This is a genomic window from Mucilaginibacter sp. FW306-07-L, from assembly GCF_058782065.1.
The window spans coordinates 115343-170148 of sequence record NZ_JBYSXI010000003.1 but is presented as its reverse complement, the minus strand read 5'-3'; the positions used below and the strand labels follow the sequence as shown (position 1 = coordinate 170148).

General features: G+C 43.7%; 66 protein-coding genes (2 of these 66 running past the window's edge). 59 read left to right on the top strand and 7 right to left on the bottom strand.

The genetic code is table 11. From position 1 onward, the window contains the following. Positions 1 to 945: the 3' portion of a prephenate dehydrogenase/arogenate dehydrogenase family protein gene (locus AC3WJC_RS15845; RefSeq protein WP_492400093.1), read on the top strand. It extends 315 nt beyond the left edge of the window; 945 of the gene's 1260 nt are visible here — the last part of the coding sequence; the start codon falls outside the window, past its left edge; it ends in the stop codon at positions 943 to 945. 1 nt (position 946) lies between these two features. On the opposite strand, the gene AC3WJC_RS15840 is transcribed toward AC3WJC_RS15845, so the two are convergent. Next, positions 947 to 1531, bottom strand: coding sequence for an energy transducer TonB (locus tag AC3WJC_RS15840; RefSeq protein WP_492400092.1), 585 nt, complete (start codon positions 1529 to 1531; stop codon positions 947 to 949). Between the two features lie 237 nt (positions 1532 to 1768). Here AC3WJC_RS15840 and rplC point away from each other — a divergent pair, with 237 nt between their 5' ends. The 29 genes from rplC (at position 1769) to rplQ (ending at position 17152) form a co-directional block, all read left to right on the top strand. After that, entirely contained in the window at positions 1769 to 2386 is a 618-nt protein-coding gene (gene rplC / locus AC3WJC_RS15835; RefSeq protein ID WP_492400091.1) for a 50S ribosomal protein L3, read from the top strand. Position 2387: 1 nt separating this feature from the next. Next, entirely contained in the window at positions 2388 to 3017 is a 630-nt protein-coding gene (rplD, locus tag AC3WJC_RS15830) for a 50S ribosomal protein L4 (RefSeq protein ID WP_492400090.1), read from the top strand. A 2-nt stretch (positions 3018 to 3019) separates the two neighbouring features. Next, a complete protein-coding gene (gene rplW / locus AC3WJC_RS15825; RefSeq protein ID WP_492400089.1) occupies positions 3020 to 3310 on the top strand; it encodes a 50S ribosomal protein L23 in 291 nt (96 codons plus the stop codon). An 8-nt stretch (positions 3311 to 3318) separates the two neighbouring features. After that, entirely contained in the window at positions 3319 to 4143 is an 825-nt protein-coding gene (gene rplB / locus AC3WJC_RS15820; RefSeq protein ID WP_492400088.1) for a 50S ribosomal protein L2, read from the top strand. Continuing rightward, positions 4143 to 4409: a 30S ribosomal protein S19 gene (gene rpsS / locus AC3WJC_RS15815; protein ID WP_166586580.1), complete on the top strand. Its 267-nt coding sequence runs from the start codon at positions 4143 to 4145 to the stop codon at positions 4407 to 4409. Before rplB ends, rpsS begins: the two co-directional genes overlap by 1 nt. A gap of 6 nt (positions 4410 to 4415) precedes the next feature. Continuing rightward, positions 4416 to 4844 (top strand): 50S ribosomal protein L22, encoded by a 429-nt coding sequence (rplV, locus tag AC3WJC_RS15810; protein WP_228952762.1) that lies wholly within the window; start codon positions 4416 to 4418, stop codon positions 4842 to 4844. Positions 4845 to 4850: 6 nt separating this feature from the next. After that, positions 4851 to 5744 (top strand): 30S ribosomal protein S3, encoded by an 894-nt coding sequence (gene rpsC, locus AC3WJC_RS15805; RefSeq protein ID WP_492400087.1) that lies wholly within the window; start codon positions 4851 to 4853, stop codon positions 5742 to 5744. A gap of 50 nt (positions 5745 to 5794) precedes the next feature. After that, complete coding sequence (gene rplP, locus AC3WJC_RS15800; protein WP_228952758.1) at positions 5795 to 6217, top strand: 50S ribosomal protein L16; 423 nt, start codon at positions 5795 to 5797, stop codon at positions 6215 to 6217. 130 nt (positions 6218 to 6347) lie between these two features. After that, complete coding sequence (rpmC, locus tag AC3WJC_RS15795) at positions 6348 to 6560, top strand: 50S ribosomal protein L29 (RefSeq protein WP_492400086.1); 213 nt, start codon at positions 6348 to 6350, stop codon at positions 6558 to 6560. Positions 6561 to 6579: 19 nt separating this feature from the next. Next, positions 6580 to 6834 (top strand): 30S ribosomal protein S17, encoded by a 255-nt coding sequence (gene rpsQ, locus AC3WJC_RS15790; RefSeq protein ID WP_492400085.1) that lies wholly within the window; start codon positions 6580 to 6582, stop codon positions 6832 to 6834. 1 nt (position 6835) lies between these two features. Next, positions 6836 to 7204: a 50S ribosomal protein L14 gene (rplN, locus tag AC3WJC_RS15785; RefSeq protein ID WP_028296762.1), complete on the top strand. Its 369-nt coding sequence runs from the start codon at positions 6836 to 6838 to the stop codon at positions 7202 to 7204. A gap of 1 nt (position 7205) precedes the next feature. After that, positions 7206 to 7550 carry a 50S ribosomal protein L24 gene (rplX, locus tag AC3WJC_RS15780; RefSeq protein WP_492400084.1) on the top strand — a complete coding sequence of 115 codons (345 nt, stop codon included), beginning with the start codon at positions 7206 to 7208 and terminating at the stop codon, positions 7548 to 7550. After that, positions 7550 to 8110, top strand: a complete 561-nt coding sequence (gene rplE, locus AC3WJC_RS15775; RefSeq protein ID WP_492400083.1) for a 50S ribosomal protein L5 — start codon at positions 7550 to 7552, stop codon at positions 8108 to 8110. Before rplX ends, rplE begins: the two co-directional genes overlap by 1 nt. Then, on the top strand, positions 8103 to 8372 hold the full coding sequence (rpsN, locus tag AC3WJC_RS15770; protein ID WP_232177690.1) for a 30S ribosomal protein S14: 270 nt from the start codon (positions 8103 to 8105) through the stop codon (positions 8370 to 8372). The genes rplE and rpsN overlap by 8 nt, the downstream gene beginning before the upstream one ends. 156 nt (positions 8373 to 8528) lie before the next feature. Next, positions 8529 to 8927, top strand: a complete 399-nt coding sequence (gene rpsH / locus AC3WJC_RS15765) for a 30S ribosomal protein S8 (protein WP_492400082.1) — start codon at positions 8529 to 8531, stop codon at positions 8925 to 8927. A gap of 16 nt (positions 8928 to 8943) precedes the next feature. Further along, the gene (gene rplF, locus AC3WJC_RS15760) at positions 8944 to 9501 is read left to right on the top strand and encodes a 50S ribosomal protein L6 (RefSeq protein WP_492400081.1); all 558 of its coding nucleotides are present in this window, start codon (positions 8944 to 8946) and stop codon (positions 9499 to 9501) included. Positions 9502 to 9506: 5 nt separating this feature from the next. Continuing rightward, positions 9507 to 9857, top strand: coding sequence for a 50S ribosomal protein L18 (gene rplR / locus AC3WJC_RS15755; RefSeq protein WP_492400080.1), 351 nt, complete (start codon positions 9507 to 9509; stop codon positions 9855 to 9857). Between the two features lie 12 nt (positions 9858 to 9869). Beyond that, positions 9870 to 10388: a 30S ribosomal protein S5 gene (rpsE, locus tag AC3WJC_RS15750; protein ID WP_194101685.1), complete on the top strand. Its 519-nt coding sequence runs from the start codon at positions 9870 to 9872 to the stop codon at positions 10386 to 10388. Between the two features lie 5 nt (positions 10389 to 10393). Continuing rightward, the gene (gene rpmD / locus AC3WJC_RS15745) at positions 10394 to 10573 is read left to right on the top strand and encodes a 50S ribosomal protein L30 (protein WP_194101684.1); all 180 of its coding nucleotides are present in this window, start codon (positions 10394 to 10396) and stop codon (positions 10571 to 10573) included. A 4-nt stretch (positions 10574 to 10577) separates the two neighbouring features. After that, positions 10578 to 11024 carry a 50S ribosomal protein L15 gene (rplO, locus tag AC3WJC_RS15740; protein WP_492400079.1) on the top strand — a complete coding sequence of 149 codons (447 nt, stop codon included), beginning with the start codon at positions 10578 to 10580 and terminating at the stop codon, positions 11022 to 11024. Positions 11025 to 11030: 6 nt separating this feature from the next. Continuing rightward, positions 11031 to 12374 carry a preprotein translocase subunit SecY gene (gene secY / locus AC3WJC_RS15735; RefSeq protein ID WP_492400078.1) on the top strand — a complete coding sequence of 448 codons (1344 nt, stop codon included), beginning with the start codon at positions 11031 to 11033 and terminating at the stop codon, positions 12372 to 12374. Positions 12375 to 12380: 6 nt separating this feature from the next. Continuing rightward, complete coding sequence (map, locus tag AC3WJC_RS15730) at positions 12381 to 13172, top strand: type I methionyl aminopeptidase (protein WP_492400077.1); 792 nt, start codon at positions 12381 to 12383, stop codon at positions 13170 to 13172. Positions 13173 to 13235: 63 nt separating this feature from the next. Further along, positions 13236 to 13454, top strand: coding sequence for a translation initiation factor IF-1 (infA, locus tag AC3WJC_RS15725; RefSeq protein ID WP_074487406.1), 219 nt, complete (start codon positions 13236 to 13238; stop codon positions 13452 to 13454). 9 nt (positions 13455 to 13463) lie between these two features. Next, a complete protein-coding gene (gene rpmJ / locus AC3WJC_RS15720; RefSeq protein WP_008506259.1) occupies positions 13464 to 13580 on the top strand; it encodes a 50S ribosomal protein L36 in 117 nt (38 codons plus the stop codon). Between the two features lie 72 nt (positions 13581 to 13652). Next, positions 13653 to 14030 (top strand): 30S ribosomal protein S13, encoded by a 378-nt coding sequence (gene rpsM, locus AC3WJC_RS15715; protein WP_492400076.1) that lies wholly within the window; start codon positions 13653 to 13655, stop codon positions 14028 to 14030. A gap of 143 nt (positions 14031 to 14173) precedes the next feature. Next, positions 14174 to 14563 carry a 30S ribosomal protein S11 gene (gene rpsK, locus AC3WJC_RS15710; protein WP_492400075.1) on the top strand — a complete coding sequence of 130 codons (390 nt, stop codon included), beginning with the start codon at positions 14174 to 14176 and terminating at the stop codon, positions 14561 to 14563. Positions 14564 to 14630: 67 nt separating this feature from the next. Then, complete coding sequence (gene rpsD, locus AC3WJC_RS15705; protein ID WP_492400074.1) at positions 14631 to 15239, top strand: 30S ribosomal protein S4; 609 nt, start codon at positions 14631 to 14633, stop codon at positions 15237 to 15239. Between the two features lie 116 nt (positions 15240 to 15355). Then, a complete protein-coding gene (locus AC3WJC_RS15700) occupies positions 15356 to 16348 on the top strand; it encodes a DNA-directed RNA polymerase subunit alpha (RefSeq protein ID WP_492400073.1) in 993 nt (330 codons plus the stop codon). A gap of 213 nt (positions 16349 to 16561) precedes the next feature. Further along, complete coding sequence (gene rplQ, locus AC3WJC_RS15695) at positions 16562 to 17152, top strand: 50S ribosomal protein L17 (RefSeq protein ID WP_492400072.1); 591 nt, start codon at positions 16562 to 16564, stop codon at positions 17150 to 17152. 72 nt (positions 17153 to 17224) lie between these two features. On the opposite strand, the gene AC3WJC_RS15690 is transcribed toward rplQ, so the two are convergent. Further along, on the bottom strand, positions 17225 to 18211 hold the full coding sequence (locus AC3WJC_RS15690) for a tetratricopeptide repeat protein (protein ID WP_492400071.1): 987 nt from the start codon (positions 18209 to 18211) through the stop codon (positions 17225 to 17227). Positions 18212 to 18502: 291 nt separating this feature from the next. Between AC3WJC_RS15690 and dnaK the strand changes: the two genes are divergently transcribed. After that, positions 18503 to 20410, top strand: a complete 1908-nt coding sequence (gene dnaK / locus AC3WJC_RS15685) for a molecular chaperone DnaK (RefSeq protein WP_492400070.1) — start codon at positions 18503 to 18505, stop codon at positions 20408 to 20410. Positions 20411 to 20480: 70 nt separating this feature from the next. Here the strand turns inward: dnaK and AC3WJC_RS15680 are convergent, their stop codons facing one another. Next, a complete protein-coding gene (locus tag AC3WJC_RS15680) occupies positions 20481 to 22742 on the bottom strand; it encodes a glycoside hydrolase family 31 protein (RefSeq protein ID WP_492400069.1) in 2262 nt (753 codons plus the stop codon). Between the two features lie 197 nt (positions 22743 to 22939). Between AC3WJC_RS15680 and AC3WJC_RS15675 the strand changes: the two genes are divergently transcribed. Further along, positions 22940 to 23320, top strand: a complete 381-nt coding sequence (locus AC3WJC_RS15675) for a VOC family protein (protein ID WP_492400068.1) — start codon at positions 22940 to 22942, stop codon at positions 23318 to 23320. A gap of 34 nt (positions 23321 to 23354) precedes the next feature. Then, the gene (gene nhaA, locus AC3WJC_RS15670) at positions 23355 to 24524 is read left to right on the top strand and encodes a Na+/H+ antiporter NhaA (protein WP_492400067.1); all 1170 of its coding nucleotides are present in this window, start codon (positions 23355 to 23357) and stop codon (positions 24522 to 24524) included. 93 nt (positions 24525 to 24617) lie between these two features. On the opposite strand, the gene AC3WJC_RS15665 is transcribed toward nhaA, so the two are convergent. Next, on the bottom strand, positions 24618 to 25754 hold the full coding sequence (locus AC3WJC_RS15665; protein WP_492400066.1) for a BamA/TamA family outer membrane protein: 1137 nt from the start codon (positions 25752 to 25754) through the stop codon (positions 24618 to 24620). Between the two features lie 183 nt (positions 25755 to 25937). On the opposite strand from AC3WJC_RS15665, the gene AC3WJC_RS15660 reads away from it, so the two are divergent. From AC3WJC_RS15660 to AC3WJC_RS15565, 20 genes are all read left to right on the top strand, one after another. Continuing rightward, positions 25938 to 26921 carry a deoxyhypusine synthase family protein gene (locus AC3WJC_RS15660; protein ID WP_492400065.1) on the top strand — a complete coding sequence of 328 codons (984 nt, stop codon included), beginning with the start codon at positions 25938 to 25940 and terminating at the stop codon, positions 26919 to 26921. Positions 26922 to 27175: 254 nt separating this feature from the next. After that, positions 27176 to 28444 (top strand): c-type cytochrome, encoded by a 1269-nt coding sequence (locus AC3WJC_RS15655; RefSeq protein WP_492400064.1) that lies wholly within the window; start codon positions 27176 to 27178, stop codon positions 28442 to 28444. Between the two features lie 44 nt (positions 28445 to 28488). Then, on the top strand, positions 28489 to 31557 hold the full coding sequence (locus tag AC3WJC_RS15650) for a TAT-variant-translocated molybdopterin oxidoreductase (RefSeq protein ID WP_492400063.1): 3069 nt from the start codon (positions 28489 to 28491) through the stop codon (positions 31555 to 31557). 26 nt (positions 31558 to 31583) lie between these two features. After that, entirely contained in the window at positions 31584 to 33059 is a 1476-nt protein-coding gene (nrfD, locus tag AC3WJC_RS15645; protein WP_492400062.1) for an NrfD/PsrC family molybdoenzyme membrane anchor subunit, read from the top strand. After that, the gene (locus AC3WJC_RS15640) at positions 33059 to 33595 is read left to right on the top strand and encodes a DUF3341 domain-containing protein (RefSeq protein ID WP_492400061.1); all 537 of its coding nucleotides are present in this window, start codon (positions 33059 to 33061) and stop codon (positions 33593 to 33595) included. The genes nrfD and AC3WJC_RS15640 overlap by 1 nt, the downstream gene beginning before the upstream one ends. Continuing rightward, on the top strand, positions 33588 to 34163 hold the full coding sequence (locus AC3WJC_RS15635; RefSeq protein ID WP_492400060.1) for a c-type cytochrome: 576 nt from the start codon (positions 33588 to 33590) through the stop codon (positions 34161 to 34163). The genes AC3WJC_RS15640 and AC3WJC_RS15635 overlap by 8 nt, the downstream gene beginning before the upstream one ends. Positions 34164 to 34175: 12 nt before the next feature. Further along, positions 34176 to 35462 (top strand): quinol:cytochrome C oxidoreductase, encoded by a 1287-nt coding sequence (locus tag AC3WJC_RS15630; protein ID WP_492400059.1) that lies wholly within the window; start codon positions 34176 to 34178, stop codon positions 35460 to 35462. A gap of 101 nt (positions 35463 to 35563) precedes the next feature. Further along, complete coding sequence (locus AC3WJC_RS15625; RefSeq protein WP_492400058.1) at positions 35564 to 36730, top strand: cytochrome c oxidase subunit II; 1167 nt, start codon at positions 35564 to 35566, stop codon at positions 36728 to 36730. Positions 36731 to 36748: 18 nt separating this feature from the next. Further along, positions 36749 to 38635, top strand: a complete 1887-nt coding sequence (locus AC3WJC_RS15620; RefSeq protein ID WP_492400057.1) for a cytochrome c oxidase subunit I — start codon at positions 36749 to 36751, stop codon at positions 38633 to 38635. Positions 38636 to 38726: 91 nt separating this feature from the next. Next, entirely contained in the window at positions 38727 to 39785 is a 1059-nt protein-coding gene (locus AC3WJC_RS15615) for a COX15/CtaA family protein (RefSeq protein ID WP_492400056.1), read from the top strand. Then, positions 39782 to 40657, top strand: coding sequence for a heme o synthase (gene cyoE / locus AC3WJC_RS15610; RefSeq protein ID WP_492400055.1), 876 nt, complete (start codon positions 39782 to 39784; stop codon positions 40655 to 40657). The genes AC3WJC_RS15615 and cyoE overlap by 4 nt, the downstream gene beginning before the upstream one ends. A 41-nt stretch (positions 40658 to 40698) precedes the next feature. Beyond that, positions 40699 to 41238, top strand: coding sequence for a cytochrome c oxidase subunit 3 (locus tag AC3WJC_RS15605; RefSeq protein WP_492400054.1), 540 nt, complete (start codon positions 40699 to 40701; stop codon positions 41236 to 41238). A 22-nt stretch (positions 41239 to 41260) separates the two neighbouring features. Then, positions 41261 to 41971, top strand: coding sequence for a cytochrome c oxidase subunit 3 (locus AC3WJC_RS15600; protein ID WP_492400053.1), 711 nt, complete (start codon positions 41261 to 41263; stop codon positions 41969 to 41971). Positions 41972 to 42000: 29 nt separating this feature from the next. Then, on the top strand, positions 42001 to 42354 hold the full coding sequence (locus AC3WJC_RS15595; RefSeq protein WP_492400052.1) for a cytochrome C oxidase subunit IV family protein: 354 nt from the start codon (positions 42001 to 42003) through the stop codon (positions 42352 to 42354). 38 nt (positions 42355 to 42392) lie between these two features. After that, a complete protein-coding gene (locus AC3WJC_RS15590) occupies positions 42393 to 43055 on the top strand; it encodes an SCO family protein (protein ID WP_492400051.1) in 663 nt (220 codons plus the stop codon). Between the two features lie 9 nt (positions 43056 to 43064). Continuing rightward, entirely contained in the window at positions 43065 to 43637 is a 573-nt protein-coding gene (locus AC3WJC_RS15585; protein ID WP_492400050.1) for a DUF420 domain-containing protein, read from the top strand. Between the two features lie 13 nt (positions 43638 to 43650). Then, positions 43651 to 43929, top strand: a complete 279-nt coding sequence (locus AC3WJC_RS15580; RefSeq protein ID WP_492400049.1) for a hypothetical protein — start codon at positions 43651 to 43653, stop codon at positions 43927 to 43929. A 46-nt stretch (positions 43930 to 43975) separates the two neighbouring features. Next, on the top strand, positions 43976 to 44641 hold the full coding sequence (locus tag AC3WJC_RS15575) for a DUF2461 domain-containing protein (protein ID WP_492400048.1): 666 nt from the start codon (positions 43976 to 43978) through the stop codon (positions 44639 to 44641). A 3-nt stretch (positions 44642 to 44644) separates the two neighbouring features. Further along, on the top strand, positions 44645 to 45454 hold the full coding sequence (locus tag AC3WJC_RS15570; protein ID WP_492400047.1) for an OmpA/MotB family protein: 810 nt from the start codon (positions 44645 to 44647) through the stop codon (positions 45452 to 45454). 117 nt (positions 45455 to 45571) lie between these two features. Then, positions 45572 to 48739 (top strand): ATP-dependent helicase, encoded by a 3168-nt coding sequence (locus AC3WJC_RS15565; RefSeq protein ID WP_492400046.1) that lies wholly within the window; start codon positions 45572 to 45574, stop codon positions 48737 to 48739. Positions 48740 to 48775: 36 nt separating this feature from the next. Here the strand turns inward: AC3WJC_RS15565 and AC3WJC_RS15560 are convergent, their stop codons facing one another. Together AC3WJC_RS15560 and recF are read right to left on the bottom strand one after the other, a co-directional pair. Continuing rightward, on the bottom strand, positions 48776 to 49066 hold the full coding sequence (locus AC3WJC_RS15560) for a DciA family protein (RefSeq protein ID WP_492400045.1): 291 nt from the start codon (positions 49064 to 49066) through the stop codon (positions 48776 to 48778). Next, complete coding sequence (gene recF, locus AC3WJC_RS15555; protein ID WP_492400044.1) at positions 49050 to 50159, bottom strand: DNA replication/repair protein RecF; 1110 nt, start codon at positions 50157 to 50159, stop codon at positions 49050 to 49052. The genes AC3WJC_RS15560 and recF overlap by 17 nt, the downstream gene beginning before the upstream one ends. Positions 50160 to 50301: 142 nt before the next feature. Here recF and AC3WJC_RS15550 point away from each other — a divergent pair, with 142 nt between their 5' ends. The 3 genes from AC3WJC_RS15550 to ytxJ all read left to right on the top strand — a co-directional run bounded on the left by AC3WJC_RS15550 (position 50302) and on the right by ytxJ (position 52133). After that, on the top strand, positions 50302 to 50976 hold the full coding sequence (locus AC3WJC_RS15550) for a tetratricopeptide repeat protein (RefSeq protein ID WP_492400043.1): 675 nt from the start codon (positions 50302 to 50304) through the stop codon (positions 50974 to 50976). Positions 50977 to 51077: 101 nt separating this feature from the next. After that, positions 51078 to 51575: a 6,7-dimethyl-8-ribityllumazine synthase gene (gene ribH, locus AC3WJC_RS15545; RefSeq protein ID WP_492400042.1), complete on the top strand. Its 498-nt coding sequence runs from the start codon at positions 51078 to 51080 to the stop codon at positions 51573 to 51575. A gap of 228 nt (positions 51576 to 51803) precedes the next feature. After that, positions 51804 to 52133, top strand: coding sequence for a bacillithiol system redox-active protein YtxJ (ytxJ, locus tag AC3WJC_RS15540; protein WP_492400041.1), 330 nt, complete (start codon positions 51804 to 51806; stop codon positions 52131 to 52133). A gap of 187 nt (positions 52134 to 52320) precedes the next feature. Here the strand turns inward: ytxJ and AC3WJC_RS15535 are convergent, their stop codons facing one another. Continuing rightward, the gene (locus AC3WJC_RS15535; RefSeq protein ID WP_492400040.1) at positions 52321 to 52722 is read right to left on the bottom strand and encodes an OsmC family protein; all 402 of its coding nucleotides are present in this window, start codon (positions 52720 to 52722) and stop codon (positions 52321 to 52323) included. Between the two features lie 124 nt (positions 52723 to 52846). On the opposite strand from AC3WJC_RS15535, the gene lipA reads away from it, so the two are divergent. The 3 genes in view from lipA to AC3WJC_RS15520 are tightly spaced (at most 23 nt apart) and all read left to right on the top strand, a layout consistent with a single transcriptional unit that may run on beyond the window. After that, positions 52847 to 53725, top strand: coding sequence for a lipoyl synthase (gene lipA, locus AC3WJC_RS15530; RefSeq protein WP_492400039.1), 879 nt, complete (start codon positions 52847 to 52849; stop codon positions 53723 to 53725). Positions 53726 to 53748: 23 nt separating this feature from the next. Next, positions 53749 to 54297: an RNA polymerase sigma factor gene (locus AC3WJC_RS15525; RefSeq protein WP_492400038.1), complete on the top strand. Its 549-nt coding sequence runs from the start codon at positions 53749 to 53751 to the stop codon at positions 54295 to 54297. A gap of 7 nt (positions 54298 to 54304) precedes the next feature. After that, positions 54305 to 54806: the 5' portion of an anti-sigma factor gene (locus AC3WJC_RS15520; RefSeq protein WP_492400037.1), read on the top strand. It continues 326 nt past the right edge of the window; only the first 502 of its 828 coding nucleotides appear in the window; the start codon lies at positions 54305 to 54307; its stop codon lies beyond the right edge, outside the window.

Below are 54806 nucleotides of genomic sequence, written 5' to 3'. Positions count from 1 at the left end.
CACCTGCCCGCCGATGCCAATATAATTACTTTTCATGCTATGCACGGGCCCGGCTTTGCACCGCAAGGGCAAAAGCTGATATTAATAAACCACCGCTCGGCTGCTGATGCTTACCAGCGTATGCTCAATTTATTTACCGCCATCGGGTCAGACATTGTGGAGTTAAAGGATTATCACGAGCACGATCGTATTGTAGCCGATACCCAGGCCGTAACCCACGTTGGTTTTGAGAGTATGGGCACCGCGTGGAGTTCTGCCGGTTTTTTCCCGTGGGATAACGGCTCCTACCATGGCGGTATTGATAACGTAAAAATTTTGACCACGCTGCGTATATTCAGCTACAAGGCGCACGTGTATGCTGGTTTGGCCATCATGAACCCTTACGCCCGTGAACAGGTTAAGCGCTATGCGCAATCCGAATCGGAATTGTTTAAGCTGATGATTATGGAAGAAGAGGATGAATTTCGCAGCCGGTTATACCGCGCCCGCGATTTTGTTTTTCACGAAAGCCGTAAGCCCATCATGTTTAACGATGCCGTGATGAAAGAGTTTTCGTTAGCCAATGGCCCCGCCCAGCGCAAACCCAATTCACACCTTAGTATATTGAGTATGGTTGATGCCTGGTACCACCTGGGCGTTAGTCCGTATGATAACCTGATCGCCCAAACCCCGCCGTTCCGTTTACGGCTGGGTATTGCCGAATACCTGTTCAAGAACGAAGAACTGCTGGAAGAATCCATTAAAACCGCCTTATACGACAAAAGTATCCGTGGCGACGACCTCGAGTTCCATTCGGCCGTGCGCGAGTGGTCGTCTATAATAGGCTATGGCGATATGGAAGGCTACAAAAAACATTTTAATCAGGTGCAGGCCTTTTTTAAGGACAGGCTCGACGAAGGTAACAAGCAAAGCGCCGAACTGATCAGGCGATTAACAATGGAATAAATCAACCATCTATCTTCAATAAATAAGTAGCCTTTTTACCGGCAACCTTGTGCTGGTCATCATATTGCTCTTCAGCAATAATAATACTGTTTGACAAAAATTCTTTGCCAAGCATTTCCTCAGCCTGGTCGATATTATATTCCTTATCTTTTATCAGGAAAATAAACCCATAGTCGGATCTCCGGAGTTCTTTCATGGTGATCATCGCTTTCCGCATATGAAAATTTATAGGCAAGGTATATTGTACCCTTACCGGTTTCCCCTTCTGTATCCCCGGTTTCCATCTGGGTGAGTTTAAGAGTACCTTGCTGGCTTCAGCCTCACAACCCGCTCCAATGCAGTTTAACGGGACAGCTTCTACAACTTTGCCTTCCTCATTAACTATAAATTGCATCCTCACCTGGCCGTCAATACCAATTAGCCCTGCAACTTTTGGATAAGTAATATTATTAGTGATATATTCTCCAAATGCGGGTATCCCGCCTTTAAATTCCGGCGGGATGTCTTTGCTTTCGTTGGTACTTTGCTGACCGTAAGCGGCGGCAGTTGCCATTATGGCGATGATCAGGGTGTAAAAAGGTTTCATGTTGGTTAGGTTTATTAAACTAATCTATACAATTATCAGATTGCAATCAAGCACTACAACCTCTTTTATTGAGGCTGATAACGTAACTGCATGGCAACTAAAGAAATATTTTAAAAATAACTTCGTAACTATTTGACAATTAAAGTAAAATTTCTAACTTTGCCGTCCCTTAAAAGGGAATAATATGCCTTGAACGAAGCCCTACTGCTTCGATGGGCGCAAAACAAATTAAAAGAAATGTCAGGAATTATTGGTAAAAAGGTAGGAATGACCAGCATTTTCGACGAGTCAGGGAAAAACATCCCATGTACTGTGATCGAGGCTGGCCCTTGCGTTGTTACGCAAGTGAGGTCTGTTGAAACAGACGGGTATGCTGCTATACAGTTGGCATACGGCGAAAAAAAGGAAAAAAACACTACTGCTCCTTTAAAAGGCCATTTCCAAAAAGCCGGCACTGCGCCAAAAAGCAAGCTGGTTGAGTTCAAAACTTTCGAGGATCAAAAATCATTAGGCGACACCGTTACTGTCGACATATTTGAGATCGGCGATTTTGTGGACGTGGTTGGTACCTCAAAAGGTAAAGGGTTTCAGGGTGTTGTAAAACGTCATGGTTTTGGCGGTGTGGGTATGCAAACTCACGGTCAGCATAACCGTTTACGTGCTCCGGGTTCATTAGGTGCATCATCATGGCCATCACGCGTATTTAAAGGTATGCGCATGGCGGGCCAAATGGGTAACGTTCGCGTTAAGGTACAGAACCTCGAAGTAGTAAAGGTATTTGCCGAGCAAAACCTGTTAGTTGTTAAAGGTTCCATTCCAGGAGCTAAGGGTTCATTCGTAATAGTGGATAAATAAGATGGAAGTTAATGTATTGAACATCTCAGGTAAAGAGACAGGTGCCAAGGTGCAGCTTCCTGAGTCCGTATTCGGAATTGAGCCAAACGACCATGCTATCTATCTTGACGTTAAGCTGTATTTAGCTAACCAACGCCAGGGTACACACAAAGCAAAACAACGTAATGAAATTGCAGGTTCAACCCGCAAATTATACAAACAAAAAGGTACAGGTGGTGCCCGTGCGGGTAGCGTTAAATCGCCATTGTTTAATGGTGGTGGCCGCGTATTCGGTCCGCAGCCGCGCGATTATAGCTTTAAACTAAACAAAAAGCTTAAAGCACTGGCTCGTAAGTCAGCTCTGTCATACAAAGCTAAAGACAACAACATCGTTGTGTTGGAAGACTTTAATTTTGACAGCATCAAAACCAAGAACTACATCAAGCTGGTAGCCGATCTTAACGTTACTGACGTTAAAACTTTGTTGGTATTGCCTGCTGCTAATAACAATGTATACTTATCAAGCAGAAACCTGAAGAAAACAAAGGTTATTACTGCCGACGAGTTAAACACTTATGATGTGCTTAACGCAGGCAAGCTTTTGTTAACCGCCGGTACTGTTAAAACTTTGGAGGAAGCGTTAGCTAAGTAATTATGGAGATTTTAAAGAAGCCTTTACTTACTGAGAAAGTAGCTCAATTAACTGAGAAGCTTAACCGTTATGCTTTCAAGGTTGATCACAGAGCTAATAAGATTCAGATCAAGGCAGCAATTGAGCAAATGTATGGTGTTACTGTAAAAGCGGTAAATACCATGAAATACGTTGGAAAACTGAAAACCCGCAACACTAAGGCTGGTGCCGTACAAGGCCGCTCAGCTACTTACAAAAAAGCGGTTATTACGTTGAAAGACGGCGAAGTAATAGATTTTTATAGCACAATATAAAAACAGAGATGGCAGTAAAAAGATTTAAACCGGTTACCCCCGGTACCCGCTTTAGAGTAGGTGCTGATTACTCTGACGTTACTACCAATGTGCCTGAAAAGTCACTGGTTGTATCACACAAGAAATCAGGTGGACGTAACCATTCCGGTAAAATGACCATGCGTTATATCGGTGGTGGACACAAGAAATCATACCGATTGATCGACTTCAAACGCAACAAATTTGACATACCGGCAAAGGTTGCAACCATTGAATACGATCCAAACCGTTCAGCACGTATCGCTTTATTAGTATACGCTGATGGCGAAAAGAGATATATCATAGCTCCTGAAGGTTTAACCGTAGGTTTAACCGTACTTTCAGGCAATAGTGTAGCACCAGAAGTTGGTAACACGTTACCATTAAAAAGCATCCCGCTGGGTTCAATCATTCACAACATTGAGCTTAACCCGGGCCAGGGTGGTACCATCGCACGTTCAGCAGGTACTTATGCCCAGCTTTCAGCACGTGATGGTAAATACGCTATTATCAAATTACCTTCAGGCGAAACCCGTATGATCCTGTCAACCTGCTTAGCCACTATCGGTACCGTTTCAAACTCTGAAAAGGCTAACGAAGTGTTAGGTAAAGCCGGCCGCAAGCGCTGGTTAGGCCGCAGGCCACGCGTTCGTGGTGTTGCCATGAACCCTGTCGATCACCCTATGGGTGGTGGTGAAGGCCGTTCATCAGGTGGACACCCACGTTCACGCAAAGGTTTATTAGCTAAAGGCTACAAAACCCGCGACAAAAAGAAAACATCGGATCGCTACATCATTGAAAGAAGGAAGAAATAATGGCACGTTCAATTAAAAAAGGACCTTATATTGATTTTAACCTGGAAAGAAAAGTTCTTGTCCTGAATGAATCAAATAAAAAATCAGTGGTTAAAACATGGTCACGCCGTTCCATGATCTCTCCTGATTTCGTTGGTCACACATTTGCAGTACACAACGGCAATAAATTTATACCGGTGTACGTAACAGAAAACATGGTTGGTCACAAGCTGGGAGAGTTTGCGCCAACCCGTACATTCCGCGGTCACGCAGAAAAGAAAAAATAACAGGCAATGGAAGCAACAACAAAAATTAAAAAGTCTGTACTGATCAGGCAACAAAAAGAAGCTGCGAAAGCTCAACAAGGAGGTGCTTCTGTTGCTAAGTTACAAGACTGCCCTACCTCACCACGCAAAATGCGTTTGGTAGTTGACTTAGTACGCGGTAAAAACGTATTTGAAGCTTTAAACATTTTAAAGTTCACTAATAAAGAGGCTGCTATTCGTGTTGAGAAATTACTGGTATCAGCAATTACCAACTGGGAAGCTAAAAACGAAGGCAAAAAGGCTGAAGAAGCCGGCTTGTTCGTAAAAGAGATCTCAGTAGGTGGCGGCCGCCAGCTTAAAAGATTGCGCCCTGCACCGCAAGGTAGAGGTTACCGCATCCGCAAGCGCTCAAACCACGTAACCCTTATTGTGGATAGTAAAAACGAAAACAATTAATTTGAAATGGGACAAAAAGCACATCCAATAGGTAACAGATTAGGAATCATCAGAGGCTGGGATTCTAACTGGTTCGGTGGCAATAAGTACTCCGACAAATTAGTTGAGGACGAAAAAATCCGCAAATATCTTTCAGCACGTATTAACAAAGGCGGCGTATCAAAAGTAGTTATTGAACGTACTTTAAAACGCATCACCGTTACTGTACACACTGCCCGTCCGGGTATCGTGATCGGTAAAGGTGGCCAGGAAGTTGACAAGATCAAGGAAGAGTTGAAAAAACTGACTAAAAAGGAAGTTCAGATCAACATCTTCGAGATCAAACGCCCTGAGCTTGACGCGCAATTAGTAGCTGAAGGCATAGCAAAACAATTAGAAGCACGTATATCTTTCCGTCGTGCCATGAAAACCACTATCGCGTCAACCATGAGAATGGGTGCCGAAGGTATCAAGGTAATGACTTCAGGCCGTTTAGGCGGTGCTGAGATGGCACGTTCTGAGCAATACAAAGAGGGTAGAATTCCACTGCACACATTCCGTGCGGATATTGACTACGCTTTAGCCGAGGCTTTAACTACTTATGGTAAAATAGGTGTTAAAGTATGGATTTGCAAAGGCGAGGTTTACGGAAAACGCGATCTTTCTCCAAACATTGGCAGCAACAGCGGCCCAAGCGGTAAAGGTGGTCGCCCGGAAGGTGGTTCACAATTTGGTGACCGTAACCAAAGAGGCGGCGAGCGCGGTGGCGAACGTCGTGACAATCGTGGTGGCGGTAACCGTGGCCCGGGTGGCAACAACAATCGTGGCGGCCAGGGCGGTGGTAACAACCGCGGCGGCCAGGGTGGCAACAATCGTGGCGGCGGTAGCCGTCCGGGTGGTCCAGGTCAAGGTAGAAGATAATTATTAACAAAGTCGAGACAGACATCGTTTAGATATAAAAGCTTAAAAAAATGCTACAGCCAAAAAGAACGAAGTTCAGAAAGATGCAAAAAGGCAGGATGAAAGGTTTAGCCACTCGTGGTGCTGAACTTTCATTCGGATCTTTCGGTATAAAATCACTCGAGCCGGCCTGGATAACCAGCCGCCAGATCGAGGCAGCCCGTATCGCTGTAACACGTTTTATGAAACGTGAAGGCCAGGTATGGATCAGGATTTTCCCTGACAAGCCTGTAACTAAAAAGCCAGCAGAGGTACGTATGGGTAAAGGTAAAGGTGCCCCTGAATACTGGGTAGCGGTAGTACGCCCCGGCAGGATCATCTTTGAAGCTGAAGGTGTGCCTTTAGAAATTGCTAAAGAAGCACTGCGCCTTGCAGCACAGAAATTACCTGTACAAACAAAATTCATAGTGCGTAGAGATTACGCCGAAGCATAAACGTGGTAGCTACAGGTGGTAAACAAAATATTTGAATACCTGTAGTGTGGTTATTAACATTGTAAGTTGAAAGGTTGTGAGTTACATATTGCTTGCAACTCACAGCTTACAGCATACAACAAATAATATAATGAAGAACTCAGAAATTTTAGAGCTTTCAACCGAGGAGTTGGCTGCGAAGCTGGGTGAGGAGAAAAGCAACCTTACCAAACTGAAATTTGCGCACGCAGTATCGGCTATTGAAAATCCAAGCCGCATAACCAAAGTACGTAAGGACATCGCTCGTTTGACTACCGAGTTAACAAAACGTAAAGCAGCGGCGTCAGCTTCTGAAACGAATTAATTTTTAACATCGGGAAAAAATGGAAAGAAATTTAAGAAAAACACGTACCGGCTTGGTAGTTAGCAACAAAATGGAGAAATCTATCGTGGTTGCAGTGGAGCGTAAAGTAAAGCACCCCATCTATGGTAAGTTCGTAAAAAAAACTACCAAGTTTATGGCTCATGATGAAACGAATACCTGTGGTATTGGCGATACCGTAATGATTATGGAAACCCGCCCCCTGAGCAAAAATAAGAACTGGAGATTAGTTGAAATTTTAGAAAGGGCCAAATAAGATGTTACAACAGGAATCAAGATTAAACGTAGCCGACAATAGCGGCGCTAAAGAAGTTTTAGTGATCCGCGTATTAGGTGGCACCGGTAAAAGATATGCCTCAATTGGTGACAAGATCGTTGTTACCGTTAAAAGCGCAATTCCGTCAGGAAACGTTAAAAAAGGCACAGTATCAAAAGCCGTAGTAGTAAGAACTAAAAAAGAGATCCGTCGTAAAGATGGTTCATATATCCGTTTCGACGATAACGCAGCAGTTTTATTAAATAACCAGGACGAGCCAAGAGGTACCCGTATCTTTGGCCCGGTTGCAAGAGAACTGCGTGAGAAACAATTTATGAAAATTGTATCATTAGCACCGGAGGTATTGTAACATGGCATATAAAGTAAAAACAGAAACCGGCAAATTAAAGCTCCGCAAGGGCGACCTGGTTAAGGTTATTGCCGGTGATTCAAAAGGATCACAAGGTAAAATTATTGAAGTGATTACGGCTAAAAACAGGGCTGTGGTTGAAGGTGCCAACATGGTATCAAAACACACAAAACCTAACGCTGCTAATCCAAACGGCGGTATCGTTAAACAGGAAGCTGCAATTCATATTTCAAACCTGGCGCTGGTTGACCCTAAAACAGGCAACACCACCCGCGTAGGCCGTAAGCTAAATGACGCAGGTAAACTGGTTAGGGTAGCAAAAAAATCAGGGGAGGAAATTAAGTAATGACTTACACACCGAGATTAAAATCAAAATATAAAGAGGAAATCCGCACTGCGCTGAAAGATAAATTTCAGTACAAAAGCGTTATGCAGGTTCCAAAGCTGGAAAAAATTGCTATTAACCAGGGTGTTGGTGGTGCTACTACCGATAAAAAACTTATCGAAAACACCATCACTGAGTTAACAACCATTACCGGCCAGCAGGCAGTATCATCAAAATCAAAAAAGGATATCTCAAACTTTAAATTACGTAAAGGTATGCCGGTAGGTGTACGTGTAACTTTACGTGATAATACGATGTATGAGTTTCTGGATCGTTTAATTGCAGTTGCTTTACCGCGTATCCGCGATTTCAAAGGCATTAACGATAAAGGTTTTGACGGTAAAGGCAACTATACTTTAGGTATTACTGAGCAAATTATCTTCCCTGAGATCAATATTGATAAAATCAATAAAATTCAAGGTATGGATATTACCTTTGTAACCTCAGCTACCAATGACGTTGAAGCGTTGGAATTGCTTAAACAATTTGGATTACCATTTAAAAATCAAAATAATGGCTAAAGAAGGTGTAAAAGCGCGTGAAGTTAAACGTGCTAAATTAGTAGCTAAATACGCTGATAAAAGGGCTGCTTTGAAAGAAGCAGGTGATTGGATCGCTCTGGACAAATTGCCTAAAGCATCATCACCGGTAAAACTGCACAACCGTTGCAAGTTAACCGGCCGTCCTCGTGGTTATATGCGCCAGTTCGGCATTTCGCGTGTTACATTCCGCGAGATGGCATTAGCAGGCCAGATACCGGGAGTTAAAAAAGCAAGCTGGTAAAACAAAAAATATCGAATTTCGGAAGTTCAATTTCGGAATTCGATATTTTATATAAAGATAAATTCGATATCGGACATCGATATCCGGAATAAAGACTAACCGATGGAAGGTCGTTGGCCGGGTGGCCAAAGGAAACCACTATCATAAACAACAATAATGAATACAGATCCAATCGCAGATTATCTTACAAGAGTAAGGAATGCTATTAAAGCCAACCATAGGGTTGTTGAAATTCCTGCATCAAATCTGAAAAAGGAAATCACGAAAGTGCTTTTCGACAAAGGTTACATCGCTAATTACAAGTTTGAAGAAGTTGGTGCTCAAGGCATAATTAAAGTTGCTTTGAAATACCACCCGATAACTAAGATCCCTGCTATCCGCAGCATTCAGCGTATCAGTAAACCAGGTTTGAGAAAATACGCAGGTACTTCAAATTTGCCACGTGTATTAAATGGTTTAGGTATTGCTATCCTGTCAACCTCAAGAGGGGTAATGACAGATAAGGAAGCCCGTCAGCACAATGTTGGTGGCGAAGTTTTATGCTACGTTTATTAATAGGAGAAATTAAGCAATGTCAAGAGTAGGAAAAGCACCTATAGCAATAGCATCTGGCGTAACAGTAACCGTATCGGCTGATAACGTTGTTACTGTAAAAGGCCCCAAAGGTGAATTGCAGCAAGCAGTTGATAAAGATATCACTGTGGAGCAGGAAGATGGTCAGTTACTGGTAAAACGCCCGTCTGAGCAAAAACGTCACAAAGCATTACATGGTTTATACCGTGCGCTTTTAAATAACATGGTTGTTGGTGTAACCACAGGTTACAAAGTTGAGCAGGAATTAGTGGGTGTGGGTTACCGTGCCACCAACACAGGTAATACTTTAGATTTAGTGTTGGGTTACTCTCACCATTACATATTTGAGTTACCACAAGAAATTAAGGTTACAACCACCGCTGAAAAGGGTAAAAACCCTACCATCATCCTTGAATCGATCGATAAACAATTGATTGGTCAGGTTGCTGCAAAAATCCGTTCGTTACGCGCACCGGAGCCTTACAAAGGTAAAGGTATCAAGTTTGTAGGCGAAGTGTTACGCAGAAAAGCAGGTAAATCAGCATCTAAAAAATAATCGTCATGGCAGGTAAATTATCAAGAAGAGACAGAATAAAAAGAGGAATCAGAAAACGCATTTCAGGTTCTTCAGCGCGTCCGCGCTTGTCAGTGTACAGAAGCAATAAAGGTATTTACGCTCAGATCATTGACGATGTAACCGGTAAAACACTTGTATCAGCCTCATCTCTGTCAAAAGAGTTTTCAGCTAACGGTACAAAATCAGATCAATCAGCCGCTGTAGGTAAATTAGTTGCCGAGAAAGCAGTAGCCGCTGGTATTAAAGATGTAGTGTTTGACAGAAATGGTTACTTGTACCATGGCCGTATCAAATCACTGGCTGAAGGTGCACGTGAAGGTGGTTTAAACTTTTAATACAAACGAGAGATGTCAACAATCAACATAAAAAGAGTAAAAACCAGCGAGATCGAATTAAAAGATCGCCTGGTAAGCATACAGCGTGTGGCCAAAGTAACCAAAGGTGGCCGTACTTTCAGCTTCAGTGCCATTGTGGTAGTGGGCGATGAGAACGGTGTTGTAGGTTACGGTTTGGGTAAAGCCAAAGAGGTTACTGAAGCTATTGCTAAAGGCATTGATGATGCAAAAAAGAATCTGGTAAAAGTGCCTATTATTAACGGTACTGTACCTCATGAGCAAATAGGTAAATTCTCAGGCGGTTTTGTTTTCATAAAACCTGCTGCTAACGGTACCGGTGTAATTGCCGGTGGTGCGATGCGTGCGGTATTAGAAAGCGCCGGTGTACATAACGTATTGGCAAAATCAAAAGGTTCATCAAACCCGCACAACGTGGTTAAAGCAACTGTATCAGCATTAGCGCAACTGCGTGACGCTTATACCGTAGCGCAGCACCGTGGTGTTAATTTAGGCAAAGTATTTAACGGATAATCATCATGGCAAAAATCAAAATAACACAGATTAAGAGCGTGATCGATAGAAGTGAGCGCCAAAAAAGGACCATTGAAGCATTGGGCTTGAAAAAAATTAACCATAGCGTTGAGGTTGAAGCTACTCCGGCTATAATCGGTATGGTGCGAAAAGTTAATCATTTGGTAGCAATAGAAAGCATTTAATATCATGAATTTAAGTAATCTTAAACCTGCTGTTGGTTCTATCAAAAGCAGAAAGAGAATAGGCAGGGGTACCGGTTCAGGCCGTGGTGGTACTTCAACTCGCGGGCACAAAGGTGCCGGCTCACGTTCAGGTACCAGCACTAAAGTTGGTTTTGAAGGTGGCCAGATGCCATTGCAGCGCCGTGTACCTAAGGTGGGTTTTAAAAACCCTAACCGTGTAGAGTACGTAGGTGTTAACCTTGATGCATTACAAGGTTTAATTGAGCAGTATTCAATATCAACTATTGATTTTGATACACTGAAAGAGCATGGTTTAGCTTCAAAAAATGACCTGGTTAAAATCCTGGGTCGTGGTGAAATCAAAGCCAAAGTAGAAGTTAAAGCGCATGCATTTTCTGCCTCTGCCCAAAAAGCTATCGAAGCAGCAGGCGGTACAATCGTTAAGTTGTAAATTTCAATGAAGAAATTATTCACCACACTTTCCAATATCTGGAAAATTGAAGATTTAAGAGTGCGTATAATAAACACGCTCTTATTTCTTTTGATATACCGTGTAGGTTCTTTTATCATCCTTCCGGGTGTTGACGCGGCTGCCATCAGCAACGAAACCGCTAAAGAAGGATTGTTAGGCTTGTTAAATATGTTTGCGGGAGGCTCGTTCTCCCGTTCATCTATTTTTGCACTGGGTGTAATGCCATACATTTCGGCTTCAATTGTGGTGCAATTGTTGGGTATAGCTGTGCCTTATTTTGCTAAAATGCAAAAAGAGGGCGAAAGCGGCCGTAACAAAATTAACCAGTGGACCCGTTACCTGACCATCGCTATTACAGCTTTGCAGGCTATCGGCTACGTTAAATCGCAGATCAATCAGGAAGCTAAACTGTTAGATGAGCCTTACTTTACCTTAGTAAGCGTATTTGTATTAACCGCGGGTACATTATTTGTAATGTGGCTTGGCGAAAAAATCACTGATAAGGGTATAGGTAATGGTATATCATTGATCATTATGGTGGGTATTATAGCCCAGTTACCGGGTGCATTTGGTACTGAGTTTGAATCTCGTACAACCGGTGCAGGCGGTTTGGTAACTTTCATCATTGAGATTATTGCACTGATACTGGTAGTAATGTTTACTATCCTGATTGTTCAGGGTACACGCAAAATTGCTGTACAATACGCTAAACGTATTGTGGGTAACAAGCAGTATGGCGGCGTACGTCAGTACATCCCGTTAAAGGTAAACGCTGCCGGTGTAATGCCGATCATTTTTGCGCAGGCATTAATGTTTATACCGGCTACTATTCCGCAGTTTTTCCCGAGCACGGCAACCAATGGTGTATTAATGTCACTGGCTAACTACAACTCATGGTCGCACAATATACTGTTCGCGGTTTTGATCATTCTGTTCACTTATTTCTATACGGCTATCACGGTTAATCCTAACCAAATGGCTGATGATATGAAAAAGAACGGCGGATTTATACCTGGTGTTAAACCGGGCAAAACTACGGCTGATTATATTGATGACGTTATCTCAAAGATCACATTACCGGGTTCGGTATTCCTGGCAATTATTGCCATTATACCGGCACTGGCCAGCAGTGTAGGCGTAAACAGTTTATTTGCCCGTTTCTTTGGTGGTACATCGCTTATCATATTAGTTGGTGTGGTGTTGGATACTCTGCAACAGGTAGAAAGCCATTTATTAATGCGCCATTATGATGGCCTGATGAAAACAGGACGTATCAAGGGCCGTTCGGCAATACCTGCCGCACCGGGCACCGTACCTCCGGCTATATAAGTACTAATGCCTAAGATCCATTATAAATCTGCTGAAGAAATAGAGCTTATACGTGCGAGTGCGCAAATGGTATCTAAAACCCTTGCCGAAGTGGCAAAGGTGATAGGGCCGGGTGTAACTACGCTTGAGCTTAATAACCTGGCAGAAACGTTCATACGTGATAATGGTGGCGTTCCGGCTTTCCTTAACTTCCATGGGTTTCCGTATTCATTATGTATATCACTGAACGATCAGGTTGTACATGGTTTTCCGGGAAAGCATGTGTTAGTAGAGGGTGACCTGGTATCGGTTGATTGTGGTGTGATCCTGAACAAATACTATGGCGACTCGGCCTTTACCTTTGCAATAGGTGAGGTTGACGAAACTACCAAAACATTGATGCGTGTAACACGTGAGTGTTTGGATAAAGGTATTGAGAAAGCGGTAACCGGTATGCGTGTAGGCGACATTGCCTACGCGGTGCAGGAACATGCCGAAAAGCATAAGTTTGGTGTGGTAAAGGAACTGGTAGGGCATGGTGTTGGCCTTGAGCTGCACGAAAAGCCCGAAGTGCCTAACTATGGTAAACGCGGCTCAGGTATTAAGCTGGAAGAGGGTATGGTGATCGCTATTGAACCTATGATTAACGCCGGCCGTGCCGGAATTAAGTTTTGGGATGATGGCTGGACGGTATCAACAGTAGATGGTAAACCATCAGCACATTATGAGCATACGGTAGCCATTAAGAAGGGAAAAGCAGACGTGCTATCAACATTTTCATACATCGATGATGTTTTGAAAGAAAAAAATAATAATTAAAAAATTTTTATTAATTTTGCGTCCCGCTTTTAGGGCGGGTAATTAAGTAGAAATCAATAAAGTATGGCTAAACAATCGTCGATCGAGCAGGACGGCACAATAAAAGAGGCATTGTCAAACGCAATGTTCAGGGTTGAATTGGAAAACGGTCACGAGATTATAGCGCACATTTCAGGCAAAATGCGTATGCACTACATCAAAATTTTACCTGGCGACAGAGTGAAACTGGAGATGAGCCCATACGATTTGACCAAAGGCAGGATTACATACAGATATAAATAAAATAAAGCGATGAAGGTTAGAGCATCAATTAAAAAGCGTAGTGCTGATTGCAAAATCATCCGCCGCAAAGGGAAACTTTACGTGATCAACAAAAAGAACCCTAAGTACAAACAACGTCAGGGTTAATAAAAGAATTGGCAATGATCGTACATCGGTAGCCGCCGGTCGGTTGTTGTGTAACAGTGCAAAATTATAAATATGGCAAGGATTTCAGGTATTGATTTACCAAAAAACAAAAGAGGCGAGATTGGCCTTACTTACATTTACGGTATCGGCCGTTCAACTGCTCAAGACATCTTGAACCAGGCAGGTATCGATTTAAATATCAAAGTACAAGAGTGGACTGATGATCAGTTAGCTGCTATACGTGGTATCATCAATGACCAGATCAAGGTTGAAGGTGCATTGCGTTCAGAAGTACAGCTTAACATCAAGCGTTTAATGGATATCGGTTGTTACCGTGGTACCCGTCACCGTAAAGGTTTACCTCTGCGTGGTCAGCGTACTAAAAATAACTCCCGTACCCGTAAAGGTAAACGTAAGACAGTTGCTAACAAAAAGAAAGCTACTAAATAATAAACAGAATTAAGATGTTAGATGTGAGAAATGAGTTATTGATCACACACACATCTAACGGACAAAGAATAGGATACGATTTATTTGAAATGAGCTGAAGAGGCTCACATCTCAAATATCATATCTAAAAACTTAAAAATAAAATGGCTAAAGGCAAAAAAGTAACCAAAAAGCGTATTGTAATTGTTGAGCCGGTTGGCGAGGCGCATATCAATGCTACTTTCAACAACATCATCATTACCCTAACCAATAAAAGCGGCCAGGCTGTATCATGGTCATCCGCTGGTAAAATGGGTTTCAAAGGTTCAAAAAAGAATACACCATACGCTGCGTCTCAAGCTGCTGCCGATTGCGGTAAAGTTGCTTATGACTTAGGTTTACGTAAGGTTGAAGTATTTGTAAAAGGCCCGGGTTCTGGTCGCGAATCAGCTATCCGTACCCTGCAAACTACAGGTATCGAAGTAACTACAATAAAGGATATTACACCGCTTCCGCACAACGGTTGCCGTCCTTCAAAAAGAAGAAGAGTTTAATTAACACGATTTTTAAAGCTAAGATTCTGCAGTTTAAGGCTGCATGATACTTTAAAACAACTACACAATGGCAAGGTATACAGGACCAAAATCCAAAATTGCGCGCCGTTTCCGTGAGCCGATCTTCGGTCCGGATAAAGCGTTAGAAAGAAAGAACTATCCTCCAGGCATGCACGGTGCATCAAAAAGGAGAGGAAAGCAATCAGAGTATTCAACTCAGTTGCAAGAGAAACAAAAGGTAAAATACACTTACGGTGTATTAGAGCGTCAGTTCGAGAACCTTTTTCACCGCGCGTCAGCTAAAGAAGGTATCACCGGTGAAAACCTGTTGAAATTCTTAGAAGCACGTTTAGATAACGCGGTTTACCGTTTAGGCATCGCGCCTACCCGTTCAGCCGCCCGCCAATTAGTAGGCCACAAACACATCACTGTTAACGGTGAGGTTGTGAACATTGCCTCATACTCGTTAAGAGCCGGTGACGTTATCGCGGTACGTGAAAAATCAAAATCTCTTGAGGCTATCAGCACTTCAGTTGCAGGCCGCAGGATCAATAAATATAGCTGGTTAGAGTGGGATGCTAACGAATTAGTTGGTAAATTCCTTAACTATCCAAACCGCGATGAAATTCCTGAGAACATCAAGGAGAATTTGATCGTCGAGTTATACTCTAAATAAGACATAAGATTTGAGATATATAGTATGAGATATGGGTTTTTAATTAATTACTCATGTCTCATACTGTATATCTCACGTCTGTTTAAATACAATTAGAAATTAAAAAAAGGATATAAATGGCAATTTTAGCATTTCAAAAACCGGACAAGGTTATCATGCAAAAATCGACTGATTTTGAAGGTACGTTCGAATTCCGTCCCTTAGAACCAGGTTTCGGTATAACCATAGGTAATGCTCTGCGTCGTATATTACTTTCATCGTTAGAAGGTTTTGCTATCACTTCTGTTCGTTTTTCAGGAGTTACGCATGAATTTTCAACTATAAAAGGAGTTGTTGAAGATGTAACCGAGATCATCCTGAACCTGAAACAAGTAAGGTTTAAGAAAACCGGCGAATCTGGCGACAACGAAAAGATATTCGTGATCATTAACGGTCAGGATAGCTTTAAAGCTGGTGATATCACTAAATTCTCAAATAACTTTACCGTACTTAATCCTGACCTGGTTTTAGCCAATATGGATTCATCAGTAACACTTGAAGTGGAACTGACCGTGGGTAAAGGCCGTGGTTATATACCAAGCGAAGAGAATAAAAATCCTGACGCTAACGTAGGTGTTATCGCTATCGACTCGATCTACACTCCGATCAAAAACGTTAAATATACTATTGAGAACTATCGTGTTGAGCAAAAAACCGATTACGAGAAATTAGTTCTTGATATTGCTACTGACGGTTCAATTCATCCGGAAGACGCGCTTAAAGAGGCTGCCAAAATTTTGATCCAGCACTTTATGCTATTCTCTGATGAGAACATGATGCTTGAAGCACAGGCTAAAGAAGAAACTAAAGAAGTTGACGAGGAAATACTGCACATGCGTAAGATCCTTAAAACTGAACTGGTTGATCTTGACCTTTCAGTACGTGCGCTGAACTGCCTTAAAGCTGCTGACATCCGCAGCCTGGCTGATCTGGTATCGTACGATGTGGCTGACATGCTTAAATTCAGAAACTTCGGTAAAAAATCATTAACTGAAATTCAGGACCTGGTTAAATCAAAAGGCCTTTCTTTTGGTATGAACCTGGGTAAATACAAACTGGACGAAGAATAACATTTAGATAAGAGATGTTAGATATGAGATGTGAGATTTTTCTCGGTTTTTATATCTAACATTTTTAATAATTAACAACGGGCAGTTGGATTGTAGCGGCGAGTTTATCTCAAATCTCACATCTGATATCTCAAATCAAACAAAAAGGCATAATTCCGAGGGCTTGACGGCAACGCCGCCCAACGGTATGCACGTGCCACAACAAACAAAACAATGAGACACGGTAAAAAAGTAAATCACTTAGGCCGCACCGACAGTCATCGCAAAGCGATGATGAGCAACATGGCTTCTTCGCTTATAATGCATAAGCGTATCACTACAACATTGGCAAAAGCAAAAGCACTGCGTGTGTATGTTGAGCCTCTGATCACCAAATCAAAAAGCGATACTACGCATTCACGCCGTACCGTATTCTCTTACCTTAAAAGTAAGGAAGCCGTTACTGAACTGTTTCGTGACGTTGCATCAAAAGTGGCTGACCGTCCGGGTGGTTACACACGTATCATCAAAATGGAAAACCGTTTAGGTGATAATGCTGAAGTAGCGATCATTGAGCTGGTTGATTACAACACTGTTTACGGTACTGAAGCTGCTGCTCCTGCTGCTAAAAAATCAACACGTCGTCGTGGTGGTGCCGGCAAAGCAAGAACTGCTGCTCCGGCCGCGTCTGCTGAAGTTACTCCGGCTGATGATGCTGTAGTAGTTGAAGAAACTCCAAAAGCTGAGGCTGCTGCTGAGGAAACTCCTGCTACCGAAGCACCTGCAACTCCTGAAAAAGAAGAAAACGCTGAAAAAGGCGAATAATTCATAACAGAACTTAAAAGGTAAAAACGCCCGGCTGATATCAGTCGGGCGTTTTTTGTTCTGGAGTGCGTATCAGATGCTAGGTCCAGTTAGATTTACTCCAATTCGTTTAAAGACTGTTTCTGCATTTGCTTGACCTTCTAAATACCAAAGAATGTTTTGAAGATATGTTTTATTCTTTGAAGTGGCTTGATGAGCCGCGAAATACAAGGATTCGGTAAGCCCCCAATTAATTCTCTTTTTAGCTGTTTTTAAATCATTAACGTCAATTAATTTAATGATATATTTTTTGAAAGTTTCTTCCTCTGAATTATGAAAATAATCTATTAATCTAAATATAACGAAACCGTCAGGTTTTTTATCCTCGTTATAATCGCTATGTAACGCCAAAATTTCATTGGCCTTTTCAATCTTATTAAAAAAGTAGAGTGATTCTAAAAGATTGCCGATAGAAGTTTCATTATTGCGATCCTGATTATAAATTTTTTCAAATACTTCAACCGCTTCAGGGAAGTTATTTAGCCTACATAATAACATAGCTTTATTGGTTGAAAGATTAACATCATCAGGAGCTAATTCTAAGGCAATGGTGCAATACTCATAAGCAGATGTGTTTTGTTTGTCATCCATTAATTTATTTACTTTTTCTTTTAGTTCGAGGACTTTAATCTTTTTGTTTTGCTCTTCATTTTGTGTAATAATTTTCTTTATTTCTGAATCAAAACGGTCTTTCTCGATATCGAAATTTTTAGACTTATTTTCGAATTCTGTTTTTAGTTGTCTCATAGCCTCCAATTCGGATTTGAAATCTTTTTTAATGGAAGTTACATCGCGTAAACCAAAAAAGGTTAGCAAGCCACCTACTCCTAACATTGCTGTAAGTACAAAATTTAACTTCTCAAAGTTTGAACTATATGTTTCCTTTAGAAGTTCTTTTTCAACAGAATAGTTTAATTGTCCGTTTCTTATTTCGTCGGTTTTAGATTTTAGCTGACTTAATTCACTTCTAAGATTATCAACTACAACCTTCAGAGTATCAACGTGATTTTTAGTATCCACATTTTGGGAAAGCATGTATTAGATCCTAATAAAAGGACAAGCAAGGTCAATCGTAAATTATTCATTTGATAGGTTTAAATTATATCGAATATAATCAATTATTCAGCTTTAAAAACCATTGGGAAGAATATTTCTGCCAACCTGTCACCAATTTGTCTTCTTTTACTGACGAAATATATCCATCAAATAGTTGTGAACTGTCGCTTTTCTGCCATTTACCATTTGGCACATGCATTGATAAACAGCTATGGGTAATTAATATTAACAAACAAGAAATAACAATCATACAATATGTCTAAAATTATCGGAATCGACTTAGGGACAACAAACTCATGCGTGGCTGTAATGGAGGGTAATGAGCCTGTAGTTATTGCCAATAGCGAAGGTAAACGCACTACGCCATCAGTAGTTGCTTTTGTTGACAACGGCGAACGTAAAGTGGGTGACCCGGCGAAGCGCCAGGCAATCACCAATCCCCGCAAAACTATTTATTCTATCAAGCGCTTTATGGGCAACCAGTTTAACGAGGTTAGCAAAGAAAAAGAGCGCGTTCCATATAACGTGGTTAGCGAAGGTAACACCCCGCGTGTTGCTATTGACGACCGTAACTATACTCCGCAGGAAATTTCGGCCATGATTCTTCAAAAAATGAAGAAAACGGCAGAGGATTTTTTAGGTACCGAAGTAACCGAAGCGGTTATTACTGTACCGGCCTACTTTAACGATGCACAGCGCCAGGCTACTAAAGAAGCCGGTGAGATCGCTGGTTTAAAAGTACGCCGTATTATCAACGAGCCTACCGCTGCTGCCCTTGCCTACGGCCTGGATAAAGCGCACAAGGACATGAAGATCGTAGTGTTTGATTGCGGTGGCGGTACGCATGACGTATCAGTACTTGAGTTGGGTGATGGTGTTTTTGAAGTAAAATCAACCGATGGTGATACACACTTAGGTGGTGACGACTTTGACCAGGCTATTATTGACTGGTTAGCTGATGAGTTTAAAAGCGACGAAGGTGTTGACCTGCGCAGAGACCCAATGGCTTTGCAACGTTTAAAAGAAGCTGCCGAGAAAGCTAAAATTGAGCTTTCAAGCACTACCCAAACCGAGATCAACCTGCCATATATCACTGCTGCTGATGGTATGCCTAAGCACCTGGTGAAAACCTTGAGCCGCGCTAAATTTGAGCAATTGGTTGACAGCCTGGTAAAACGTACTATTGAGCCTTGCCGTACTGCATTGAAAAATGCCGGTTACAGCACTTCAGATATCGACGAGATCATCCTGGTAGGTGGTTCAACCCGTATCCCTGCTATCCAGGAAGCGGTACAATCATTCTTCGGTAAATCACCGTCAAAAGGTGTTAACCCTGATGAGGTGGTAGCTATAGGTGCTGCTATTCAAGGTGGTGTATTAACCGGTGAGGTTAAGGATGTATTATTGCTTGACGTTACCCCGCTTTCATTAGGTATTGAAACCATGGGTGGTGTAATGACCAAACTGATCGAGGCTAATACCACTATCCCGACAAAAAAATCAGAGACATTCTCAACGGCGTCTGACAGTCAGCCATCAGTAGAGATTCACATTTTACAGGGTGAGCGCCCAATGGCCGCGCAAAACCGTACTATAGGCCGTTTCCACCTGGATGGTATTCCACCAGCACCGCGTGGTGTGCCTCAAATTGAAGTAACCTTTGATATTGATGCCAACGGTATATTGCATGTGTCTGCAAAAGATAAAGCTACAGGTAAAGAGCAAAAGATCCGTATCGAGGCTTCATCAGGCTTAACAGATGAAGAGATCAAAAAGATGAAGCAGGAAGCAGAAGCCAATGCCGAGTCAGACAAAAAAGCTAAGGAAGAAGTTGAAAAACTGAATGCCGCTGATGCTTTGATTTTCTCGACCGAGAAACAATTGAAAGAGTATGGCGATAAAATACCTGCTGATAAAAAAGCACCTATTGAAGAAGGCCTTACCAAGTTGAAAGCCGCACATGCCTCTAAAAACCTGGCCGACATTGAAGTTGCCCAAGGTGAATTGGATAATGCATGGAAAGCTGCATCAGAAGATATGTACAAAGCTGCTGCCGAAGCCGGTCAGCAACCGGGTGCCGAAGCTGGTGCCGGTGCACAAGCCGAAAATTCAGATACCGTAACTGACGTTGATTACGAAGAAGTAAAAGACGACAAGAAATAATAATTTCTGACATATTGAAAGGCCCTGCAGCGATGAGTTGCAGGGTCCTTTGTTTTTATATGGTGTGATACTATATATTGATCTCAATGATACCTGAATGGTAAGGTACCTCTTGCGCCTTAACACTCTTTCCAAAGCCGTGAGGCATTAATTTCAACGTATTGAATTTTGAGGTATAAGTGCCCTCCGCTACGGCAAGTGTTACCTTATTATTTTCAGCTTGATAGCTGATCTCTCTTTGATGAAAGATACCGCGCTCGTTATCGTAGGTTACGCCGTCGTCCTCGTAATAAACAAATGTTGAATCTTCTGTGCCTTTCCAGATGTGCAGGTACAGGATGCCGTCGCCCGCTTCGTTAGTGCTTTGGATGACGCTTTGCATCGGGATGATGCCGCCGGCCTTTACAAATACAGGCAGATCATTTAAAGGGGCAGGTACGGAGTGGGCCATGCCGCCCTCATAAGCCTTATCATTACCAAAGCGGTACCATTCACCCTCGGGTAAATAAACCTCGGCGGTAAGCCTGGTACTTTCAACCGGTGCCACTAACAAGGAATTGCCGAAAAGGAATTGGTTTTGGTAGCGAACGTCAAAAATATTTTCATCGAGTGTATGATCAATGGCTAATGTACGGCTCAATGGTAATCCGTTTTGTGAGGATTCATAAAAGCCGGAATAAATGTAAGGCAGTAATTGATACCGCAGCTCAATGTCCTTACGGATGATGGCCATATTCTCCTCGCCCCATTCCCACGGCTCACGCATGGCGGTACCTATTTCGGCGTGGTTGCGGTACATGGGGATATATACACCGAGCGAATTCCAGCGCAGCATCAATTCTGGCGTAGGGTTGCCGGTGTAACCGCCAATATCTACCCCGGTGAATGACATACCCACCAGCCCCAGGCTGTTCACCAGTCGCTGTCCGTATAGCATGTGTTCATCAGTAGCGGTGTTATCGCCCGTCCACACGGCCGAAAAGCGCTGTGTGCCGCAATAGGCTGCACGGGTAAGCATAAAGGGGCGTTTGTTGCCTAATATTTTACGCGTGCCGTTATATGTGGCTTTGGTCATTTCCATACCGTAGGCATTGCGTACCTCGGCCATGTATTTGTCGCCGAATTTTACCAGGTAGGGGATGTTTTGTCCCCAGGCGGCAGGTTCGTTCATGTCGTTCCAAAAACCTTCAATACCCGGCTCGGTAAGCGCGGTAAAGGCAGCACCCCACCACTCTTTTACTTCATCATTAAAAAAGTTGGGGAAGTGGCAGCGGCCCGGCCATACGCTGGCTACGTAATTATCGCCATTGATATAGGTAGCAAAGTAGTTTTTAGCAACGCCCTCATCATACTGCTTATATCCTTCCTCAACCTTAATCCCCGGATCGACTATACAAACCGTGCGAAAATCAAGCGCTTTAAGTTGATCTATCATCCCTTTCGGATCCGGGAAAGCCTCATCATTCCAGGTGAAGATCTTGTAATTGTCCATATAATCTATGTCACAATAAATCACATCGGCAGGTATGTTATGCTCCCTAAACTTTTGGGCGATGCCCAGCACCTCATCGGCACTCATGTAACTGTAGCGGCATTGCTGGTAGCCAATGCTCCATAGCGGCGGCATTTCCATACGCCCGGTAAGCCAGGTATAATCCTTAATAATTTCGGCCAGACCCTGCGCTCCGAAAAAATAGTAATTCATGTCGCCGCCATCGGCACCAAACCAGCTCATTTCATCATCGGTAGTTGCGCCAAAGTCGAAATAGCTTTTGTGGGTATTATCAAAAAACAACCCGTAAGTTAACCCGCTGTGCAGCCCGATAAAGAAGGGGAAGGTTTTATACAGCGGGTCAGTATAGATGGTGTGTTTGGACGCATCCATATTCCAGTTAACGTAATGCGTACCACGGCGGTTAAGATCGCCTGTTTTTTCGCCCAGGCCAATAAACTTTTCATCAGCATAAAGCTTACGGTAATTAACTACCCGCTCGTTTTGCCAGTTAATGCCAAAACGGGCATCATCCTCACTTAGCGGTTTACCATCTGTAGTGTAAAAATTAAACCGTAGCGGGGCCTTGCTTACTTTAAGTATCAGCTGATCAGTGGTAACCGTAAGCTCGTTTTCGGCCTCCGTAAATTTGATGCTTGTTTCCGGCTGCTGTATTACCGCGAAAGAATGATCAGCCTTATCCGGCGTTTTGGTAATATTTACCCGGATGATGGCCGGGGCATACACCCATATTTTGGCCGTCGCTTCGGCCGTTTGTATGGTGATATGATCGTTATGTGGAGTTACCTGTTTTGCGTTACCTAATAGCTGGGTTTGCATACTGTTGGTTTTTGCTTGTTAATGGTTGCCAATTTACACTTACTATGTTGCTTATTAAACTTTAAACGGGCTAATTATTGTTTTGTGGCGATCAGTGAAAAATATATGGCTCGTATGCCTTATTGTTTGTCGTTTTTGCACCCCTTTAACCGCCGATACTGGCAGGCCGTTTGTGCACTATTATAAAACCAATAACCATGTTTAAACCAAACACAGCATTTGCAGGCTTTTCTGTAAACAACATAGCGCAAGCTAGGGATTTTTACGGAACCACTTTAGGGCTTGATGTACAACTGAACGAAATGGGTGTGCTCGATATTAAGTTACCGGGCGGTGGATCAGCTATTATTTATCCCAAACCAAACCATCAGCCGGCCACATTTACGGTGCTTAACTTTGTAGTTAACCGTATTGAAGATGCCGTTCAGGAACTCAAAGCGAAGGGTGTCGCGTTTCAAAGTTATGACATGCCCGAACTTAAAACCGATGATGATAATATTATGCGCGGAAACGGCCCGACCATTGCCTGGTTTACCGACCCGGCAGGTAATATACTATCCCTGATAGCAGAAGGTTAATTATGGCTAAAGCCTATTTTAGTATATTCGCCGTATGGCGAAATTCAAGCGGTTAAAAAGAGCAGTTGAGTTTATTGAGCATCCTTCAGCGGGTGGTATTTTGCTGTTGGCCTGTGTTGTGCTGTCATTAATATTGGCCAACTCCCCAGCTAAAAATGCCTTTGCTGATCTGCTGAATATAAAGGTTGCAGGTAACGCGCTCGGCCCGCATTTTACGGTTACATCATTTATTAATGATGGGCTGATGGCCATATTTTTTTTAATGGCGGGGTTGGAGATCAAGCGTGAAATGGTAGAAGGGGAGCTGTCTGAAATAAAGAAAGCGGCCTTGCCGGTAATGAGCGCCATTGGCGGGATGGTTTTCCCGGCGCTGATCTATTTCTTATTTAACCGTGGCGGCCAAACCTCGGACGGATGGGGCATACCAATGGCTACCGATATTGCCTTTGCCGTAGCCATATTAAATGCTTTACGCAAGTTTATACCCACGGGGGCCAAAGTGTTTTTGACCGCCCTGGCAATTGTAGATGACCTGGGGGCAATTATTGTGATCGCATTGTTTTATACGCAGGGACTGGAAATAAACTATTTATTTTATGCCCTTGGCTTTTTAGCACTGGCTTTAGTATTTAATTATTTCGATCTGAAAAACGCCTGGTTTTACCTGGTGCCAGGCTTGTTTATGTGGTACTTTATTCATCACTCAGGTATACACGCCACCGTTGCCGGTGTATTAACTGCCTTTGCCATCCCTGTAAAAATACGATCGGGCTACTCACCATTATGCGAGTTGGAGCATAAATTATCGGCACCGGTTAATTTTTTGATTTTACCTGTATTCGCTTTAGCTAATACCAATATAACGTACGAACAGGGAATGCTTGGCGGCCTGATAACCCCGCTTGGTTTAGGTGTAATTTTCGGGTTGGTAATAGGTAAACCCTTGGGTATATTTTTAATGACTTTTGCGGCCGTTAAAACCAAACTGAGTAAACTGCCCGAAGGCATAAACTGGGCGCACATTGCCGGCATCGGTACTTTAGCGGGGATAGGTTTTACCATGTCCATATTTATCTCCCTGCTATCATTCAGTGAGCCCGGGTTGCAGAGTAGTGCCAAGTTCGCTATCCTTACCGCGTCAGTTATTGCGGCGTTGGCGGGTTTTGTTGGATTGAGAGCATATTCAAAAAGGGTGGGAAGATGATTTTCTTAATTTTTTCTCATCACCAACGAAAGTGAAGTAATCTTTTTAGACATAGAATATTTTAATTTAAAGATATTTATAATATCAATGATATTAAAACGCCTCAGCTAAACTTAAATATAAACCGCTTTGGCGTTTTTCGCCAGGGCGTTGCTCGCCGAGGGCGTAATCAACACGCATGCTCAGGCCTTTCTCTACATCAAAAAAGTACCTGCCGCCCAGGCCGTAGCTGGGTTTTAAGCCATCCAGGTCAAAATTATCATTAAATACTTTACCCACGCCGCCAAAGCCTACTATGCCAAAGCGCTTGCTCAGGCGGTAGCGAAGTTCGGTTTGCGCGGCAATCAGGTTCCGGTCGCGAAAGCGGCCGTTGTAGTAGCCGCGCATAATTTCGTCGTTACCCAATGCGGGCAACAGGTAAAAAGGCTCACGTGCGCCTACCAGGTTTTGCTCCTGCGCGTTAAAGCCTAAAACCAGTTTTTTACTCAGCGAAAAAAACTGCGCGTATTCAATATTCAGCAAGCCGCCGCGGTAATCGTTATTGCTGAACATACCCTTCATAAAGTTGAAATAGGCGGTTACCACAGTGCCTTTGGTGGTGTAGGTGTTATTGTTGCGGTCGTCAAACACAAAGCTGGGGCCTGCAAAAAATATACTGCCGCCACGGGGTTGCTGGCTGCGTTGCAGGGTTTGGTATATACCTCCCGGCTCCTTATCGGTAAACTTATAATCAAGGCCACCGGCAGTAATACCGATATACAGATTTTTAGTAATGCGTTTTTCGGCAGTAAGGTTTACGCGCAGGCGCTTTTGGCCAAGGCGGTCAAGGTTGGCCTTGTCAGTTTGGTTGCCTGTGCCAAAATAATCAAACGGGAAATTAATGTAGCTTACGGTAGCGGTGTAATGATATTTGTTTTGCGGTGTCCAGTAATTGGTGCTCAGGCTAAAGCGGCTTTGGCCTTTGGTGGTAATGGTAGCATAGCCAAATACATTTGATACGCGTGTACCCTCATTCAACGTATCGGTATAAAAAGAATACAATGCCGAACCGCCCCCTTCTAACCCTGTTTCTGGCGCGGAGCTTAGCACGGGGAGTATAAAAAAGCTGCTGTGTTTGCTGCTGTCCTGCTCAAACAGCATTTTGCGTACAAATTTTGGTAAAAAGCGCATCTGTGCAAAGGCCGGTTGTAAGCCTGTAACAAGCAAGAGCGCTATAAAAAGTTTTTTCATCAGTAATGATAAAGGTGCCGCTAAAGATGCGAATTTATAATAACAGCATAAGCCTGTTTTAAGGAATACTTAAATGATGCTGCCGTTATTAAAATGATAGTACCGGGCAACGGCAGATTTCAGAAATTCAAATAAGCATCTCAACAAAATAGCTACTTTTGCAAAAAATTAACAGTAACCATCATGAGTACAGAAGCAAGAGGGCCGATATCACAGTTTATCGAGAAAAATTATCTGCATTTTAATGCCGCGGCATTGGTTGATGCAGCCAAAGGGTATGAAACACATTTAACCGAAGGCGGCAAAATGATGGTTACCCTTGCCGGTGCCATGAGTACTGCCGAGCTGGGTATTTCACTGGCCGAGATGATCCGCCAGGGTAAAATCGATATTATATCATGTACAGGTGCTAACCTCGAAGAGGATATTATGAACCTGGTAGCGCACTCACATTACAAACGCGTACCTAACTATCGCGATTTGAGTCCGCAGGATGAGTGGGATCTGCTGGAAAATCACTACAACCGTGTTACAGATACCTGCATCCCGGAGGAAGAAGCTTTCCGTCGTTTGCAAAAGCATATTTATAAGATCTGGAAAGATGCCGATACTGCCGGTGAGCGTTACTTTCCGCATGAATTTATGTATAAGATACTGCTGAGCGGCGAGTTGGAGCAGTATTACGAAATAGACCCCAAAAACTCATGGATGCTGGCTGCTGCCGAAAAAAACCTGCCTATTGTAGTACCGGGCTGGGAAGATTCAACCATGGGTAACATCTTCGCGTCTTATGTAATTAAAGGCGAAATTAAGGCTACTACCATGAAAAGCGGTATCGAGTACATGGCCTGGCTGGCGGATTGGTATGTAAAAAACTCAGACGGCAAAGGCATCGGCTTTTTCCAGATAGGTGGTGGTATAGCGGGCGATTTTCCTATATGCGTGGTGCCGATGCTTTACCAGGATATGGAAATGGAGCAGATACCATTCTGGAGCTACTTTTGCCAGATATCTGACTCAACCACTTCTTACGGCTCGTACTCAGGCGCGGTACCTAATGAGAAGATTACCTGGGGAAAGTTGGATGTGAACACACCAAAATTCATCGTAGAGTCTGACGCGACGATTGTAGCGCCCCTCATTTTTGCCTGGATATTAAAACAATAAACAAAAAATCAAAAATGATTTTTGTCAACAAAAAATGTGCGGTTAAACAGCAATAGGCAAAAAATGCGAATAAAGGCGATTTAAAGCATTTTTAGCCTTGTTTAGAACGATTATAAATTGTTGATAACTGTCATTTCTTTGTCAGCCATACTGTAATAAATTTTACTTTTGTGGCTGTAAAAATTGGATAAACGGCATCAATACCGTCCTGTTTTTAAAATTTTAATAAATATAATTCAGCATAAACACGCTTTATGAGAAATATCTCATTACTATTTAAACAATTTTCAAGAACAGTTTTACTGCTTGCGGGCCTTACAGCAATGACCACCGCGGCCAATGCTCAGGGCGATCCGGCAAAGGGTGAAACTATTTTTAAAGCCAAATGTACGGCTTGTCACAAGATCGATAAAAGACTTGTAGGCCCGGCGCTTGGCCCGCAAATTACTTCAGAAACCGATGATGCTTATCTGATCAAATGGATTCAGAACAGCCAGGCATTGGTTGCTGCAAAAAACCCAAAGGCGGTAAAAATTTATAATGAGTACAACCAAATCCCGATGACGGCTTTCCCGGAATTGAGCGATGCTGATGTAACCGACATTATAGCTTACGCCCGTGCAGAGCAGAAAAAACTTACCGCTGCACCTGCGGGTGGTGGCGCTACATCAGCCGCTCCTGCTGAAACAGGCCCAAGCGCGCTGTTGATCTGGGGTTTAATTGGCGTTATCGTTATCGCCTTTATCGTTATCCTGGTATTGAATAAAGTAATCGGCACTTTAGAGCGCCTGCTGCTTAAAAATAAAGACCTGGTAATTGAAGAAGAGCCTGAAGTTGAGGGTGAGCCGGTTGATCGTTTAGCTGGTATCAAAAAGCTGGCTAAAAATAAAAAACTGGTATTCTTTGTTGTGCTTTGCGGCGCTATCGCAATGGGTAGCTGGAGCTGGGTAACCATGTGGAACACTAATATGCACCAGGGTTACCAACCGGTACAGCCTATCAAATACTCGCACGAGCTGCACGCCGGTGCCATGAAGATTGATTGCCAGTACTGCCACTCGGGCGCGTACAAATCAAAAAACGCTTCCATTCCGTCACTTAACGTTTGTATGAACTGCCACAAGGTTGTTAAAACCGAGTCGGCTGAGATACACAAAATTTATGACGCTTTGGGTTACGATCCGGACAAGGGTACTTACGATACCACTAAGGCCAAGCCTATACAGTGGGTGCGTATACACAACCTGCCTGATTTTGCTTACTTCAACCACTCGCAACACGTAGTAGTTGGCGGTGTAAAATGCCAGCAATGCCACGGCCCTATCGAAACCATGCCTGAGGTTTACCAGTACTCGCCACTAACCATGAAATGGTGTATACAGTGCCACAAACGTACCGACGTTAAATTTAAAGATAACGCCTACTACGATAAGATGACCAAGGTGCATGATATGATCAAAAAGGGTGAAAAGGTATCAGCAGCCGTAATGGGTGGTTTAGAGTGTTCTAAATGCCACTATTAATATCAGAGATTTAAAACTTAGCAATTACAGTTTATATAGCTTAAATGGATAGCAATAAAAAATACTGGAAAGGTTTAGAAGAGCTAAACAGAACGCCGGAATTTGTTGAGAAAAACAAGCACGAGTTTGCCGAGCCGCTTCCGATTGAGGAAGTGCTGAGCGGTGCAGGCCTTGCTTCACGAACTCCGCGCCGTGATTTCCTTAAAGCACTGGGCTTTGGTGTGGGTGCCGTTACACTGGCTGCCTGCCAAAAAGTGCCTGTACATAAATCAATACCATACCTTATTAAACCTGAAGAGGTTACCCCGGGTGTGGCCAACTACTATACTTCAACCTATAATGGCCACGCCATATTGGTTAAAACCCGCGAGGGCCGCCCTATTAAAGTTGAAGGTAACCCCGGCGACCTTTTAGCCGGTGGTGGTTTGAGCGCGCAGGCACAGGCTTCGGTACTTGATTTATATGATACCAACCGCCTTAAGGACCCGCAATTAAACGGCAGCGATGCAGGTTGGGATGAAGTGGATACTTTTGTTAAACAACAACTGGCGGCTGCACAAGCCGGCGGTAAAAAGATCCGCATCATCAGTTCAACGGTTCACAGCCCTTCAACCCAGGCGGTAATTAATGATTTTATTGCTAAATACCCTGCCGCGGCACACATCAATTACGATGCGTTTTCGTACACAGGTATTATACAGGCTAACCAGCAAAGCTTTGGCAAAGCGGTGTTGCCTCACTATAACTTTGATAAGGCCGACGTAATTGTTAGCGTAGGTGCAGATTTCCTGGGTTCATGGATCTCAGGCGAGGAGTTTACCAAACAATACGTATCAAACCGTGGCAGCAAGGCGCTTGAGTCTAAAAAAATGTCGCGCCACATTCAGTTTGAAAGCGGTATGAGCGTCACCGGTACTAACGCCGATGCCCGTATCCCGGTAAAAGTATCTGAAGAAGGCTTGGTATTGGTAGCACTTTATAACGCGATATCAGGCACCACGCTTCCGGGTACTAAAAAGCTGGAAAGCGCAAAAGCGCAAACAGCCGTAGCGCTTGCCGCTAAGGAGTTGCTTGCCGCTAAGGGTAAAGCGCTTGTAGTAGCAGGTTCAAACGAAGTGGCTAACCAGGTTGTGGCTAATGCCATAAACAGCCTATTAGGCAGCTACGGAGCTACTATCGATCTGGATAATCCTTCAAATCAATACAAAGGTAACGATGCGCAATTCGTAGCCTTTATAAACGAAGCAAAACGCGGTGAAGTTGGCGCAGCCATCTTTCTGAACGCTAACCCTGCTTACGATTACTTTAATCAAAAAGATGTTAAGGATGCTTTAGGTAAGATCAAACTTAAAGTTTCCTTCTCAAGCCAAAAAGACGAAACCGCTGTTTTAGCCAATGTGATAGCGCCAAACCACCACTACCTTGAATCATGGGGTGATGATAACGCGATATCAGGTTATTACACCATAGTACAGCCAACCATCAACCCGGTATATAACACCCGCCAGGCAGAGCAAAGCTTACTGGTGTGGAGCGAAAACCCGGTTACTGATTACTACGCTTACGTACGTAATAACTGGGTTAGCAACCTGCTTACTTTAGGTGGTTTATCAGGCCAGAGCGGTTGGGAAACCTTACTGCAAACCGGCTTTGTTAAAACTACACCAAAACCGGCTACCCCGGCTACAAGCACTGCCAATGTAGGTGCTGCCGCTCAACTGATCGCCTCAAACAGCGCTAAGCTTGCTGCAAGCGGTGATGATAAGGTTGAAGTTCAGCTTTACATTAACACAGCCGTTGGTGATGGTAGCTATGCCAATAACCCATGGTTACAGGAGCTGCCGGATTCGGTATCAAAAGTTACCTGGGATAACTACGCTGCCCTTGCGCCAAAATCAGCCGAGAAGATGGGCCTTTCAGAAGGCGACGTAGTAAAGATAGAGGCAAACGGCTATTCTATTGAAGTACCGGTATTATTCCAGCCGGGTCAGGCACAAGGCACTGTTTCGGTAGCTGTAGGTTACGGCCGTACACACTCAGGGCTGGTAGGTAACAACGTTGGTAAAAACGCTTATCCTTTTGCCAGCTATAGCAATGGTACTATCGGTAAAACACTGGTTGCTACTATATCAAAAACCGGTGAGGTATCGCCGCTCGCGCAAACACAAACACACCATTCATACGAAGGCCGTGATGTGGTACGTGAGGTTAGCCTAAAAGAATTTGTTAAAGACCCTGCCGCCGGTTCTGACCACGGTAAGGAGCATAAAACATACGATCTGTGGGATACGCATGAGCGCCCGGTTTATGACTGGAAAATGGCCATCGACCTTAACGCCTGTACCGGTTGCGGTGCTTGTATCGTAGCTTGTAACGTTGAAAATAATATTCCTGTTGTAGGTAAGGACGAGGTTCGCCGCCGTCGTGAAATGCACTGGATCCGTATTGACCGTTACTACAGCTTTGAGAAAAACGGAAAAGCCGCCGCTGACGAGGAAACAGGCCTGGTGACCAAGGAGAAAGAGATTGCCAAACTGGAAGATCTTGACAACGTTACCGTAGTGCACCAGCCGATGCTGTGCCAGCATTGCGACCACGCCCCTTGCGAAACCGTGTGCCCGGTACTGGCTACCGTACACTCATCAGAAGGTTTGAACCAAATGGCTTACAACCGTTGCGTTGGTACCCGTTACTGCGCTAACAACTGCCCTTATAAAGTACGCCGCTTTAACTGGTTTAACTACTGGAATGATTCACGTTTTGATAACTACCTGCAAAACGAGCATACGCAACTGGTATTAAACCCTGACGTTACTACACGTTTCCGTGGTGTAATGGAGAAATGCTCAATGTGCGTACAACGTATACAAGCCGGTAAACTGAAAGCTAAAATTGAAAAACGTCCGCTTACTGATGGCGAGATCAAAGTGGCCTGTCAGCAAACCTGTACAGCAAACGCTATCATATTCGGTAACGCAAATGATCCTAACTCAGAACTTTCAAAAGCATTAAAGAGCGAAAGAACTTATTATGTGTTACAGGAGCTTAACGTACAACCGGGTATTGGTTACCAGGTAAAGGTTAGGAACACTATTGAAAACGAATTAGCTTAATTATTACAAACAGAGATATAATATATATGGCATCTCACAGTGAATCAATAATCAGGGAACCGTTAATTACGGGCAAGAACATCACCTATGCCCAGATAACTAACGAGGTTTTACTCCCTGTAGAAAATAAACCAAACAAAGCCTGGTGGATAGGTTTTGTTGTAGCCTGCCTGGGTGCTATGCTTTGGGTAGTTAGCATCAGCCTTACCTTTTGGTATGGTTTAGGTGAGTGGGGCCTTAACAAAACCGTAGGCTGGGCTTGGGATATTACCGGCTTCGTATGGTGGGTAGGTATCGGCCACGCCGGTACGCTTATCTCGGCGGTATTATTGTTGTTCCGTCAAAACTGGCGCAACTCCATCAACCGTTCTGCCGAGGCGATGACCATCTTCGCGGTAATTTGCGCCGCTACCTACATTGTAGCGCACATGGGCCGCCCGTGGTTGGCATACTTTACTTTACCACTGCCAAACCAGTATGTACTTTGGGTAAACTGGAACTCGGCACTGATGATGGACGTATTCGCGATCTCTACTTACTTCTCGGTATCATTAGTATTCTGGTACACCGGTTTATTGCCGGATATCGCAACCATTCGTGACCGTGCAGTACCGGGCCTTCGCCGTCGTATCTATTCTATATTATCATTCGGCTGGTCGGGTTCAGTAAAAACCTGGCAGCGTTTTGAAACCGTATCGCTTATCCTCGCCGGTATATCAACGCCACTGGTACTTTCGGTACACACCATCGTATCATTTGACTTTGCAACCTCGCTTGAACCGGGATGGCACACCACCATCTTCCCGCCATACTTTGTTGCGGGTGCGATCTTCTCCGGTTTCGCCATGGTACAAACCCTGTTGCTGGTTACGCGTAAAGTATTAGGTCTTGAAAACTATATTACGATGTTCCACATCGAGTCAATGAACAAGATCATCACGCTTACCGGTTCAATAGTAGGTGTGGCTTACTTAACAGAGTTCTTCATCGCATGGTATTCAGGTGTTGAGTATGAGCAATACGCATTCATCAACCGTGCAACCGGCCCTTACTGGTGGGCGTACTGGAGTATGATGTCATGTAACGTGATCTCTCCGCAGCTATTCTGGTTCAAAAAACTACGTACAAGCATTCCATTCTCATGGGCGCTTTCAATCGTGGTGAACATCGGTATGTGGTTTGAGCGTTTCGTGATCATCGTTACCTCACTTCACCGCGATTATATCCCATCAAGCTGGGTAATGTTCTATCCAAGCTGGGTTGACGTGGGTGTGTTCATCGGATCTATCGGTTTGTTCTTTACCATGTTCCTGCTGTTCATCCGCTTCCTGCCTTCAGTGGCGATGGCCGAGGTGAAACTGCTACTGAAATCATCAAGCGAGCAGGCTAAGAAGAAGCTGATCACAGAAGGACACCTTGATCCGGAACAAGTGAAAGATTATACAGATGCGTTAAAGAAGTATGACAGTGTTGACCTGGCAGACTACCAAACAATAAAATAATGAGCAGCACTAAATTTATATTAGGTCATTTTGACGATCCGGATGATATGATGCACGGGATCGAAAAGCTACAAAAAAACAGCATACCTATTTATGATGTGTATTCGCCAATGCCTATACACGGTATCGAAGCTAAATTAGGTATCAAGGATTCTCGCTTAGGTTATGCCGCATTTTGCTTTGGCTGCCTGGGCGCAACCGTCATATTCAGCATTGTTTATTATACCCTGGTGCATGATTGGCCGATGAACATTGGCGGTAAGCCAAACTTCCCGATGCCGGTATTTGTACCTTTTACCTTTGAGTGGACCATTTTATGGACCGCCTTTGGTATGGTGTTTACCTTTTTTGCAGCTACACACCTGTTTCCGGGCCGTGCACCACGTGTAATGGATCTAAGGGCGACTGACGACAGGTTTATAATCGCAGTTGACGCTAAAGGAAACATACCACACGAGGATATAACCAATTTGTTAAAAGAAGCTGGAGCTGTTGAAATTAAGCATAACGAAAGGAAGTATGTTAGCTATGAATAAAATTAAGATATTAGGTATAACAGCCTTCTCTATCGCTGCATCAATATTAGTTACCTCATGCAAGGATAAAAGAAGTACAGGTTGGGAATATGCGCCTAATATGTACAGGCATATAGCGTATGATCCGGATCAGGCTAACCCTAACTTTGCCGATGGTAAAACCGCGCAGGTTCCACCTAAAGGTACTATACCGGTAGGCTTTACCCGTTTTGATTTTCCGAACACTAAAGGTGGTTATGATAGTGCCAGCGTTGTGGTTAAAAGCACGCTTGCTGCCAGCAAAAAGAATTTTGAGGATGGTAAAGTATTGTACCTGCATTTTTGCTCGCCATGCCATGGCGCAACAGGCCAGGGCGACGGTTTAGTGGTAGCACATGGTTACCCTGCGCCGCCATCATACTCAAAAGGGCAGTCATCACGCGGTGGTGCCATGAAAGACCTGACCGATGGTAAAATTTATCATACAATCACTTACGGTGTAAACGCAATGGGTTCTTATGCTTCGCAACTGTCGCCGCAGGAGCGTTGGAAAGTAGTAGCCTATGTTCACCATTTACAAACTTTATAATACTTTATATTAATGGGTACTCATACAAGTATTGACGAACGATACGAATTTTCAGGTAAGATAAAAACCTGGAGTTTAATAGCCATAGTTATTGGCGTGGTGGGAGTTGCCTTCGGTTTTTTGGCCGGCGGAGATTCAATACAACGCACGTTCAGTAACTTATTGCTTATGAGCTATTACTTTGCGTGTGTATGTACAGCCGCTGTATTCTTTTTAGCTTACCAATATGTGGCGCAGGCCGGTTGGTCAGCCTCTATACTGCGTGTACCGCAGGCTATGGCAAAAGTACTGCCGGTTGCCGCTGTTATCATGATAGTTGTTGCCGCCGCGGGTTTATTTACCACACATGAGGTTGTAAATGAGGAAGGCCATAAAGAAGTTATGCCCTACCTTTATGGCCACTGGGCTGCTCATGGTTTAACTGATGTTAACAGTGAGCATTATGATCCGCTTATCGCCGGTAAATCAGCATTCCTTAACATACCTGTTTTCTTTATCGTAATTGTTGGTTTAACTTTCCTATACTCCCTGTTTGGCCACCTGCTGGTTAAATACTCAACCAATGAAGATGAGTTGGGTGGAATGTTCAACTACAACAAGAGCTTTAAAATGTCGTGTATATTCCTGGTGATCTTTGGTTTCACCTTCCCGATATTCGCGTTTGACAGTATCATGTCATTAGAGGCACACTGGTTCTCTACTATGTTTGGCTGGTACAACCTTGCTGCCATGCACGTAAGCGGGTTAGCAGTAATCACCCTGATCGTATTGTACCTGCGTAACAAGGGTTACATGCAATGGGTTACTGATAACCACCTGCACGATTTAGGTAAACTGATGTTCGCCTTCTCTATCTTCTGGACTTATGTATGGTTCTCTCAGTTCTTCCTGATCTGGTATGCCAACATGCCTGAAGAAACCGTTTACTTTTACAAACGTTGGGAGCCTGAATACAAATGGTGGTTCTGGTTAAATATTGTGTTAAACTTCTTGGCTCCATTGTTACTGTTAATGTCTCGCGATGCCAAGCGTATAGGCGGCAGATTAAAACTAACCGCTACCGTGATCCTGGTAGGCCACTGGCTTGATTTTTACCTGATGGTAATGCCGGGCACTATTCACCATGAGCCGGGCCACGAAGTTCATATCTGGGATCTGTACGGCATCCAGGAACTGTTTATCGCCGTAGGTTTTGTTGGTTTACTTACTTTCTTCACATTCAATTCGTTAAGCAAGTTTAAATCACTGATCCCTAAAAAACATCCGTTCCTTGAGGAGAGCTTACATCACCACATATAAATATTGTTAACTTTGCACTCAAACTACAGAATACCAAACAAAGCAGTAAAATGGCATTCAAAAAACTTATAAATTCTAAAAAACTACTTTCGCTATTTGCGATGCTGACCCTTTTTGGCACCCAGGTGCTTATGGCACAGGTTGAATCAACAACCAAAGCCGCAGAAGGTGCTCCAGCCGCAGTTGCCAATGCCGCTGACAAACCAAGTGTATGGGCAGGCCCGTTTTATTATGTTCTGCTATTTTTAGTGGTATGTTTAGCGGTTGCCATTGTTGGTAAAATTCTGCGTGTGTACGATCTTACTAAACAGATCCAGGGTAAAAAACCAATGAACTGGAATAACATCACAGGTATCCTGTTCTTATTATTCCTGATATTTGGCTTATACGGTTCATACTGGTCATTCACCACACAAGGTGCAATGATATTGCCTTCAGCCGCTTCAGTACATGGTGAAAGCCTTGATACCATGTTCTTCATTACCTTTGGTATTACGGTTGTTGTGTTTATAGTTACACAGATATTACTGTTCGGCTTTTTGTTCCAATACCGTGGATCTGATAAGCGCAAAGCAACCTATTATCCGCATAATAACGCCATTGAAGCCGCTTGGACAATTGCCCCTGCTATTGTGCTTACCGTGTTAGTGGTATTTGGTTTTACTACCTGGAGAAAGATCACTAACAGTGTGGATGCCGAAGGTGAACCGGCCTCTATTAACGTTGAGGTAGTTGGCCACCAGTTTGCATGGGAACTGCGTTACCCGGGCAAAGACCAAAAGTTAGGTAAAATGAACTACAAGCTGGTAAGCGGTACCAACAAGGTAGGTGTTGATTTTAAGGATAAAAACTCAATGGACGATTTAATGGCCGATACACTGGTTGTTCCGGTTAATAAATCTATCCGCTTAAATATCCACGCTCAGGATGTGATCCATAGCGTTTATATGCCGCACTTCCGTGTTCAGTTAAATGCTGTACCGGGCTTACCAACTTACTTTAAATTTACGCCTACAGTTACTACTCGTGAGATGAAGGCTAAAGAAGATAATGCGAAATTTGAGTACCTGCTTTACTGCAACAAAATTTGCGGTGGCGGCCACTATAACATGCAAAAGGTTGTACGGGTAGTTACCGAGGCCGAGTACCAAAAATGGCTTGCACAGCAAAAACCTTATCTGAGCGATGCGTTGAAGAAAGAGTTACATTTTGCTGAAACAGAGCAAAAAGAAGAGAAGCCGGAAAACAGGTTAGCATTAAACAATTAATATATAGAATTAGCGATTATGTCAACATTATCAGTTCAGGATCATCACGGAGTACACCACGACGAACACGGTCACGAACATCATCATGATACTTTTCTGACTAAATACATATTTAGCCAGGACCATAAAATGATTGCCAAGCAATTCCTTATTACAGGTATTATAATGGCAGTATTTGCTATGCTATTGTCCATCCTTTTCCGGATACAGTTAGCATATCCTGATAAAGCATTCCCTTTAATGGAGACCATTTTAGGCCGTTTCGCGCCTGAAGGCCGTATGGACCCTAACTTCTACCTGTCGTTAGTAACCATACACGGTACCATCATGGTATTCTTTGTGTTAACAGCCGGTTTATCAGGTACATTCAGTAACCTGCTTATCCCATTACAATTAGGCGCACGTGACATGGCATCGCCGTTCATGAACATGCTTTCGTACTGGTTATTCTTTTTAGCGAGTTTAGTAATGATAGGTTCTTTCTTTGTTGAGAAAGGCCCTGCCGGTCCGGGTTGGACGATCTACCCACCGCTTTCTGCCTTGCCTAAAGCGATGCCCGGTTCAGATATGGGTATGACTTTGTGGCTGGTAAGTATGGTTATGTTTGTGGCATCACAGTTAATGGGTGGTATAAACTATGTAAGTACTGTATTAAACATGCGTACAAAAGGTATGGACCTTTGGAAAATGCCTTTAACTATCTGGGCTTTCTTCCTTACCGCTATATTAGGTGTATTAGCATTCCCGGTACTGGTTGCCGGTGTTGTATTGCTGATATTTGACCGTAGCGTAGGTACCAGCTTCTACCTGTCTGACATCGTATTGGGTGGCGTACCTCAGCCTTTTGAAGGTGGCAGCCCTATTTTGTTCCAGCATTTGTTCTGGTTCCTGGGTCACCCGGAAGTATATATCGTGATTATGCCTGCACTGGGTATCTCATCTGAAATTATAGCGACCAATTCACGTAAACCGATCTTCGGTTACCACGCGATGGTTTATTCACTGATAGGTATTACCGTACTATCGTTCATCGTATGGGGGCACCACATGTTTGTAACAGGTATGAATCCGTTTTTGGGTGGTGTGTTCATGATCACTACGCTGATCATCGCAGTACCATCGGCGGTTAAAACATTCAACTACCTGGCTACGCTTTGGCGAGGCAACATCCGGTTTACACCGGCCATGATGTTCGCTGTTGGCCTGGTATCATTCTTTATCTCTGGTGGTTTAACCGGTATTTACCTGGGTAACGCTGCTCTGGATATTAACCTGCACGATACTTACTTTGTTGTTGCCCACTTCCACCTGGTAATGGGTTCGGCAGCTATATTTGGTATGCTTGCAGGTGTTTACCACTGGTTCCCTAAAATGTTCGGCCGTTTAATGGACGAGAAACTGGGTTACCTACACTTCTGGATCACCTTTATCGGTGCTTACCTGGTGTTCTTCCCAATGCACTTTATGGGTCTGGATGGTGTACCACGCCGTTATTACGCTTTCACTGAGTTTGAATCATTTGAGCGTTGGTTATCAGTTAATACCTTTATTACCTGGGCCGCTATTATGGCTGCCGTAGCGCAAGTGGCATTCCTGTTCAACTTCTTTTACTCTATATTCTTCGGTAAAAAAACTACGCAGAATCCATGGGGTTCAAATACACTGGAGTGGACTACACCTGTTGAGCGCATCCACGGTAACTGGCCGGGCGAGATCCCAACCGTTTACCGTTGGCCGTATGATTACAGCAAACCGGGCCACGATGAGGACTTTATCCCTCAAACCGTGCCTTATTCTGAAACAATGAGCTCAAACCTGCCGCACGATTTTGAAAATAATCCGATCGGTATGGATGAGTACAACAAATGGACAAATACACAAAGATCTAACGAGGAAGTAAAATAAGCTTTCCTGTTTACTGATCTGATCTTATTAGGGTATCTGTACCGGAGTTATTTATTCCCTGGCAGGTACCCTAAATTTTTAGGAATTATAAATGAACAACAAAGCAAAGAACAGATTTCAGACGATAACCCTTATCACTGTTGTTTTGCTTTTTTTAACGATACTGGCCGGTGGGGTAGTACGGAGCAGCGGCTCGGGCATGGGATGCCCGGACTGGCCTAAATGCTTCGGGCAATACATTCCGCCTACTGATGCATCGCAGCTACCTAAAGATTATAAGGAGCAATACGTACAAAAGCGTGAGTTAAAAAACCAGCGTTTTGCCAAAACACTCGACTTTTTTGGCTACAACGATATGGCCAAACGTATACGTGAAGACCGCTCGATATTAATACCCGAGGAGTTTAACGCCGCCAAAACGTGGACAGAATATATTAACCGGTTGGTAGGCGCTGTATGCGGTATATTTTTATTGCTTAGTGCCATCTACTCATTTCAATACTGGCGCAGCAGTAAGCTGATTGTTATATTGAGTGTGTTAAACCTTTTTTTGGTAGTTTATCAGGCCTGGCTGGGTTCCATCGTGGTGTCAACCAACTTAGTGGCCTGGATAGTTACAGTACACATGTTACTGGCCATTGCTATATTGGCTATCAGCATAACAACTTACCATATAGCTAAAACGTTGGGCAGGCCGCGTATTCATAAAAAGGGTATTATTTACGTGATTACCGTAATAGCTTTGATGCTATCATTGATCCAAATTGCAATAGGTACAGAGGTGCGCGAAAAGATAGATTCCATATCAGATCACCTGTTAGGCGGTTACCGCGAAACATGGGTAGCAAACGCCGGCGAGATATTTAACAGCCATCGTACACTGGCCTTGTTGGTGCTGATAGTTAACGTATTGCTTTATGCATTGCTTAGGCGCAACTTTAGCCGCCACTCTATACAGCAGCAGTTTATGAGTATAACCTTTTTGCTGATTATGCTGCAGATCGTTACCGGCGTGGTGTTATCCTATTGGGCTTTGCCACCTTTCGCGCAGGCTACGCACATATTGCTGGCGAGTTTAATGTTTGGCGCGCAGTTTTATTTATTTTTGAACTTATATCGTTCAGTTGATATACAGGGGGGTAGAGTATGAAAGCGGCGGATTTTTCAAAACTGATCAAGCTCAGGCTTACTTTCCTGGTAACGTTCTCGGCTTCCATATCCTTTTTGATCGGCAGTAAGGTAAACGGTGTTATTGAATGGAAGAACTGGGTAATGCTGATAATCGGCGGTTTCCTGGTAACCTCGGCGGCTAATGGCTTTAACGAGATCATTGAAAAAGATCTGGATAAGTTGATGAAGCGCACAGCCGACAGGCCTATCCCTGCCGGGCGCATGACAACCGGGCAAGCCCTCGTGTTAAGCCTTTTTATGGGTATTTTTGGTACCTACCTGTTAGGCAGCCTCAACCCCACGGCAGGCTTTCTATCAGTATTTTCCATATTGCTGTACGCATTCGCTTACACTCCCTTAAAGCGTAAATCGCCGATAGCGGTTTTTGTGGGCGCTATACCGGGTGCATTGCCGCCGCTTATTGGTTACGTAGCCGCACGGCATAATTCCACAGGAGGCGATATTGATCAGATAGCACTGGTATTGTTCGCTGTACAGTTTGTATGGCAGTTTCCGCACTTTTGGGCTATTGCCTGGGTGTTGGATGATGATTATAAACTGGCGGGTTTCCGCTTGCTGCCTTCGGGTAACCGGGATATGGTGAGCGCAGTGTTCGCCTTTGTTTCAACTATAATTATGTTGCCGGTGAGCCTGTTGCCAACTTATTATGGCTATGGTGGTATTTACGTGGGCATCGTATCGTTGCTGTTAAGTTTGGTGTTTTTGTACCAGGGTTTTATGCTAATGCGTAACCGGGATATCAAATCGGCCAAGAGCCTGATGTATGGCTCATTTTTATACCTGCCCGTAGTGCAGTTGATGTTTTTATTTGATTTTATTGGAAAAGTGTAATGATAATGGCTCAGATACAACAAAAAGATAGAGAAGATTACATGCCAAAGAAATTTGTGATGTGGCTGATCGTGTTCGCCTCTTTCATGATATTCGCGGCATTAACAAGCGGATTTATAGTGTACGTTGGTGGTAAAGGCAGAGGGCTTAGTATAACTATGCCACCTATATTTTTATACAGCACTATAACAATAGCTTTAAGCAGCGCGAGTATGTTTTTAGCATCAAGGGCGGCAAAGCAGTTAAAATTTACCACACAGCGTATCTTTTTATGGATCACCATAGCGCTGGGTATAGCCTTTTTCGCCTTGCAGGTTAATGGTTGGAGCCAATTGGTTAATATGGGCGTTTATTTTGTAAACCCTAATGCCAGCCAGTCGTTTATATATGTGTTTACCGGTATGCACCTACTGCATATAGTGGCCGGGTTGTTGTTGCTTTTAAATTCACTGGTAGGGAGCTACCGTAATATACCACAGGTAAAACGTATCTTTTGGATGGAAATGTCGGCTATATTTTGGCATTTTGTCGATATTATATGGATTTATCTGTATGTTTTTTTACTTTTGAACCAGAAATAATTAATTCTACAAACGAGTACAAATGAGTACAACAGTATCACAAATTGATCAAGTTAAGACTACGGCCTGGGCCGGTGGTCGCTCACCTTTTTCGGTAGAGTACGGTAAAATGATGATGTGGTTCTTCCTTTTATCGGATGCTTTCACTTTCTCATCATTATTAATAGCTTATGGTGCTTTACGCTTCAGCGCGGATGCATGGCCATCAGCCGAATTGATCTTCCAATCAGTTCCGGGTATGATTGACCACGGTGCTCCGTTGGTTTTCGTAGGTATCATGACGTTTATACTCATCATGAGCTCGGTTACTATGGTATTAGCCGTTGAGGCCGGCCATCGTAATGCTAAAAAAGAAGTAGCCGGATGGATGGTAGCTACCGTTATTGGTGGTTTCATGTTTTTAGGTTGCCAGGCTTTGGAATGGGCGCACTTACACCACGAAGGTTTTTGGTGGGGTAGTATTCCGAAGGAGTTGGATCATTTCTTTAAAGACGGTATGGCTCCATCTGCTACCTATACGCAGCAGTTTGCTAACCTGTTTTTTACAATCACCGGTTTCCATGGTTTCCACGTATTTAGTGGTGTTATCATCAACATCGTTATCCTCATCAACGTATTAGTTGGTACTTACCAGCGCCGCGGCAGCTACCTGATGGTTGAAAAGGTTGGTTTATACTGGCACTTTGTAGATCTGGTTTGGGTATTTGTATTTACCTTCTTCTATCTGGTTTAATTATTTCAACTGATTTATAAAAAGAAACTATGTCACAACATACAGAAGCTCATAAACATGATGAGCACGGCCACGAAGAACACGCCTCAATGAGCCGTGGAAAAATCTGGCAAGTATTTTTTATTTTGCTTGGTATCACCGTTATTGAGTTCATCATAGCGTTATACCTGGTTCCGCACGATATTATCAATATTACAGTAGCTAACCCGATCTATATCGTTCTGACGCTGGCTAAAGCATTCTACATCGTAGCGTACTTTATGCACTTAAAGTTTGAAAAGGTAGGCCTGATCTACTCACTGGTAGTACCCATATTGTTTATTATAGGTTTGATACTTGTACTTACAAACGAAAGCCACCACTGGATCGATCTGATTAGATAATGCGTAATTCCGGCTTAGGAAAAAAACTGATAATCCTGGTGCTCATACTTGCAGTACCGGGATTTTTATATTATTTACTTACCGTTGGGGGCAAAAACCGCTACAAGGGTCTTAACTATTTTGGCCCTAAAAAGCTTTCAGGCACCTTCCATAAATTTCATGGCAAAAAGATACCTGATACCACTTATCATACCCTGCCGGATTTTAAACTGATCGATCAGGACGGCAAAACGGTATCAGCAGGCAGTTTTGATAAGAAGATATTTGTAGCCAGCTTTTTTTATACCGGCTGCCCGGATGTTTGCCGCAATATAAATGATAACGTACGCAAACTGGCGCTCAATTACCGAAAGAATGACATGGTATACTTTGTATCCATCTCGGTAGATCCACAGCATGACAGGCCCGAAGAATTAAAAAAATATGCTGCCCGCTATAAAGATGTACCCGAGGGTAAATGGCTGTTTTTAACAGGCGATACCACATCGGTATATAACCTGGCCCGGAACGGCTTTCTGGTGAACGCGCTTAAAGTGAATGATAAGGAGTTTGTATTTAGCGATAAGCTGATACTGATTGATGCCAATAAGCACATTCGTGGTTATTACACCGCTACATCAGCCCCTGAAGTAAATAAGCTGAATGATGAGATAAAGGTGCAGATAGCGGAAGAGCTGCGTAAAATTAAAGCCCCCAATTGATTTTTTAACATGAGTGATAAGTTCATATTTCGTTTTGTAGCCGCGGTATCGGTATTTGTTTTATTGGTTGTAATTATCCTCAACCGTAAAATTATACCAGCCCCTGCCGAGCTGCCATCATTCACCTACTTTTTACCGAAGCTGAACGCTATTTTTAACGGCACCTGTTCGATATTACTGTTGATCTCGTTATACTTTATCAAGCAGGGCAATATTGCCATGCACAAGCGGGTTAACATCGCGGCATTCTGCCTGTCATCTTTATTCCTGGTATCGTACATACTGTTTCATTATCTGGCACCTGAAACCAATTTTGGCGACATTAACGGCGATCATATTGTATCAGAGGCGGAGAAAGCACAGGTGGGCGGTGTACGGTATGTATACTTTGTAATTTTAATTACGCATATTATACTTGCTGCGGGTGTGCTGCCGTTAATATTACTGAGCTTTTACCGTGGCCTGCAAATGCAGGTTGAAAAACACCGCAAACTGGTACGCTGGACATTCCCGATATGGTTGTATGTTACGATTACAGGTGTGGTAGTTTACCTTATGATATCGCCATATTACCATTTTTAATTAACTTTGTTATATGAAGGCTTTTAAAGTTTTTTTTGTGGCCATGGTTGCCGGTTTAATACTGCTGAGCAGCGATGTGGTAATGGCGCAATGTGCCATGTGTTCGGCAACGGTAGAATCTGACGCTACCAATGGCGGTAACGAAACAGCCGGGCTAAACAACGGCATACTTTACCTGCTGGCCATGCCGTATATAGCGGCAGCTATAGGCGGTTTTATCTGGTATAAAAAGTATCGCCGTAAAGAAAACGTTGAGCTTAACATGCGTAACGAAAAGCTGCATCTTAATTAATTACTGCCCTCTTTTGCACAAGCGGTCAGCACTCTAATATAGCCTGATGATTAAAAAGGAAACGCTTGATTTTTTAAAGGAACTCGTCCAAAACAACAACCGCGACTGGTTTATGGCCAACAAGGCCCGCCACGACCAAGCCCGGGAGAATGTGATAGAATTTGCCGCCGCCGTTATTAAGGAAGTTGGTAAATCAGACCCCGATATTAATACGGACATCGATCCTAAAAAGTGTGTTTTAAGGATTTACCGCGACGTTCGTTTCAGCCCCGACAAAACGCCTTATAAAAAGAATTTTGGTATAACTATTCCCCGGCAAAACACCAGTGGCGGCCGAGGGTCTGAGTATTATATACAGATAGAGCCGGGTAATTCTTTTATCGCGGGTGGCTACTGGATGCCGGAAGGAAACCATTTAAAGGCGATAAGGCAGGAGATAGATTACAACGCCCAGGCTTTAAAAGAGGTTATTGACGCGCCTGAATTTATTAAGCTGTTCGGCAACTTTCGCGATCAGGAGAAGCTTAAAACCAACCCGCGCGATTACGCTGCTGATAACGAGAACATTGAACTGCTAAAGTTAAAAAGCTTTGTTGCCTGGCGTAAACTAACTGACAGCGAAGTGCAGAAGAAAGATATTGTTACCAAAACAGTATCCTTATGCAGCCACATTTATCCGCTGAATGTATTCCTGAATAATGCAATTGTTTAAACTATGAAGATAAAATACCTTTTCGCTTTCTTATTTGCCGCGTTAGCTATCCAGTCGTGCGTGGTGTTGTCGCCTAAAAAACACAAGGCCATGCTGGCGCAGATCGATTCGCTGAGCCGTCGCTCTGAAACGCTGGAAGAAGAACTATCACGCCTTAAAGGCGATTCAACCAGGTTAACCCGTGAACTGGCGGAGTTGAATGGCAACTACAAAACACTCAATAACAATTATACCGCAAGCTCAAGCAAGGTAAACCAGCTATCAAGCGATCTGCAAAAACGTGAGGCCAGGTTAAAAGAGGTAGAAGAGATACTGCGCAAGCGCGATGAAGCGACAAACGCGTTAAAGAATAAACTGCAAAAAGCATTGTTAGGATTTCAGCAAAGTGGTTTGAGCGTTGATATTCGCAATGGTAAGGTATATGTTTCCTTAACGGATAAGCTTTTATTCCCTTCAGGGAGTATCGTAATTGATGATAAGGGCAAACAGGCGCTTACACAGTTAGCCGCCGTGTTAAACAAAGAGGCAGACATCAATATTTCTGTTGAAGGGCATACTGATAACAAGAAGATCAAAAACCTTGGCCAGATCAAGGATAATTGGGATCTCAGCGTATTGCGGGCAACATCAGTAAGCCGCTTTTTAACCGAGGAGCAACATATTGACCCGGCGCGTATTACCGCAACAGGTAAAGGCGAATTCCAGCCGATAGACCAGGGGAACACACCCGAGGCACTGTCAAGAAATAGGCGTATAGAGATAGTGCTTAGTCCGAAACTGGATGAATTATACAACCTGATAACCACTAAATAATTACAGATGTGTTAAACCCGAAGAGGCCGCTTCAAACCATGAGGCGGCCTCTTCGGGTTTAAGGGTAATTTAAAATTCAAGGTGGTTTACTAAAAATCTTCGTATTTTTACTTACTTATGCAAAACCCCATTTCAGCAAAATACAACGCTAAATTTCAGGAGGCATTGGCCTCGCTAAACCCGGAGCAGCTATCGGCCGTTAATAAAATGGATGGCCCGGTGCTGGTGGTGGCGGGCCCGGGTACCGGCAAAACGCAGATCTTAGCCGCCCGCATTGGCAAGATACTGACCGATACCGATGCCCAGCCCAACGAGATTTTGTGTCTAACCTATACCGATGCCGGCGCGGTGGCTATGCGCAAGCGTTTGTTTGATTTTATTGGCCCCGATGCTTACCGCATCAACATATACACCTTCCACGCTTTTTGTAACGAGGTGATCCAGGAGAACCTGGAGTACTTTGGCAAGCTGAACCTCGATCCGTTGTCGGACCTGGAATCGGCCATGCTGTTCCGTGAACTGATCGATGAGTTTCCGAACGACCACCTGCTGAAGCGCTTTACCGGCGATATTTATTTTGATGCGCCAAGGCTAAAAAGTTTGTTCTCTACCATGAAACGGGAAAGCTGGGATGCGGAGCTGATCAACCGCTCGGTTAAGGAATATATTGATGACCTGCCCAACCGCGAGGAATATATTTACAAACGAGCCAATGCGGCTAAGGGTATTAAAATAGGCGACCCGAAGCAGGCCGATATCGACAAGGTAACTGAGCAGATGAACAAGCTGCTGGCCGCCGTTGCCGAGTACAAGAATTACGATGCTAAAATGAAGCAACAGGGCCGGTATGATTATGACGACATGATCATCTGGGTGTTGAAAGCCTTCCGTGAGAATGATGATATATTACGCCGCTACCAGGAACGTTACCAGTATATTTTGGTGGATGAGTTTCAGGATACCAGCGGATCGCAAAACGCGCTGCTGAAATTTTTACTGGATTACTGGGATACGCCTAACGTTTTTGTGGTGGGCGATGACGACCAGTCCATCTTTAAATTTCAGGGTGCCAATATGGAGAACATCCTTGATTTTGCTAATGATTACGTGCACGCCCTGCATACCGTTGTATTAAGGCATAACTACCGCTCTAATCAGCATATCTTGAATATGTCGAGGGTGCTGATCGATAAAAATAAAAAGCGCCTTACCGCGCAATTATCACTCGATAAAAACCTGAGCGCCTCGCACCCGCGTTTTGCTGCGGATATGGTGGAGCCCACCATCCGCGAGTACGAGAACCCCGATCAGGAATTGGCAGATACTGCACGCATCATCCAAAAGCTGATTGAAAGCGGCGCTCCTGCCAACGAGATAGCCGTTATTTACCGTAACCACCACCAGGTGGAGGATCTGGTGCATTACCTGGGCGCGCAAAAAATAACCGTTAACACCAAGCGTAAGATAGATATATTGACGCTCCCCTTCGGTGAGAAGATCATTACCATACTGCGCTACCTAGCCATGGAGTTGGATTCGCCGTATAGTGGTGATGAGTTGCTGTTCGAGATCATGCACTACGATTTTTTCGGCATTCCGCCTATCGAGGTGGCCAAAGCCAGCATCGCGGTAGCAAAAGCAAACTACAGCACCTTTAATAACGACCAGCCCAAAACATCGCTGCGCCGTTATGTGAGCGAGCTGCGCACACCTGCCCAGCCCGGTTTGTTTGATAATGTGCAGAACGTGGAGATGAAGTTTTTGATGAACGATATTGATTACCTGCTCAAAGCATCGGTGAGCCTTACGTTGCAGCAACTGTTTCAGCAGGTGATCGCTAAAATGGGTATCCTCAGGTTCATAATGCAGCAGGAGGATAAGGGCACGTTTATGCAGGTTTTGATAAGCTTTTTTGATTTTGTTAAGGATGAAAGCCGCAAAAATCCCGACATCTCCCTGGCCGAACTCATCGCCACCATCGACCTGATGAAGAAGAACAATATCCGCATGGAACTTAACCAGGTGATATTTTCGGATAACGGCATTAATTTCCTCACGGCGCATGGTTCAAAGGGGTTGGAGTTTGAGCATGTTTTCTTTATCGGTTGTGATAAAAAAACATGGGACAGCAAGGGCCGCAATCATGGCTTTAGCTACCCCGATACGCTTACCGGTTCGCCGGATGACGACATCGCCCAAAAGGAAGAAGCGCGCCGCCTGTTCTACGTGGCCTTAACCCGTGCCAAGCAATGCCTCAACATATCATATGCCCGTAAGGATAAAAAGGGGAAGGATCAGGAAGCCTCGCAATTTGTAGGGGAGATATTGGCTGAAACTATTTTACAGGTGGCCTATCCGCAAGTACCTGCGGATGATATGGTTAATTTTATGGCTACCCAGTTTACCGAGGCCGATAAGCCACAGGTTGAACTACTGGATACTAATTATATTAACCAGCTACTGCAAAACTATACGCTTTCGGTTACACACCTTAATAATTACCTGGATTGCCCGCTACGGTTTTACTTTCAGTGTTTAATCAGGGTGCCATCTGGTAAAAGTCCGGCGGCAACGTTTGGGCAGGCCGTGCACTGGGCGCTCAACAAGGCTTTCCGTAAGTTGAAGGAGAATAACGATATGTTTATGCCGACCGAGGAATTTATGAAGGAGTTCCGCTGGTACATGTTCCGCAACCGCGACTCGTTCACTAAGGATGATTTTAAACTGCGTTTAGCCTACGGCGAAAAGATTTTGCCCGATTACTATGAGCAGAACGTGAATATATGGAACAAGGTAGCCGTTACCGAACGTACCATTAAAAATATTGAAGTAAACGGCGTGCCTATAAAAGGCAACCTGGATAAGATAGAGTTTGACGGTAAAAACGTAACCGTGGTTGATTATAAAACCGGCAAGCTTAAAAACGCGAAAGATAAGTTACAGCCGCCAACCAATGCCAACCTCAACGGCGGCGACTACTGGCGGCAGGCCGTGTTTTACAAAATACTGGTTGATAACGACCGGAGTAACGACTGGCAGGTGGTAAGCACCCAGTTTGAATTTGTAGAGCCGGTTAAGGATGGCGAATACCATAAGGAAAAGATAGCCATATCGCCGGAAAATGTGGAACTGGTTAGCGAACAGATAACCTCGGTTTACCAAAAAATAATGAACCACGAGTTTAACACCGGCTGCGGCAAAAAGGAATGCGACTGGTGCCACTTTGTAAAAACCAACTTTAAGCAAGCCGAAGGAATTATGATTGAGGATGATGTGGAGGAGTAAGCAGAAACAACTCCCCCTTTAGGGGGCCGGGGGGCTTTATAAAAACACTACTTCCTCAACCACTACGGCCTGCGCTTCATCATTTATTTTTTGGATGATCTGAGTGCGGATCAGCATCAGCTCATGCTTTATTACGGATGATTCGATGCGTACAAAGAGCTTTTTGTCGCTGATATAGATCTCCTTGGTGCGGTTGGCTACTGAGGTGCCCACCAGTTGCGGCCAGTTGGCGATGACAGAGGTTTCGTTAAACTTGCGTTTGAGCTTGTAAACCTGCATCATTTGCTCAATTGCATCCTTCAGTGTTTTATCATTCGCTTTGCGCATGGGCTTCTCCTTTTACTATTTCAAAAATTCTGGCATCAACATTAATGTCATCAAACACGTTTTTTACCCGGCTGGCACTGGTATCAGTTATAAACACCTGCCCAAAATTATGGGCCGATACCATTTGCATCAGCTTGGTAACCCGCTTATCATCCAGCTTGTCAAAAATATCATCCAGCAACAGCAGCGGCTTAAACTTTTTCTGCTCGTACAAATAACTGTACTGCGCCAGCTTGAGGGCTATCAGAAACGATTTTTGTTGCCCCTGCGATCCAAACTTTTTCATGGGCATGCCGTGTATCGAAAAAGCGAGGTCATCCTTATGAATGCCTGCCGTGGTACGTTCCAACACGCGGTCTTTTTCTAATGTTTTTTTAAGCAGCGCAGCAAAATCATCCTGCAATAATTGCGATTCATATACCAGCGATACCTGCTCGGCCTGGCCGCTTATAAAATCGTAATGCGTGTTAAACACCTCGGTAAAGCGTTCCATAAAAGCCTTGCGTTTGGCAAATATACGGTTGCCTGATGCTACAAGTTGCTCGTCCAGTATCTCTAACAACACCGGGTCATACCGGCCGGTATCGGCAATGTTTTTTAACAGCGCATTGCGGTTAATCAGGGCTTTATTATAGGCGATGAGCTCATCCAGGTACTGGTTGTCTGTTTGCGATATTACGTTATCAATAAACTTGCGCCGTTCCTCGCTGCCCTCAATAATAATGCTGATATCATAAGGCGAGATCATCACCAGCGGAAACAACCCGATATGATCGGCCAGCCGCTGATAATCCTTTTTATTGCGCTTGAACTGCTTTTTTTGGTTCCGTTTAACGGAGCAGGCTACGGCCTCGTTGTTATCATTTTTATCAAACGTGCCGGTGATGATAAAAAAGTCGGCGTTTTGGCGTATCTGCTGGCTGTCTATCGGGTTAAAGTAACTTTTACATAACGACAGGTAGTGTATAGCGTCCAGCAAATTGGTTTTGCCCGCGCCGTTGCCGCCCACAAATGCATTCACGCCATCGCTGAAGCTAAGTTCGGCCTGTTCGTAGTTTTTAAAGTTGATTACCGATAGTTGTTGCAGATACATATTGAGCCTTCAAAGTTAACATTACAGGCCGATGGTTTGGGGTATTGGCCGCACTAATTTTAGCAGGTTAATTATTTAAGTTAAAAGGTGTTGCTAAAAACTTTGAAAACTGTATTTTTGCAAACTTAATTTTTGAATAAGAATGTCGACAACCCAGGCGAATACCAAAATTGTGAACGAAGATAAACCGGTTAAAAAGACAGGGAGTTTTGTGAACGAGAACAGAAAAAGCTTATTGTTTATAGCTGCAGCCGTATTAGTGCTAATTGCCATATACTTTATTTACCTTAAAGCATACGCCGGCCCGCGCGAGGTAAAAGCTGCCGACCAAATGCACGTAGCACAGGATTTTTGGCAACAAAAAGAATGGGATAAAGCCATAAAAGGTGATGCCGGTTACCCTGGGTTTGAAAAAATTATTGCTGATTACAGCAACACCAAGGCTGCAAACCTGGCTTATTACTACCTGGGCATTGCTTACCTTAACAAAGGTGAATACGGCAAAGCCATTGATAACCTGAACAACTACCGCGGCGATGATTACATGGTTGCTGCCGAAGCTTTAGGCGGTATAGGTGATGCTTATGTTGAGCAAAAAAAATATGACGATGCCGCAAGCTATTACAGTAAAGCGGTTGATAAAGCTTCAAACAGCTTTTTATCGCCACTATACCTTAAAAAACTGGGTTTGGTTTATGAAGCTACTAATGATAAAAAATCAGCTTCAGACGCGTATAACAAAATAAAAACCGAATATCCTGCAAGTACCGAAGCTCAAAATATAGATGCTTACATTGCACGGGTAAACGTAAACTAATAAAACCTTATAGGAGGTTGCAATAATTAGAGGTTGCAATGTTGAAAAATGATTTAAAACATTTCAACATTGCAACCTTTTTAAATTTAATAACATTTAAAATGGCTACACAACTCAAAAACCTGTCTGATTTTTCGGCTACTGAAATACCTAATGCGGCACCCTATACCTTTGGCATTGTAGTGGCCGAGTGGAATGCCGAGATCACTAATGCTTTATACGGCGGCGCATACCAAAGCCTGATAAATAACGGGGCGCTGCCCGAAAATATTTTCAGCTATAGTGTACCGGGTAGTTTCGAGCTTACATCAGGTGCGGATCTGTTGCTTAAAAATAAACCCAACCTTGATGCCGTAATATGCCTGGGCTGCGTAATACAGGGCGAAACCCGCCATTTTGATTTTATTTGCGATGCAGTAGCAAATGGAGTAAGTAATGTTGCTATAAAATACTCAAAACCTGTTATATTTGGCGTACTTACTACTGATAATCAGCAGCAAGCTATTGACCGCGCAGGTGGTAAACATGGTAATAAGGGCGATGAAGCCGCTGTTACAGCCATTAAAATGGCAGACATGGCCAACACACTGCGAACCTAAACTTGTCAAACTAAAAACATCAATACAATATGAAAAACTTAGTTTTTATAGCTTTGGTTGCTTTAGCAATGAGTGCTTTTGCATCCTGCTCAAACAAATTATGCCCGGCATACGGCTCATACCCAAGAGGCGGCCGCTAACAGTAAAATGTCATTTTTAATGCTGTAGGCAAACATTTACAGGCCTTTACTGTAGTTTTGTATCAGTATTACAAATAAATATTTTAAAATGAAGTGGATAGCGCTGGAGTCGGCCGGTCAAATAAATGAAATAAAGCAGCACCCGGGGTATAGCATAATTTTTAAGCATAGCACCCGCTGCTCTATCAGCATGATGGCTAAAAAGCGTTTTGAATTGGAATGGGATGAATTGCCCGAAGAGATTTCACTTTACTTTTTAGACCTGATCAAATACCGCGACCTCTCAAACCAGGTAGCCACCGATTTTCAGGTACACCACGAATCGCCGCAAATGCTGCTTATTAAAAGCGGTGAGTGCATCCTTGATCAATCACATGGCGGTATCTCTGTTGAAGAGGCGCTGACGATGGTGGAGTAGTTTTTGAAGAGTCCGGAAGTCTGGGAAGTCCGGAAAGTCCGGAAGTTTTTTAGAAGTATAAAAGAAATTATAGCGTATAAAACAGGAAAGCGGCCATTAAGCCGCTTTCCTGTTTTATGTTGTATGCGGAGATCATTCCTCCGTTTTTCGAACTACCCACCTTCCTGGACTTTCGGACTAAAAAAATCTACCACCCAAAATCCACCGTTTTCTTCACGTCTTCGCCAAGGCTCAGATGTACGGGGCAGGTAAGGGCGGCATGTTCTAAAATCTTTTTCTCCTTATCGGTATATTCCTTCGGGAATTTAAAGTTAATTACCACCTCGCCTACACGGCGTGGGTTGGCTGCCATTATTTTGGTGATAGAGCATTGGGTATGGTCGATATTAATGCCATGGGTGTTGGCGGCAATGCCCATAATGGTCATCATGCAGCTACCTAATGCTGCAGCCAGCAGGTCCGTAGGTGAAAATGCTTCACCTTTACCGTTATTATCAACCGGCGCGTCGGTAATTATCTTAGTGCCTGATTGTAGGTGGGTAGCCTCAGTACGCAAGCCGCCCAGGTATGTAGTTTCAATTGTTGCCATGAGGGCTAAATTACCTAAATTCAACAGGTAAGCAAATACTCCCTTTATCAAAACTCTGTAAATAATTCCCCGTTCAGGGGGTTGTGGGTTTTGGTGTTGAGGCTTTTTACTTACTTTTGTTGTTATGATTGATTTGCCGGTAATTCCAGCCACACAAGTGCAGCGTAAACCAGATTGGTTAAGAGTGAGGCTTCCTGTTGGTAAAGAATATGCACAGGTGCGTAGCCTTGTTGATACGCACAAGCTGCATACCATTTGCGAGAGTGGCAATTGCCCCAACATGGGCGAATGCTGGGGCGCGGGTACGGCAACCTTCATGATACTGGGTAATATTTGTACCCGTTCATGTTCGTTTTGCGCGGTAGCTACCGGCAGGCCTTTAGCGGTTGATCTGGATGAGCCAAACCGTGTAGCCAACTCGGTAAAATTAATGCAGGTTAAACACTGCGTAATTACCTCGGTTGACCGTGACGATCTGAAAGACGGCGGCTCCATCATCTGGGCGGAAACCATTAACGCCATTCGCAGGGAAAGCCCTGAAACTACTTTAGAAACTTTATTGCCTGATTTCAGGGGTAACTGGGATAACTTGGCCCGTGTGTTGGAGGTAAGGCCCGAAGTAGTATCGCACAACCTGGAAACCGTACGCAGGCTTACCCGCGAAGTACGCATACAAGCTAAGTACGATCGTAGTTTGGAGTGCCTGCGTCATATATCAGCAGCAGGGCTGCGCACCAAATCGGGCATTATGCTGGGCTTGGGCGAAACCGAAGCTGATGTATTGGAAGCCATGACCGACTTACTCGAAGCCGGTGTACACATACTTACATTAGGCCAGTATTTACAGCCAACACGTAACCACCACCCGGTGGTTGACTGGATACATCCGGATCAATTTAACTTTTACAAACAAAAGGGACTTGAAATGGGTTTCAGGTATGTAGAAAGCGGACCTTTAGTGCGCTCATCGTATCATGCCGAGAAACACCTGTTTGATTATTAGAATTTCTTTTTACCTTGCAGGCAGTGAGTAGAAGACCCAAAATATCACTGTCTGAAGAGGAGCTGGTTAACGGCTTGCGGCACCGCGAAAAGCTGGCGGCCGAAGCGCTGTATGATATGTATTCCGCATCGTTGTACGGTGTGATCTTACGTATCATTAATGATGAGCCCTCGGCAGAGGATGTACTTCAGGAAACTTTCATAAAAATCTGGCAATCATTTTCGTCATACAGTGCCGAAAAAGGCCGTTTATTTACCTGGATGGTAAATATCGCGCGTAACCTTGCCATTGATAAGGTACGCTCAAAAGATTTTAAAAATCAAACTAAAAACCAAGAGCTTGAAAATAACGTAGCTTTTATTGACGAGCAAAGAAACACGGTTTACAAACCCGAACTACTGGGTTTAAAAGATCTGGTGCAAGCACTGAAGCCCGAACAACGATCAATACTTGACCTGGTATACTTTAAAGGATACACACACGTTGAAGCATCGGATGAATTGGGCGTGCCGTTAGGTACAGTGAAAACACGATTAAGAATGGCCATACAACAGCTCAGAAAGTACTTTTAATAAGAATTTGGAAGAGATAAGAGCATATATTGAGTCGGGAATATTGGAGCTTTATGTTTTTGGGGATGTTACCCCGGCGGAAAAGCAACAAGTGGAGGATGCTGTTTCAAAATATCCGGAGGTTAAAACCGAACTGGATGCTATTGAAGCCGCTATGGAAAGCTATGCCCTTGCCCAGGCTATTGAGCCAACGGAGCAGCAGCGCGACCGTGTGTTGAACAGCCTGCTCACCAACCTTAGCGATGACCGTATTTTTACCAAAGCCCGTACGTATACTGATGATAATGTAGTTGAGCTGCCGGTACAGCGCGGCATCAACTTTTATAAATATGCGTTTGCGGCAAGCTTGTTTTTGCTGTTAGTAAGCATCGCCGCATTGATCAGTATTTACAGCAGGCTAAAGCAATCAAACGAGTTGATCTCTTCGCTGCAAAGCCAGAACCAGCGCTTTAGTAGCCAGGTAAACCTGATGGATGAGCAGATCAGCGTTTTCCGCGATCCGTCATTCC

Excerpts from the sequence above, each read along its gene's own strand:
- rplQ (WP_492400072.1), top strand. The coding sequence starts at position 16,562 with ATGAGACACGGTAAAAAAGTAAATCACTTAGGCCGCACCGACAGTCAT.
- rplC (WP_492400091.1), top strand. The coding sequence starts at position 1,769 with ATGTCAGGAATTATTGGTAAAAAGGTAGGAATGACCAGCATTTTCGAC.
- nhaA (WP_492400067.1), top strand. The coding sequence starts at position 23,355 with ATGGCGAAATTCAAGCGGTTAAAAAGAGCAGTTGAGTTTATTGAGCAT.
- lipA (WP_492400039.1), top strand. The coding sequence starts at position 52,847 with ATGATTGATTTGCCGGTAATTCCAGCCACACAAGTGCAGCGTAAACCA.
- AC3WJC_RS15550 (WP_492400043.1), top strand. The coding sequence starts at position 50,302 with ATGTCGACAACCCAGGCGAATACCAAAATTGTGAACGAAGATAAACCG.
- rpsM (WP_492400076.1), top strand. The coding sequence starts at position 13,653 with ATGGCAAGGATTTCAGGTATTGATTTACCAAAAAACAAAAGAGGCGAG.
- AC3WJC_RS15840 (WP_492400092.1), bottom strand. The coding sequence starts at position 1,531 with ATGAAACCTTTTTACACCCTGATCATCGCCATAATGGCAACTGCCGCC.
- AC3WJC_RS15625 (WP_492400058.1), top strand. The coding sequence starts at position 35,564 with ATGCTGACCCTTTTTGGCACCCAGGTGCTTATGGCACAGGTTGAATCA.
- dnaK (WP_492400070.1), top strand. The coding sequence starts at position 18,503 with ATGTCTAAAATTATCGGAATCGACTTAGGGACAACAAACTCATGCGTG.
- rplW (WP_492400089.1), top strand. The coding sequence starts at position 3,020 with ATGGAGATTTTAAAGAAGCCTTTACTTACTGAGAAAGTAGCTCAATTA.
- map (WP_492400077.1), top strand. The coding sequence starts at position 12,381 with ATGCCTAAGATCCATTATAAATCTGCTGAAGAAATAGAGCTTATACGT.
- AC3WJC_RS15630 (WP_492400059.1), top strand. The coding sequence starts at position 34,176 with ATGGGTACTCATACAAGTATTGACGAACGATACGAATTTTCAGGTAAG.
- AC3WJC_RS15570 (WP_492400047.1), top strand. The coding sequence starts at position 44,645 with ATGAAGATAAAATACCTTTTCGCTTTCTTATTTGCCGCGTTAGCTATC.
- rplP (WP_228952758.1), top strand. The coding sequence starts at position 5,795 with ATGCTACAGCCAAAAAGAACGAAGTTCAGAAAGATGCAAAAAGGCAGG.
- rpmC (WP_492400086.1), top strand. The coding sequence starts at position 6,348 with ATGAAGAACTCAGAAATTTTAGAGCTTTCAACCGAGGAGTTGGCTGCG.
- rpsN (WP_232177690.1), top strand. The coding sequence starts at position 8,103 with ATGGCTAAAGAAGGTGTAAAAGCGCGTGAAGTTAAACGTGCTAAATTA.
- AC3WJC_RS15650 (WP_492400063.1), top strand. The coding sequence starts at position 28,489 with ATGGATAGCAATAAAAAATACTGGAAAGGTTTAGAAGAGCTAAACAGA.
- rpmD (WP_194101684.1), top strand. The coding sequence starts at position 10,394 with ATGGCAAAAATCAAAATAACACAGATTAAGAGCGTGATCGATAGAAGT.
- AC3WJC_RS15635 (WP_492400060.1), top strand. The coding sequence starts at position 33,588 with ATGAATAAAATTAAGATATTAGGTATAACAGCCTTCTCTATCGCTGCA.
- AC3WJC_RS15580 (WP_492400049.1), top strand. The coding sequence starts at position 43,651 with ATGAAGGCTTTTAAAGTTTTTTTTGTGGCCATGGTTGCCGGTTTAATA.
- rplV (WP_228952762.1), top strand. The coding sequence starts at position 4,416 with ATGGAAGCAACAACAAAAATTAAAAAGTCTGTACTGATCAGGCAACAA.
- rplN (WP_028296762.1), top strand. The coding sequence starts at position 6,836 with ATGTTACAACAGGAATCAAGATTAAACGTAGCCGACAATAGCGGCGCT.
- rpsS (WP_166586580.1), top strand. The coding sequence starts at position 4,143 with ATGGCACGTTCAATTAAAAAAGGACCTTATATTGATTTTAACCTGGAA.
- rplF (WP_492400081.1), top strand. The coding sequence starts at position 8,944 with ATGTCAAGAGTAGGAAAAGCACCTATAGCAATAGCATCTGGCGTAACA.
- rplR (WP_492400080.1), top strand. The coding sequence starts at position 9,507 with ATGGCAGGTAAATTATCAAGAAGAGACAGAATAAAAAGAGGAATCAGA.
- secY (WP_492400078.1), top strand. The coding sequence starts at position 11,031 with ATGAAGAAATTATTCACCACACTTTCCAATATCTGGAAAATTGAAGAT.
- AC3WJC_RS15665 (WP_492400066.1), bottom strand. The coding sequence starts at position 25,754 with ATGAAAAAACTTTTTATAGCGCTCTTGCTTGTTACAGGCTTACAACCG.
- AC3WJC_RS15615 (WP_492400056.1), top strand. The coding sequence starts at position 38,727 with ATGAACAACAAAGCAAAGAACAGATTTCAGACGATAACCCTTATCACT.
- rpsE (WP_194101685.1), top strand. The coding sequence starts at position 9,870 with ATGTCAACAATCAACATAAAAAGAGTAAAAACCAGCGAGATCGAATTA.
- AC3WJC_RS15585 (WP_492400050.1), top strand. The coding sequence starts at position 43,065 with ATGAGTGATAAGTTCATATTTCGTTTTGTAGCCGCGGTATCGGTATTT.
- AC3WJC_RS15560 (WP_492400045.1), bottom strand. The coding sequence starts at position 49,066 with ATGCGCAAAGCGAATGATAAAACACTGAAGGATGCAATTGAGCAAATG.
- infA (WP_074487406.1), top strand. The coding sequence starts at position 13,236 with ATGGCTAAACAATCGTCGATCGAGCAGGACGGCACAATAAAAGAGGCA.
- AC3WJC_RS15680 (WP_492400069.1), bottom strand. The coding sequence starts at position 22,742 with ATGCAAACCCAGCTATTAGGTAACGCAAAACAGGTAACTCCACATAAC.
- rpsK (WP_492400075.1), top strand. The coding sequence starts at position 14,174 with ATGGCTAAAGGCAAAAAAGTAACCAAAAAGCGTATTGTAATTGTTGAG.
- AC3WJC_RS15605 (WP_492400054.1), top strand. The coding sequence starts at position 40,699 with ATGCCAAAGAAATTTGTGATGTGGCTGATCGTGTTCGCCTCTTTCATG.
- AC3WJC_RS15660 (WP_492400065.1), top strand. The coding sequence starts at position 25,938 with ATGAGTACAGAAGCAAGAGGGCCGATATCACAGTTTATCGAGAAAAAT.
- AC3WJC_RS15700 (WP_492400073.1), top strand. The coding sequence starts at position 15,356 with ATGGCAATTTTAGCATTTCAAAAACCGGACAAGGTTATCATGCAAAAA.
- AC3WJC_RS15565 (WP_492400046.1), top strand. The coding sequence starts at position 45,572 with ATGCAAAACCCCATTTCAGCAAAATACAACGCTAAATTTCAGGAGGCA.
- AC3WJC_RS15595 (WP_492400052.1), top strand. The coding sequence starts at position 42,001 with ATGTCACAACATACAGAAGCTCATAAACATGATGAGCACGGCCACGAA.
- rpsQ (WP_492400085.1), top strand. The coding sequence starts at position 6,580 with ATGGAAAGAAATTTAAGAAAAACACGTACCGGCTTGGTAGTTAGCAAC.
- rplB (WP_492400088.1), top strand. The coding sequence starts at position 3,319 with ATGGCAGTAAAAAGATTTAAACCGGTTACCCCCGGTACCCGCTTTAGA.
- AC3WJC_RS15620 (WP_492400057.1), top strand. The coding sequence starts at position 36,749 with ATGTCAACATTATCAGTTCAGGATCATCACGGAGTACACCACGACGAA.
- AC3WJC_RS15675 (WP_492400068.1), top strand. The coding sequence starts at position 22,940 with ATGTTTAAACCAAACACAGCATTTGCAGGCTTTTCTGTAAACAACATA.
- AC3WJC_RS15535 (WP_492400040.1), bottom strand. The coding sequence starts at position 52,722 with ATGGCAACAATTGAAACTACATACCTGGGCGGCTTGCGTACTGAGGCT.
- rpmJ (WP_008506259.1), top strand. The coding sequence starts at position 13,464 with ATGAAGGTTAGAGCATCAATTAAAAAGCGTAGTGCTGATTGCAAAATC.
- AC3WJC_RS15655 (WP_492400064.1), top strand. The coding sequence starts at position 27,176 with ATGAGAAATATCTCATTACTATTTAAACAATTTTCAAGAACAGTTTTA.
- rpsD (WP_492400074.1), top strand. The coding sequence starts at position 14,631 with ATGGCAAGGTATACAGGACCAAAATCCAAAATTGCGCGCCGTTTCCGT.
- AC3WJC_RS15640 (WP_492400061.1), top strand. The coding sequence starts at position 33,059 with ATGAGCAGCACTAAATTTATATTAGGTCATTTTGACGATCCGGATGAT.
- recF (WP_492400044.1), bottom strand. The coding sequence starts at position 50,159 with ATGTATCTGCAACAACTATCGGTAATCAACTTTAAAAACTACGAACAG.
- cyoE (WP_492400055.1), top strand. The coding sequence starts at position 39,782 with ATGAAAGCGGCGGATTTTTCAAAACTGATCAAGCTCAGGCTTACTTTC.
- rplO (WP_492400079.1), top strand. The coding sequence starts at position 10,578 with ATGAATTTAAGTAATCTTAAACCTGCTGTTGGTTCTATCAAAAGCAGA.
- nrfD (WP_492400062.1), top strand. The coding sequence starts at position 31,584 with ATGGCATCTCACAGTGAATCAATAATCAGGGAACCGTTAATTACGGGC.
- rplX (WP_492400084.1), top strand. The coding sequence starts at position 7,206 with ATGGCATATAAAGTAAAAACAGAAACCGGCAAATTAAAGCTCCGCAAG.
- ytxJ (WP_492400041.1), top strand. The coding sequence starts at position 51,804 with ATGAAGTGGATAGCGCTGGAGTCGGCCGGTCAAATAAATGAAATAAAG.
- rplD (WP_492400090.1), top strand. The coding sequence starts at position 2,388 with ATGGAAGTTAATGTATTGAACATCTCAGGTAAAGAGACAGGTGCCAAG.
- ribH (WP_492400042.1), top strand. The coding sequence starts at position 51,078 with ATGGCTACACAACTCAAAAACCTGTCTGATTTTTCGGCTACTGAAATA.
- rplE (WP_492400083.1), top strand. The coding sequence starts at position 7,550 with ATGACTTACACACCGAGATTAAAATCAAAATATAAAGAGGAAATCCGC.
- AC3WJC_RS15575 (WP_492400048.1), top strand. The coding sequence starts at position 43,976 with ATGATTAAAAAGGAAACGCTTGATTTTTTAAAGGAACTCGTCCAAAAC.
- rpsC (WP_492400087.1), top strand. The coding sequence starts at position 4,851 with ATGGGACAAAAAGCACATCCAATAGGTAACAGATTAGGAATCATCAGA.
- AC3WJC_RS15600 (WP_492400053.1), top strand. The coding sequence starts at position 41,261 with ATGAGTACAACAGTATCACAAATTGATCAAGTTAAGACTACGGCCTGG.
- rpsH (WP_492400082.1), top strand. The coding sequence starts at position 8,529 with ATGAATACAGATCCAATCGCAGATTATCTTACAAGAGTAAGGAATGCT.